Annotated in this window: 46 protein-coding genes; 18 read left to right on the top strand and 28 right to left on the bottom strand. The window is 61.2% G+C overall.

Annotated elements, in window-relative coordinates:
- Positions 1 to 112 precede the first annotated feature (112 nt).
- Positions 113 to 2,449, top strand: a complete 2,337-nt coding sequence (locus VFV96_14985) for an ATP-binding protein (protein ID HEU5071708.1) — start codon at positions 113 to 115, stop codon at positions 2,447 to 2,449.
- 5 nt (positions 2,450 to 2,454) lie between these two features.
- On the opposite strand, the gene VFV96_14980 is transcribed toward VFV96_14985, so the two are convergent.
- Together VFV96_14980 and VFV96_14975 are read right to left on the bottom strand one after the other, a co-directional pair.
- Positions 2,455 to 3,351: a type II CAAX endopeptidase family protein gene (locus tag VFV96_14980; protein HEU5071707.1), complete on the bottom strand. Its 897-nt coding sequence runs from the start codon at positions 3,349 to 3,351 to the stop codon at positions 2,455 to 2,457.
- A gap of 12 nt (positions 3,352 to 3,363) precedes the next feature.
- Positions 3,364 to 5,088 carry a proline--tRNA ligase gene (locus VFV96_14975; protein HEU5071706.1) on the bottom strand — a complete coding sequence of 575 codons (1,725 nt, stop codon included), beginning with the start codon at positions 5,086 to 5,088 and terminating at the stop codon, positions 3,364 to 3,366.
- Positions 5,089 to 5,206: 118 nt separating this feature from the next.
- On the opposite strand from VFV96_14975, the gene VFV96_14970 reads away from it, so the two are divergent.
- The gene (locus VFV96_14970; protein HEU5071705.1) at positions 5,207 to 6,682 is read left to right on the top strand and encodes a serine/threonine-protein kinase; all 1,476 of its coding nucleotides are present in this window, start codon (positions 5,207 to 5,209) and stop codon (positions 6,680 to 6,682) included.
- On the top strand, positions 6,660 to 7,364 hold the full coding sequence (locus VFV96_14965; GenBank protein ID HEU5071704.1) for a hypothetical protein: 705 nt from the start codon (positions 6,660 to 6,662) through the stop codon (positions 7,362 to 7,364). Before VFV96_14970 ends, VFV96_14965 begins: the two co-directional genes overlap by 23 nt.
- Positions 7,365 to 8,003: 639 nt before the next feature.
- On the opposite strand, the gene VFV96_14960 is transcribed toward VFV96_14965, so the two are convergent.
- Positions 8,004 to 8,759: a fumarylacetoacetate hydrolase family protein gene (locus VFV96_14960; protein ID HEU5071703.1), complete on the bottom strand. Its 756-nt coding sequence runs from the start codon at positions 8,757 to 8,759 to the stop codon at positions 8,004 to 8,006.
- Between the two features lie 144 nt (positions 8,760 to 8,903).
- Here VFV96_14960 and VFV96_14955 point away from each other — a divergent pair, with 144 nt between their 5' ends.
- Positions 8,904 to 10,265, top strand: a complete 1,362-nt coding sequence (locus VFV96_14955; GenBank protein HEU5071702.1) for a S8 family serine peptidase — start codon at positions 8,904 to 8,906, stop codon at positions 10,263 to 10,265.
- Positions 10,266 to 10,275: 10 nt separating this feature from the next.
- On the opposite strand, the gene VFV96_14950 is transcribed toward VFV96_14955, so the two are convergent.
- The gene (locus VFV96_14950) at positions 10,276 to 11,169 is read right to left on the bottom strand and encodes a DUF4337 family protein (protein ID HEU5071701.1); all 894 of its coding nucleotides are present in this window, start codon (positions 11,167 to 11,169) and stop codon (positions 10,276 to 10,278) included.
- Positions 11,170 to 11,310: 141 nt separating this feature from the next.
- Here VFV96_14950 and VFV96_14945 point away from each other — a divergent pair, with 141 nt between their 5' ends.
- Positions 11,311 to 12,921 carry an ABC transporter permease subunit gene (locus VFV96_14945; protein ID HEU5071700.1) on the top strand — a complete coding sequence of 537 codons (1,611 nt, stop codon included), beginning with the start codon at positions 11,311 to 11,313 and terminating at the stop codon, positions 12,919 to 12,921.
- 25 nt (positions 12,922 to 12,946) lie between these two features.
- On the opposite strand, the gene VFV96_14940 is transcribed toward VFV96_14945, so the two are convergent.
- Positions 12,947 to 13,849, bottom strand: coding sequence for an aldo/keto reductase (locus tag VFV96_14940; protein ID HEU5071699.1), 903 nt, complete (start codon positions 13,847 to 13,849; stop codon positions 12,947 to 12,949).
- Between the two features lie 120 nt (positions 13,850 to 13,969).
- Here VFV96_14940 and VFV96_14935 point away from each other — a divergent pair, with 120 nt between their 5' ends.
- The 5 genes from VFV96_14935 to VFV96_14915 all read left to right on the top strand — a co-directional run bounded on the left by VFV96_14935 (position 13,970) and on the right by VFV96_14915 (position 19,241).
- Positions 13,970 to 14,518, top strand: coding sequence for a 3-isopropylmalate dehydratase (locus tag VFV96_14935; protein HEU5071698.1), 549 nt, complete (start codon positions 13,970 to 13,972; stop codon positions 14,516 to 14,518).
- A 9-nt stretch (positions 14,519 to 14,527) separates the two neighbouring features.
- Positions 14,528 to 15,886: a hypothetical protein gene (locus VFV96_14930; protein ID HEU5071697.1), complete on the top strand. Its 1,359-nt coding sequence runs from the start codon at positions 14,528 to 14,530 to the stop codon at positions 15,884 to 15,886.
- Between the two features lie 7 nt (positions 15,887 to 15,893).
- Positions 15,894 to 17,879: a family 20 glycosylhydrolase gene (locus VFV96_14925; protein HEU5071696.1), complete on the top strand. Its 1,986-nt coding sequence runs from the start codon at positions 15,894 to 15,896 to the stop codon at positions 17,877 to 17,879.
- A gap of 11 nt (positions 17,880 to 17,890) precedes the next feature.
- Positions 17,891 to 18,601 carry a pyridoxamine 5'-phosphate oxidase gene (pdxH, locus tag VFV96_14920; GenBank protein ID HEU5071695.1) on the top strand — a complete coding sequence of 237 codons (711 nt, stop codon included), beginning with the start codon at positions 17,891 to 17,893 and terminating at the stop codon, positions 18,599 to 18,601.
- Positions 18,602 to 18,803: 202 nt separating this feature from the next.
- Positions 18,804 to 19,241 (top strand): hypothetical protein, encoded by a 438-nt coding sequence (locus VFV96_14915; protein ID HEU5071694.1) that lies wholly within the window; start codon positions 18,804 to 18,806, stop codon positions 19,239 to 19,241.
- 55 nt (positions 19,242 to 19,296) lie between these two features.
- On the opposite strand, the gene VFV96_14910 is transcribed toward VFV96_14915, so the two are convergent.
- The 10 genes from VFV96_14910 to VFV96_14865 form a co-directional block, all read right to left on the bottom strand.
- The gene (locus tag VFV96_14910; GenBank protein ID HEU5071693.1) at positions 19,297 to 20,571 is read right to left on the bottom strand and encodes a response regulator; all 1,275 of its coding nucleotides are present in this window, start codon (positions 20,569 to 20,571) and stop codon (positions 19,297 to 19,299) included.
- Between the two features lie 78 nt (positions 20,572 to 20,649).
- Positions 20,650 to 23,340: a DNA gyrase subunit A gene (gene gyrA, locus VFV96_14905; protein ID HEU5071692.1), complete on the bottom strand. Its 2,691-nt coding sequence runs from the start codon at positions 23,338 to 23,340 to the stop codon at positions 20,650 to 20,652.
- 8 nt (positions 23,341 to 23,348) lie between these two features.
- On the bottom strand, positions 23,349 to 23,807 hold the full coding sequence (locus VFV96_14900) for a type II toxin-antitoxin system VapC family toxin (protein ID HEU5071691.1): 459 nt from the start codon (positions 23,805 to 23,807) through the stop codon (positions 23,349 to 23,351).
- Entirely contained in the window at positions 23,791 to 24,123 is a 333-nt protein-coding gene (locus VFV96_14895) for a type II toxin-antitoxin system prevent-host-death family antitoxin (protein HEU5071690.1), read from the bottom strand. The genes VFV96_14900 and VFV96_14895 overlap by 17 nt, the downstream gene beginning before the upstream one ends.
- 48 nt (positions 24,124 to 24,171) lie before the next feature.
- The gene (gyrB, locus tag VFV96_14890) at positions 24,172 to 26,688 is read right to left on the bottom strand and encodes a DNA topoisomerase (ATP-hydrolyzing) subunit B (GenBank protein HEU5071689.1); all 2,517 of its coding nucleotides are present in this window, start codon (positions 26,686 to 26,688) and stop codon (positions 24,172 to 24,174) included.
- Between the two features lie 227 nt (positions 26,689 to 26,915).
- Positions 26,916 to 27,761 carry an ABC transporter permease subunit gene (locus tag VFV96_14885; GenBank protein ID HEU5071688.1) on the bottom strand — a complete coding sequence of 282 codons (846 nt, stop codon included), beginning with the start codon at positions 27,759 to 27,761 and terminating at the stop codon, positions 26,916 to 26,918.
- Complete coding sequence (locus VFV96_14880) at positions 27,758 to 28,681, bottom strand: ABC transporter ATP-binding protein (protein HEU5071687.1); 924 nt, start codon at positions 28,679 to 28,681, stop codon at positions 27,758 to 27,760. The genes VFV96_14885 and VFV96_14880 overlap by 4 nt, the downstream gene beginning before the upstream one ends.
- A 1-nt stretch (position 28,682) precedes the next feature.
- Positions 28,683 to 29,783, bottom strand: coding sequence for a HEAT repeat domain-containing protein (locus VFV96_14875; protein HEU5071686.1), 1,101 nt, complete (start codon positions 29,781 to 29,783; stop codon positions 28,683 to 28,685).
- Complete coding sequence (locus VFV96_14870) at positions 29,767 to 30,315, bottom strand: type II secretion system protein (protein ID HEU5071685.1); 549 nt, start codon at positions 30,313 to 30,315, stop codon at positions 29,767 to 29,769. Before VFV96_14870 ends, VFV96_14875 begins: the two co-directional genes overlap by 17 nt.
- Before the next feature lie 7 nt (positions 30,316 to 30,322).
- On the bottom strand, positions 30,323 to 30,949 hold the full coding sequence (locus VFV96_14865; GenBank protein ID HEU5071684.1) for a hypothetical protein: 627 nt from the start codon (positions 30,947 to 30,949) through the stop codon (positions 30,323 to 30,325).
- Positions 30,950 to 31,121: 172 nt separating this feature from the next.
- On the opposite strand from VFV96_14865, the gene gcvP reads away from it, so the two are divergent.
- Together gcvP and VFV96_14855 are read left to right on the top strand one after the other, a co-directional pair.
- Positions 31,122 to 33,950 (top strand): aminomethyl-transferring glycine dehydrogenase, encoded by a 2,829-nt coding sequence (gcvP, locus tag VFV96_14860; protein ID HEU5071683.1) that lies wholly within the window; start codon positions 31,122 to 31,124, stop codon positions 33,948 to 33,950.
- Between the two features lie 109 nt (positions 33,951 to 34,059).
- Complete coding sequence (locus VFV96_14855; GenBank protein HEU5071682.1) at positions 34,060 to 34,503, top strand: hemerythrin domain-containing protein; 444 nt, start codon at positions 34,060 to 34,062, stop codon at positions 34,501 to 34,503.
- Here VFV96_14855 and VFV96_14850 read toward each other — a convergent pair.
- From VFV96_14850 to VFV96_14805, 10 genes are all read right to left on the bottom strand, one after another.
- Entirely contained in the window at positions 34,500 to 35,303 is an 804-nt protein-coding gene (locus VFV96_14850) for a M14 family metallocarboxypeptidase (GenBank protein HEU5071681.1), read from the bottom strand. The genes VFV96_14855 and VFV96_14850 overlap by 4 nt on opposite strands.
- Positions 35,304 to 35,384: 81 nt before the next feature.
- Entirely contained in the window at positions 35,385 to 35,942 is a 558-nt protein-coding gene (gene lepB, locus VFV96_14845; GenBank protein HEU5071680.1) for a signal peptidase I, read from the bottom strand.
- Between the two features lie 141 nt (positions 35,943 to 36,083).
- Positions 36,084 to 36,479, bottom strand: a complete 396-nt coding sequence (locus VFV96_14840; GenBank protein HEU5071679.1) for a response regulator — start codon at positions 36,477 to 36,479, stop codon at positions 36,084 to 36,086.
- A 79-nt stretch (positions 36,480 to 36,558) separates the two neighbouring features.
- Positions 36,559 to 37,980 (bottom strand): phosphoglucomutase/phosphomannomutase family protein, encoded by a 1,422-nt coding sequence (locus VFV96_14835; protein HEU5071678.1) that lies wholly within the window; start codon positions 37,978 to 37,980, stop codon positions 36,559 to 36,561.
- Positions 37,977 to 38,681: a ribulose-phosphate 3-epimerase gene (gene rpe / locus VFV96_14830; protein ID HEU5071677.1), complete on the bottom strand. Its 705-nt coding sequence runs from the start codon at positions 38,679 to 38,681 to the stop codon at positions 37,977 to 37,979. The genes VFV96_14835 and rpe overlap by 4 nt, the downstream gene beginning before the upstream one ends.
- 50 nt (positions 38,682 to 38,731) lie before the next feature.
- On the bottom strand, positions 38,732 to 40,783 hold the full coding sequence (gene ftsH / locus VFV96_14825; protein ID HEU5071676.1) for an ATP-dependent zinc metalloprotease FtsH: 2,052 nt from the start codon (positions 40,781 to 40,783) through the stop codon (positions 38,732 to 38,734).
- A gap of 20 nt (positions 40,784 to 40,803) precedes the next feature.
- A complete protein-coding gene (gene tilS / locus VFV96_14820) occupies positions 40,804 to 42,123 on the bottom strand; it encodes a tRNA lysidine(34) synthetase TilS (protein ID HEU5071675.1) in 1,320 nt (439 codons plus the stop codon).
- Between the two features lie 155 nt (positions 42,124 to 42,278).
- On the bottom strand, positions 42,279 to 43,613 hold the full coding sequence (locus tag VFV96_14815; protein ID HEU5071674.1) for a DUF1501 domain-containing protein: 1,335 nt from the start codon (positions 43,611 to 43,613) through the stop codon (positions 42,279 to 42,281).
- Between the two features lie 4 nt (positions 43,614 to 43,617).
- A complete protein-coding gene (locus tag VFV96_14810; protein ID HEU5071673.1) occupies positions 43,618 to 45,087 on the bottom strand; it encodes a DUF1800 domain-containing protein in 1,470 nt (489 codons plus the stop codon).
- A 57-nt stretch (positions 45,088 to 45,144) separates the two neighbouring features.
- A complete protein-coding gene (locus VFV96_14805; GenBank protein ID HEU5071672.1) occupies positions 45,145 to 45,564 on the bottom strand; it encodes a DUF309 domain-containing protein in 420 nt (139 codons plus the stop codon).
- A gap of 101 nt (positions 45,565 to 45,665) precedes the next feature.
- On the opposite strand from VFV96_14805, the gene VFV96_14800 reads away from it, so the two are divergent.
- The 4 genes from VFV96_14800 (at position 45,666) to VFV96_14785 (ending at position 49,461) form a co-directional block, all read left to right on the top strand.
- Positions 45,666 to 46,628 carry a ParB/RepB/Spo0J family partition protein gene (locus tag VFV96_14800; GenBank protein HEU5071671.1) on the top strand — a complete coding sequence of 321 codons (963 nt, stop codon included), beginning with the start codon at positions 45,666 to 45,668 and terminating at the stop codon, positions 46,626 to 46,628.
- 46 nt (positions 46,629 to 46,674) lie between these two features.
- The gene (locus VFV96_14795) at positions 46,675 to 47,802 is read left to right on the top strand and encodes a hypothetical protein (protein ID HEU5071670.1); all 1,128 of its coding nucleotides are present in this window, start codon (positions 46,675 to 46,677) and stop codon (positions 47,800 to 47,802) included.
- Positions 47,803 to 47,833: 31 nt separating this feature from the next.
- Complete coding sequence (gene def, locus VFV96_14790; GenBank protein ID HEU5071669.1) at positions 47,834 to 48,409, top strand: peptide deformylase; 576 nt, start codon at positions 47,834 to 47,836, stop codon at positions 48,407 to 48,409.
- 488 nt (positions 48,410 to 48,897) lie between these two features.
- Complete coding sequence (locus VFV96_14785) at positions 48,898 to 49,461, top strand: VPDSG-CTERM sorting domain-containing protein (GenBank protein ID HEU5071668.1); 564 nt, start codon at positions 48,898 to 48,900, stop codon at positions 49,459 to 49,461.
- Between the two features lie 278 nt (positions 49,462 to 49,739).
- Here VFV96_14785 and rpoN read toward each other — a convergent pair whose 3' ends face one another.
- Entirely contained in the window at positions 49,740 to 51,242 is a 1,503-nt protein-coding gene (gene rpoN, locus VFV96_14780; protein HEU5071667.1) for an RNA polymerase factor sigma-54, read from the bottom strand.
- A gap of 158 nt (positions 51,243 to 51,400) precedes the next feature.
- Here rpoN and VFV96_14775 point away from each other — a divergent pair, with 158 nt between their 5' ends.
- Together VFV96_14775 and VFV96_14770 are read left to right on the top strand one after the other, a co-directional pair.
- Complete coding sequence (locus tag VFV96_14775) at positions 51,401 to 52,183, top strand: MBL fold metallo-hydrolase (GenBank protein ID HEU5071666.1); 783 nt, start codon at positions 51,401 to 51,403, stop codon at positions 52,181 to 52,183.
- 7 nt (positions 52,184 to 52,190) lie between these two features.
- Positions 52,191 to 53,009 (top strand): RNA methyltransferase, encoded by an 819-nt coding sequence (locus tag VFV96_14770; protein HEU5071665.1) that lies wholly within the window; start codon positions 52,191 to 52,193, stop codon positions 53,007 to 53,009.
- A gap of 164 nt (positions 53,010 to 53,173) precedes the next feature.
- Here VFV96_14770 and glnE read toward each other — a convergent pair whose 3' ends face one another.
- On the bottom strand, positions 53,174 to 56,203 hold the full coding sequence (gene glnE / locus VFV96_14765; protein ID HEU5071664.1) for a bifunctional [glutamate--ammonia ligase]-adenylyl-L-tyrosine phosphorylase/[glutamate--ammonia-ligase] adenylyltransferase: 3,030 nt from the start codon (positions 56,201 to 56,203) through the stop codon (positions 53,174 to 53,176).
- 52 nt (positions 56,204 to 56,255) lie between these two features.
- Positions 56,256 to 57,317, bottom strand: a complete 1,062-nt coding sequence (locus VFV96_14760) for a glycosyltransferase family 2 protein (GenBank protein HEU5071663.1) — start codon at positions 57,315 to 57,317, stop codon at positions 56,256 to 56,258.
- Positions 57,318 to 57,410: the final 93 nt, after the last annotated feature.

Genomic DNA, 57,410 nt, shown 5'->3' with positions numbered 1-57,410 from the left:
CGCGCATCTCGCGCCGCCTGGCCGGTTTGCAACCGCGGCCGTAACGGCGCTGCAAATCACTTTGCGCCCCCTCCGACCGGACGATACAGTCGCCCCGACATTCTTGGCCGGCATGATTCGATTTTCCAGTTTGCGCGCCCGTCTGGTCGGAACCGTGTTCATTGCGGTGGTGATCGGCTGGCTCGTGGCGTTCATCGTGGGGATCGAGATCGCCGGCTTTGCCGCGGGGCTGCTGGCGCTGGCGGCCGCGTGGTTCGGCGGGGAGCGGTTCATCATCCGGCAGGTGCGGGTGCTGCTGGAAACGACCACGCGCCTGGCCCGCGGGAATCTGTCGGCGCGCACCGGCTTCGCGCACGAAACGGGCGAACTGGGCGAACTGGCGCGCAGCATCGACCGCATGGCCGAAACCCTGGAGGAGCGGGCCCGGGAACGGGAGGCGGTGGACCGGGCCTTGCGCACCCGCGCCCAGCAACAGACAGCCGTGGCGGCCCTCGGCCAGTTTGCACTTACGACGAACGACGTGGATGCGCTGATGGGGCAGTCCGTCAACCTGGTGTCACAAACGCTGGAGGTGGATTTTTGCGAGGTGCTTGAGTTCGACGCGCATCGTCACGAATTCACCCTGCGGGCCAGTGCGGGATGGAAGGAAGGTTTGGTTGGACAGGTGCTTCAAGAGGCCACACCCGATTCGCTGCCCGGCTGTGCCATCAAGTTGCTCGAAGCCATCCGCGTGCAAAATTATCACACCGATCAGCGCTTTCCCTCCTCCACCCTCGCCCGTTCCCACGGCGCCGTCAGCGGGGTCACGGTTCCCATCATCGGGCAAAACCGCAAACGCCCCTACGGCGTGCTGGGGGCGCATTTGGCGAAACCGCACGAATTCACCGACGACGACGAACAGTTTCTGCGCGCCGTGGCAAACCTGCTGGCCATGACCTTCGACCGCAAACGGGCCGAGGCCGAAATCCAGAAGCGCGCGGTGTTCGCCCAGTTGAACCCGACACCCGCGGTGGAAATCACCCAGTCCGGCAAGATCACTTATGCCAATGATGCCGCGTTCAAGCTCGCGCACGAAACCGGCCGCACCCATCCGCGCGAACTGCTGCCCGAGAACGTCCTCGAACTGGTGGATCACGCCCTCGAATCCGGCCAGAACCACCTCAGTTTCGACACCCAGCTGAACGGGCGCACACTGTCGTGGCTGATTCATCCCGTGTCCCAGGACCACCTCGTGCATTGTTACATCACCGACACCACGGAGCAGGTGAAGCTCGAAGCCAGTCTGCGGCAGGCGGACAAGATGCTGGCCATCGGTCAACTGGCCGCCGGCGTGGCGCATGATTTCAACAACATGCTGACCGTCATCCAGGGACACGCCGGCATCCTGTTGAAAAAGGCCGGCCTCACGGCCAGCGCCCAGGATTCGGCGGAGGCCATTTACTTCGCGGCCGAGCGGGCGGCGGGGTTGACGCGCCAGTTGCTCATGTTTTCCCGCAAGAACGTGAAGCAGACTGTGCCGCTGGATTTGACGCAGGTGGTGCAGGGCATGAGTGACATGCTCCGCCGGCTGCTCGGGGAAACGGTCATTCTCGAATTCTCCCCCACCGCCAGCCTGCCGCGCATGGACGGTGACAAAAACGAAATCGAACAGGTGATCATGAATCTGGTCGTCAACGCCCGCGATGCCATGCCCGCCGGCGGTTCGGTGTGCATTCACACCAAGGTCACCCAGCTGAACGAGGAGGACATCCACCTGCATCCGCAGGGTCGTCCGGGCACCTTCATTCGCCTCGATGTGTCGGACACCGGCACCGGCATGGATCAGGCAACCATCAACCGGATCTTCGAGCCGTTCTTCACAACCAAGGAAGTGGGCAAAGGCACGGGGCTCGGTCTCGCCACGGTTTACGGCATCGTCAAACAACACGAAGGCTGGGTGGAAGTGGCCAGCGAAGTCGGCACCGGCACCACGTTCAGCGTGTATTTGCCGGTGGCCGCCCGGCAGCCGGACACGGAAGTCATCCAGCAGGAACTGCCCATCAACGCGCCCGCCCCGGGCGGCGACGAGACCATTCTGGTGGTCGAAGATGAGCCGGAGCTGCGCGAGATGGCCGTGCAAATCCTCGAAAGTTTCGGTTACAAACACCTGCAGGCCGCCTCGGCCGCCGAGGCGCTGGCCTTGTGGAAAAGTGAGTCCGGGGCCATCAACCTTGTGCTCACGGACATGGTGATGCCTGGCGGCATGAGCGGCCGCGACCTTGCCAAGCAACTCATCCGGGAGCGGCCGCGCCTCCCCGTCGTCATCGCCAGCGGCTACAGCGTGGACGACATCTCGGATGAACTGAGCGGAAACAAGAACATCACCTTCGTGCAGAAGCCCTACAATTTGGATGTGCTCGCCCGCGCCATCCGCAACGCCCTCGACGCACAGCCGCGTTCCCGCCGGTAGACCAATCACGTTGGCAACACGGGCGGCAAATCCGGTGCAGTCATTGGCCGGTCATGAACGCTCCCTTCGTCCGCCAGCGCAGCCGTGGCCCGCCGGAACTGCCAGAGCCCCAGCGCCAGCACGCCGCCGCCCACGACATCGAGCCACCACGGCTGAAACCTCGCCGCTGCGAGTTCCTCCGCCTGCGTCGGCTGCCACAAGCCAAACGGCGCGCTGATCACCACCAGGAACAGCAGATTGTTGAGGGCGTGAGCCGCTACACAGGGCCACAGCGAACCGGTGCGCAGGTAAAACCAGCCGAACACCCATCCCAGAAAAAATGTTGGCACCATCTGCCACGGGTTCACATGCATCAAACCAAACAGCATGGCGCTCATCAGCACCGCCGTCCACGGACGAAACCGCCCAAGCAATCCCCGCAAAATGAGGCCGCGAAACAGCAACTCCTCCATCACCGGCGCCACGATGACGATCGTGAAAAACATCGAGCCAAACCGGCCCCGGACCAGAAAAATCTCCGCCATCATCTCGACCACCCAGCGAGGCGGCGGCAGCAGCCAGCGGAATAGATTGTCCACCTCCGACAGCACGATGGCCGCCCCAACGACCACCAACACGAACCAGCCCCACGCCGGACGTGGAATGGGGGTGAAGGGAAAGGCGCGGCGCGGCGGGAGGCGGTTGACGAGCAGGCCGACGCCGATCGCCAGCCCGAGTGCCAGCAGATTGATGATGCCTTCCGCCAGCGGATCCCGCTCAAGCTGCAGGGCACCGAAACCCGCCTGCCGCCACACGATGTCCACCAGGGCCAGCACTGCGGCCAGGATCCCCTGGCTCGCAATGCCAATCGCCATCAGCCCGCACGCCAGCCAGAAGCCCGGTTGGCGCAGCGTGCGTTGCATGGCGGCGATCGGTTAGGCGGTTTGACCCGCGGCGATCAGTTCCATCACCTTCGTGATGGCATCCTCACTCTTCACCGCAGCAAGCGCTCCGGCACGCGGCTTGATCTCCACCTCGCCCTTCGCCAGAGATTTCTCGCCGATGCCGATGCGGATGGGGAATCCGACCAGCTCTGAATCCTTGAACTTGAACCCGGGCCGTTCATCGCGGTCGTCGAGGATGACATCCACACCTTTCGCTGTAAGTTCGGCGTAATATTTCTCCGCGAGCTTCATCACGTCGCTGTCGGGCTTCACGCTCAGTGGCGTGATGCAGACCGTGTAAGGCGCCGTGCCGACGGGCCAGATGATGCCGTCCTTGTCGTTTGACTGCTCGATGACCGCCTGCAACGTGCGCGTCACGCCGATGCCGTAGCAACCCATCACCGCCGGATGCTGCTTGCCCGCTTCGTCGAGGTAGAGCGCGTTCAGTTTCTCGCTGTATTTCGTGCCGAGCTTGAAGACGTGGCCCACCTCGATGGCGCGCTGGATCTTCACCGGCTTGCCGCACTTCACGCACGGCTCTCCCACCTTCACGGTGCGCAGGTCGAACCATTGCGTCACCTTGATGTCGCGCTCCATCGAGACGTTGCGGAAATGGAAACCGTCCTCGTTCGCGCCCGTCGTCATGTCGTTCGCGCCTTGCAGGCGTTCATCGGCGTAAACCGGAACCTCTGCGGGCACGTTCACCACGGCGCCGAGCGAACCCGGCTTCGCGCCGAGCAACGCCACAATCTCATCCACCGTCGCGGGCCGCGCCGCCACGGCACCCGTGCGCGCCATGAGCTTCGTCTCGTTCAACTGATCGTCGCCGCGCACGAGGATGATCACCGGCTTGCTGTCCAGGATGTAAACCAGCGTCTTGATCTGCCGGTTCGCCGCGACCTTGTAAGGCTCCTTCGCCAGCGCCTCGATCGTCACCACGCCGGGCGTCGGGAATTTCTCCACCGCCGCGCCGATCTCGCGGGGCGCCGTCTTCGGCAGGCCGCTCGTCGCCTTCTCAATGTTCGCCGCGTAACCGCACGCCTCGCAATACACCACGTCATTCTCGCCCGTCTCGGCCGGCACCATGAACTCGTGCGAGTAATTGCCGCCGATCACGCCCGTGTCCGCCTCGACCGGGAACGCCTTCAGGCCGCACCGCGCAAAGATGCGTTTGTAGGCGTCATACATCTTGTGATAGCTCGCCATCGCGCCCTCGTCCGTCGTATCGAACGAATACGCGTCTTTCATGATGAACTCCTTCGCGCGCATCAGGCCGAAGCGCGGACGGATCTCATCGCGGAATTTCAGGCTCACCTGGTAAAAATTCTTCGGCAACTGGCGATACGAACTGATCTCGTTCGCCGCCAGCGACGTGATGACCTCCTCGGCCGTCGGGCTGAGCACCCAGTCGCGTTGCGCGCTGTCCTTCACCTTGAAGAGCACGCCGCTCGCCGTCTCGTAACGCCCGCTCTGCTCCCAGATTTCCTTCGGCTGGATGGCGGGCATGAGCACCTCCATCGCCCCGGCGCGATCCATCTCCTCGCGGACGATCTGCTCCACCTTGCGCAACGCGCGCAAGCCGAGAGGCAGGAAGGTATAAACGCCCGCACCGAGCTTGCGGATGAGCCCCGCGCGCAGCAGCAGCTTGTGCGACGCGATCTCCGCGTCCGCCGGCGATTCTTTCAGTGTCGGGATGAATGTCTGTGTCCAACGCATGGGCGCAGAGACTACGAATCACGGGCGGGGGGAACTAGGAAAAATTGAAAGGCAATTAATCCGTCTCTGGCGTTGAAATGGCAACCCCACCTCCTCCAAACTCGGCGCGCCAAATTGCATGGGACTTTTCGATAAGATTTTAGGGCAAGGCAAACCTGCTGGGCCGACCTTCCAGCCGACGACGCCGTTCGCTCCCGGCAGCAGGTTTCTTGAATATGAAGTCGTAAAAGTCCTCGGCAGGGGCGGGTTCGGAATCACGTATCTTTGCCGAGATCGGAACCTACAAAATTTTTGCGTCATCAAGGAATTTGCTCCCCGTGGGCTTGTCGCGAGGGGAAATGGTGGTGATTTGAAACCGATTTGTCCTGTCCTAGCCCCAAGGTTTCAGGAGGGAAAACGCGAATTCTTGGCCGAAGTCCGGCGACTGGCGAAGTTTAATCACCCAAACATCGTTCGGGTCACGCGATTCTTCGAGGCTCATTCAACGGCGTATTTCGCGATGAGCTTCGAAACCGGCCTTACTCTGCGTGATTTGATACTGAAGAGGGGATCGAATTTTGCAGATGAGGAGATTGCTGGAATAGCAGAGCCGCTTTTCCAAGGGGTTCTCGCAATGCATATGGCAGGACTAGTTCACCGGGACATCAAGCCTGACAACATAATCGTCAGGGGCGATGGGAATCCCGTGTTGATAGACCTTGGAGCCGCCGTCCAGTTTCAGGTGGATTCAAGCACTGAACATCAGGTCATCGCTACACCCGCCTACGCACCGCCAGAACAGCTCATGCCGGGCGGGCGATTAGGACCGTGGACAGACATTTACGCAATCGGTGCGACTCTCTACGAACTCGTCACAGGAAAGCCTCCGCTCCCGGCCCCAAACAGGTTGCGCGAAGACTCACTTCGTCCAGCAGTCGAGGTAGGGCAAGGCCGCATCAGCGGCAGACTGCTTCATCTTATCGATAGCGCATTGAGCCTCGACTATTCCGAAAGGCCTCAGAGCATCGAGGAATTCCTCACTGCATTTGCAGCGCAGGATGATCTGACCCTGAAAGGAGTAATCCGGGACACTTCGCTAAAGATGACGACCCATTTTCTGAATTTAGCGAAGCCCAATGATGGACTTCTGCGAGACGAGCTTGTCGCCTTTTTCGTTGTATTTCCAGTGATTGATTTATCGTGGAGGCTTGGCAAAGGAATCCCCGACAAGGCCACATTCGCACGCCTTTTTAGCTTTGCTGGGGCAGATTTGCGCAGCGCCTGCGAAAACGAATTCGTGAGAAAGGACTTTCACAAGACACGCGGGATGCTGTCAGAGAGCTCTTTGCGCGCGCGTCTTGAAGAATACGCAGCGTCCTACCTGCTTGATCGCCAGCAGGAGAAATGGACCTACGAATTACTCCGCAAACAACTCGTTCGAAATTGCCTCGTTCAGGCAACACCACAAGACGCCACCGGGTTTTTAGAACTGATTGGTGACGTGATTGACCGCGCGCGTGGACGCATCAAGAAGGAGTTGGACAAAGCGCTGACTAGGGTAGTTTGGATAAAGACTGAAAATGGTTGGCGTCGTGAAATCAAAGAAGTCCGGTAAGCACGATGAACGGTGCTATCTGTGTGGGATACCAGTTCGGAGCTATGCGCTGCGCTCTGGCGAACGACCATCTGCGGATTTTAGAACCCGCGACCACGTTCCTCCATCTGGACTTTTCCTGCCACCGAAACCGACCAACCTCATCGCCGTTCCTTGCTGCTTCCGATGCAACAACCAACATTCCGGATTCGATGAGCGGCTACGGATTGCCGCTACAACTCCATTTGACCGAAATGAGGTAGGACAGAAAATCCTAGAACAAGAGGTATTCGGGGGAACGATGGCAAAGGGTCGGCAAATGAGATTTTTCGAAAGCCTTCTCGCTTCGATGCAAACGTTAGCAGATCACCCCGGCCTCGCCCGAGCACGCATCCCCGCACACGAATTCCATCAGGGCATGATTCGGATCACGAAGGGGCTACTGTTTGCACTTCACCCAAGATTTGATTACTACCAATCAAATTTTGACGTGATTGATATTCACCCAAAACCGTTCGATAGGCAGTTGAGATTGATAGCGACGCTAAAACAAGCGGAGCATTTCGAATGTGGCCAACGCGCCTTTCAATGCTGGCGTCATGTTGACGAAACGCGGGATGCCGGCGTTTGGATGTTGGCCTTTTACGAATGTTTTGGTTTTTTCGTTGTTCATTCAAATGGTTCGGGAATGAATTATCCATAATTCAAATCATCTAGTCTGGGGTTGGGGCGAATAAAGCGGTGATTTGATTCCAAAGCGCCAGCGGGCTGGCGCACAGCCTCGGCTTCGTCCCAACGGGACAACCGGAAATTAGCCAGCCACAACGTGGCTGGTCAGCCGCCCGCAAAATCGTCACGTCCTGAAGGGACGCCGGGAATCACGCCCTGCTCCACCGTGCCCTCCGGCACGAATCATCACTCCACCCCACCCAGCCACTCACGTGGCTGGCTAATTTCCATCGTGCCTTCGGCACGTTCGGTCCTTGCTTGCCGCCAAAGCGCCAGAGGACTGGCGCACTCCAAGACGCTTTACGGCCTTGGGAGCGCCGCCGTCCCCGGCGGCTTGGGACAAACGGGCAGATTGACGGTTCGATCAAACCAGAATTGAACGCGAGCCGTGAATCGATCGGCACAAGCCGGCGGGGACGCCGGCGCTCCGGGCAAAGTCGGGGCCAAACACAAAGACGCAAAGCCGCGAGGAATCGAAATCAACAGTGGAATGAAGCCTCGTTGCAACTTGGCGACTTTCATGCGGCCCAACCAACGCGCCATCGTTTTGGACTGCGGTGGATACCACCGCTTTCAATCTGAAGGGGCGCAGTGAGATTCGAGCGGGCGCAGTTTACTTCACCGTGTTGACCAGCGGCGCGAGGCCCTGAATCCGCACTTCGAGGCGGTCGCCGCTTTGAATGGGAGCAATGCCGCCAGGTGTGCCGGTGAGAATGACGTCGCCCGGCAGGAGGGTGATGTTCGTGGAGATGAAACTGACCAGCTGGTAGCAGTTGAAAATGAGCTGGCAGGTGTTTGAGTTCTGCCGGAGCTGGCCGTTCTGGAACAGTTGGATGCTCAATTCGTGCGGGTCGATCTTGGTCTCGATGTAAGGTCCCAGTGGCGTGAAGGTGTCAAACGACTTCGCGCGGGCCCACTGGCTTTCGGCCGCCTGGATGGTGCGGTCCGTAATGTCCTGCGCGGCCGTGTAGCCGAGGATGTAACGGGAGGCCGCCGCCGGCGTCACGTTCCGGATCTTCCGGCCAATGACCACCGCCAGCTCGGCTTCGTAATCGTTGCGATGCTTGGGAAACGGCAGCTCAATTTTCGCCCCATCGGGGATGAGCGACGTGGTGGCCTTGAACCAGATCAGGGGATCCTTCGGCGGGGTGCGGCCCATTTCGCGGGCGTGGTCGGCGTAATTGACGCCCACGGAGATGATCTTGGAGGGCACAATGGGCACCAGTGTGCGGACGCCTTTCCAGGGGGTAGGTTTTTTGTCGAAGGAAGGCGAACCGAAGACGTCGCCGCGCAGCTTGAACAATTCGCCATCCACCACTTTCGCGTGGAAGGTTTCCTCGCCCCTTTGAAACCGGCCGATGGCTGCCATAAGCTGCTGAAAACCCTACCAACCCTCGATTCCCGGTCGCAAGGCTAATCCACCCCGAATGACGGCCGCCCGCGCAAGGTTTCGGTTGCGCGGGAACAATTTCGAACTGAACATGGTCACTGTGCGTCTGATGGGTAAATCACCATGAAAACCACCTGGAACTTTGCGCGGGGGCTTGGCGTTCTGCTGGCGGCGCTGCTGCTGGCCGGCGGGGCGATGCGCGCGAACGGCGGGGTGCGCTGGCACGCGGATCAGGAGACGCTCGATGTGAATTTGGACGGCGCGCCGCTGATTGAAACGCTCGGGCAAATTGCGAAACAAACCGGCTGGCACATCTACCTGGAGCCGACTCCCGGCAAGACGTTCACCGCCCATTTCAATGGCCGCGCGCGCGGTGAGGCCATGCGCATTCTGCTGGGGGATTTGAATTATGCGTTTGTGCCGCAAACGGACGCCGCCACCAAGCTCTTCGTGTTCCGCACCACACGCGACGCCGCGACGTTGGAGATTCAGCCCGCCGCCGCCGAACCGGTGATCCACGCCACGAAGTATGCGCCCACCCAGCTCATCGTCCGCCTCAAGCCGGGCGCCAGCATCGAGGCGCTGGCCCGCAAGCTGGGCGCCAAGGTCAAGGCGCGCATTGGCGACTTGAACGCCTACCTGCTCGAGTTTGACGATGCTGCCGCCATGGAGACCGCCCGCACCGAACTGGCCGGCAACCCGGACGTGGACAGCACGGATTACAATTACTTCGTGGATCAACCGCCCTCCGCGCAGCGGCTGGCCGGGACTTCCGTGGGCCCGGTCCAGTTGAAGTTGAATCCACCGCCGGCCGATGGGCGTGTCGTGGTCGGGCTGATTGACACCGCCCTCCAATCGCTGGGCCCCGAGTTGCAGCAGTTCCTGCTGCCGCAAATCTCCGTGGCCGGCGAAGCCAGGTCATCCAGCGAACCCACGCACGGAACCTCGATGGCGGAGACGATTCTCCGCGCGTTGCAAGGCACCACGGCCGGACAAACCCGCGTGCAAATTCTTCCGGTGGACGTTTACGGTCCCAACCCGACCACCACGACCTTCGACGTGGCCGGCGGCATCATCCGCGCGGTGAACGGCGGCGCCACCATCATCAACCTCAGCCTCGGCAGCTACACGGACAGCACGTTTCTGCACAGTGTCATCACGCAGGTTGCCGGCGAGCAGATCCCCGTCTTCGCGGCGGCGGGCAACGATCCGGTCACCACGCCGTTTTTTCCCGCGGCTTATCCGGAATCCATCGCCGTCACGGCCAAGGCCAGCTACGCCAACTACGGGAGCTTTGTGGACATGGTGGCCCCCGGCACGAGCGTGGTGTATTACAACGGCCAGCCGTGGCTGATCACCGGCACCTCCGCCGCGTCGGCATATGCCGCCGGGCTGGCCGCCGGGGTGGCTGACACGCGCGGCGTTCCAACGGCCGACGCCGCCAGCACGGTGAAAAACACCTTCCCGTTCAAGAGCAGCTTCTGATGCCGCTGCGTCACACGTAGAGATAAACGTAGATGGCGAAGGCTATGGCCGCGAGGCCCGCGCCCGCCGCCAGCGACCACAGCATGCTGCGTTGCCGGGCCGCGAGCGAGAATGTCGAAATGATGACTGCCGCCTGGGCCGCCAGCATGCCAAAGAAAAAACGCTGGCTGCGCTTGTGATGACGTTCCGCCGAGTGATTGCCCTGCCGCACCTGCAGTTCGTAAAGGCTGGCAATCGCCTGATTCAACCGCGCTTCCGCATCGTAGCGCGCCGCCGCGTAACGCAACCGCGCCGCAGCAAAATCGCGTCGCTGCTCCACGGAACCGTTCCCGGCCAAAGCCGCTTCGATCTGGTCGATGGCGCGACTGATGGGCGTGATCACCGCATCGTAGGCCAGCGCCCGGTCCCGCGCGGCGCGCAAGGCGGTCTCCAATGTCTCCGGCCTGACCTTCAGCAAGAGCGGCATGATTTCGCTCTCCGAGCGTTCGCCTTCAAGCGCCGTCAGTGCCGCCTGCAAATTGGTTTCCACGGCGGGCGCCGCAGGGAGCGGCGGCAGTTCGCCCGTTTGCAACGCCGCCTTCGCCCCTGGCACACGATCCACCCCGGAAAGCGCCGCAAGGTCGAGCGGATGCACCGCAGCGACGGCTTCCACCGTGTCGAGTGTGCTGCGTTGAAGGGACGCCCGGAGACGCTTGGCCTGAAAGAAATTCCACTGGTCGCCCGCCTTGGACTGCTGCTGCGCGGCCAGCGAACGGTCGTATTGCGCCCGGGTCATTTCGCTGGAGGCCAGCCCGGCCAGCATGGTGGCGACCACGGTCATGATGACCGGAGTCGCGGTGAGAATCTTGCCCCAGGTGGTTTGCGGCACGTCGGCCTTGAGCTGCTCGGGAATCTGCGTCTTCATGGCTTGCAATAAATTTCCGCCTGCGCGAGCAAGCTTACGGAAACCGAACGGTGGCTCCAGCTCTGAATGGAACTCGCAGCGAAGTGGCGGCAACATATTTGCATTGGTCAGCACGTTTTCGCATGCTGGCGCGGCATCCCCGTGAACCTGCAAACCATCATCTACCGCGAATTGCGCGCCGCGGCGCGGCGCCGCGAAACATGGCGTTTGCGGCTGGTATTCGGGATCGCCGCCACCCTGGCGTTCACCTTTGGGATGTTGTTGCCACAAATCAGCCCCCGCGAACGGGGCCTGACCGTGCTGATTTGTCTGGCCGTCGCGGGATTTGGCCTGAGCCTGTTCACGGGCGCGTATCTCACGGCGGACGCCATTACACGGGAGAAGCGCGAAGGAACACTGGGGCTGCTGTTCCTGACGCCACTGCGCCCATGGGAAATCATCCTTGGCAAAATGGTCACGCATTCGTTGCAGGTGGGCTACGCGTTGCTGGGCGCTTTCCCGGTGTTTTTTCTGCCGCTGCTGCTCGGGAGCGTGCTCTGGGGCGAAGTGCTGCGCCTTCTGCTCGTGCTCGCCCTGACCCTGGTCCTCTCCCTTGCCTGCGGGATGTTCTATTCAACACACCTGCGGGACGCGCGGACTGCCGTTCTCGCCACGATGATCACGATGCTCTTGCTGGCCCTGCTGCCGTGGCTGCCGCCATTGCTCCGGGGACTGGCACACCGGCACAGCAACCTTTACGGCGTGGCGCAACTCTCGCCCATGACCGCCCTGATCTTCGCGTTCGACGCCAATTTCCGCCTAAGCCGGGCGTCGGTAACGGGAGCAGGCGCCAGCATCTTTTGGGGTTCCATCCTCTGCCTCGCGACAGGTCTGATTGGCTTGGTGGCAATCGCCAGTGGACGACTGTCACAGGTGTGGGCGGACACGGGAACGGAGGCCCATGACACCGAAGAAACCCCGTGCCCGAACCGTCATCGCACACGGGCGTTGCCGTGGTGGGCCTTGCCGATGCACGCCGCTCCCCTGCTCTGGCTCGCGGCGCGCGACGCATTTGACCCGGTCTGGGTGAAACTTGTGCGCGGCGGCGCACTGGCCTTTTTCCTGATGATGGTGCTGACATCTGTCACCACGAACAACTGGGAGGTGGGATTCATCGCCGCGTTTTGCACGGCCTACGGGCTGCACTTGTTCACGCGCGTCCAACTGCTTTTTGCCGCCACGCAACGCGTGCACAAGGACCGGGAATGCGGGGCGCTGGAGGCGATTCTCGTCACGCCCGTGACCGACGCGGAAATGCTGCAGGCGCATCATGAAGCCTTCAAACGACAGCATTGGGCAACCTTGCTGACCATCCTGAGCACCAACGTCGTGCTCGAACTGGCCATGCTGGTGGGCAGCAAGCAGCTCCACATGGACGCCGACGCAGGCATGATCTTTTCGGCTTTCTTCCTCGGCGGAGCGCTCATTACGCTGAGCGATTTCAAGACGCTCCGCTGGGTTGGCCTGCGCGAGGCACTTCGCCAATCGTCACAGTTGAAGGCAGCCGGGCGGGCTTTCGTGCTGACGATGCTCGTCCCGTGGACGGCGTTCGCCGTGGCCTGGCTGTTCGCGATGGGCACCAACCACGAAACGATGGTCGCGTTGATTTTTTCGGCCTGGGTTGCCGCGTGTCTCCTTTACAACGAACTCCTGACATCCTCCTGCCAGCGCGCGTTGCAGGCGGGATTACGCCGGCTCGTCGCGGCCTCCTGAAGCACCGAATTCCCCGCGCCGCGCGTCATGCCGGGACCGCCGCAATGAACTGTCGAATCTCGTCGAGTTCCGTCAGGTTCTCACAGCCAACCAGCAGCACATCAACGCAGCCGCTTTGCAGGGCAAAGCGCACGGATTCCTTTTTCTTGTCCATGTCGTTGCGGAACGTGCCTTCACCGATGATCTTCATGCCCACGACGCCTTTGCCGTTGTTCTTGGCGGTGCGCAGCACGGTGAGAATCTCATCCGGGGAACCGTCCATGCGGGCGTGATAGGGGTTGATGCGCGCGTGAATCGAGTCCACCCAAGGCTCCTTCGCCGCCGCCTGCAAGGCCGGCAGGGAATGACAGGAAACGCCATGCGCGCGGATGACGCCCTTCTTTTTGAGTCCCGCGAGCAGATCCATCTGTTTGCGCAATTCGTCGGGCCACTGCCCGGAAGTGACGCAGTGCAGCAAGACTAGATCAAGATAGTTGGTTTTGAGTTCCTTGAGAAAACGGCCGACCACCACGTCCGCGTCGGGGCGCTCCGCTTCGGGAATGCCACCGCGATTCCACCAGATCTTGGTGGTGATGGCATACTCATCGCGCCGCACACCGCTCATGGCCCTGGCAAAAAACGGGTGCGAGCCATAAAGGTCAGCCAGATCGAAGAAACGCGAGCCCCGGTCATGCGCCCCCCGCACCAGTTCGGTGAACTTCGCCTGCCCGAGGCGCGTCTGATTCGACTGCCGCTGGCCGCCGTGCATACCGGTGCCCAGGCTGAGCCGGGTTACCTTGAGACCCGACTGGCCGAGCGCCACTTTATCGGCGGCATCAAAGGCCTTCGGTTTGCCTGGCTCCGCAGCGGCGAGTGCGCCGGCGCCCAACAACAGCGAACCGGCGGCAAGTCCGGTTGATTCCAGAAACTGACGGCGGTTCAATTTCATAGGCATTCGGGGTTCAGGTGACGCGGCGAACCTAAACCACAGACGCGGACTGGGCGAGGCAAATTCGGCCCGCGCGCAAATCTGATTGAAAAGCCGCGTCCCGCATCCCAAATTGGCCCAATGCAATCGGTATTTACAGGCCCGGTCTATGTGGTGCGCGACAACATCGACACCGACCAGATCATCCCCGCGCAGTATTTGAACCTCGTGCCGACCATCGCCGAAGAGTATGAAAAACTCGGCAGTTACGCGCTGTGCGGGCTGCCGGAGTCGCTCTACGCGACGCGCTATGTGAAGGACGGCCAGTTGGACAGCGAATATCCCATCGTCGTGGCGGGGAAAAACTTTGGCTGCGGCAGTTCCCGCGAACACGCACCCATCGCATTGGGCTCGGCAAGCTGCCGGATCGTGCTGGCGGAGAGTTTCGCGCGCATTTTCTTCCGCAACTGCGTCGCCACTGGCGAGCTTTACCCCTGCGAAATGACCGAACGTCTTTGCGACGTGCTCAAGACCGGCGACGTGGTGACGGTGGATCTCGATCAAACCACGGTGACGGTGAAGGCCACCGGCAAGGTGTATCACTTCAAACCCTTGGGCGACGTGCGCCCCGTGGTGGATGCCGGCGGGATTTTCAACTACGCCCGCAATTCGGGAATGATTTCGAAATAGGCGGAAGATGTGAAACTGGCATTCGCATCCGGCTTGGCGATTTTGATGGCAGTTTTTCTCGAGGCTTCAGCCCCAGCCTCCACGACTTCAACGAACCTCGCCGCTGGCGAATTCCACTCCCTGTTCCTGAGTTCCGATGGGAGTGTGTGGAGCATGGGCGCCAACTCCTACGGTCAACTCGGGGACGGGACGACGGTGACATTTGACGGCATCTACCGCCCGCGACTCATCGCCACCAACGGAGTAGTGAGCCTCTTCGCGGGAGCGTTGCATTCGCTGTTCTTGAAATCCGACAGCAGCCTTTGGGCATGTGGATGCAACCAATCGGGCCAGTTGGGTGACGGCACGCAGAATAACACAAATCGCCCGAAGATGATTCTAGCCTCAGGCGTCAAGACCGTGAGCGGGGGCAATCTCCACACAATGGTTCTGAAGACTGACGGCAGCCTCTGGGTGATGGGGGACAACAGCTATCGGCAATTGGGCGATGGCACAGCGAGCCCAACCAGCTCACCGAAGCAGATCGTGTCGAGTGATGTGACGGCCATCTCTGCCGGAGGGAACCATAGTCTGTTCGTGAAATCCGACGGGAGCCTGTGGGCGTTCGGTGATAACTACTACGGCCAGTTGGGATATGGCAGTATCGGCTTCACCAATAGACCAGTGCAAGTGGTCACCAGCAACGTTATCTCCATTGCCGGCGGCTATAATCACAGCCTGTTCCTTACGACCGACGGGGGCCTCTGGGGCATGGGAAACAACACCTCAGGTCAACTCGGTATTGGCACCTACAGCAACACCAACCGACCGCAGTTGATCCTTTCCAATGGTGTGATTGCGATAGCCGCCGGGCGATACCATAGCCTTTTCCTGAAAGCTGATGGCAGCCTCTGGGGCACGGGAGACAACTCTTACGGTGAATTGGGAACTGGCGTTGGCGGCTTCACCAATGTTCCGCAATTGATTTGTGCAAGCAACGTGGTCGCCATTGCCGCCGGGGAGGAACATAGCCTCTTCACAAAAGAGAACGGCACAGTCTGGGCCATGGGCCGCAATTCCATGGAACAACTTGGCGATGGGTTTACTTCAACCGATCCCGCGCTTCCTGAACAAGTTTATCCCCCGATTCCACCCCGTCTAACCAACAATCTTGCGCCGGGCGGCGACCTGATCTTCACCGCCGCCTGCAACTTTGGCGGAACCTATTATCTTTTGGAGACCACCAACCTCGCACTACCTCGCAGTCAATGGTCCACGGTGGCCACCAATTTCATATTCAATCGCTCCAATAATATTTTCTCGGCGACGCTGAATCAGGCCACCATACCTGACAACACCCCAAAGTTCTACATACTTCGGCTTCGATGACAGTCTTATGCGCTTTCGCCTGCTGCCTTATCCCCGATCGCTCAAACGGCTGGCGGGGATTCTTGTCCTGCCTCGGCGCGCGACCTTGGAACTGGACGAGTCGCTGAATCCGGACGAAGCGCGAACCATCAGGGAACGCCTACAACATTGGAGCGCCGGGCTCCAGCCCCGCATCAGCATCATTCCCGCTGACACAGTGCGGGCAACAACCGCCCGCCCGGCGAACATCCGCGCCGTTCGTAGTCCCGCCTTTAGGCGGTCTCCTGCTCCGGCAAAAACGGACCGGCTAAAGTCGGAACTACAAACGGAGTTCTACACGCTCACGATTGACCATCGCGGCGTGCTCATCGAGTTCAACGAACTCCCCGGCTTGCGCGCAGCGATCGCCACGCTGCGGCAGTTGCTCCGTGAACACGGACGCCACTTGCCGTTTCTTCGCATCCGCGACTGGCCAGATTTCCCGCGTCGCGGCGTGATGCTCGACATTTCGCGGGGCCGCGTGCCCACGCTGGCAACGTTGCTCGATCTGGCCGACAAGCTGGCCGATTTCAAAATCAACGAACTGCAGCTCTACACCGAACACACTTTTGCCTATCGCGATTTCAAGTCCGTCTGGCGTGACTGGGGCGCGCTGACCGGCGCGGAAATCCGCCGGCTTGACGCCCATTGCCGCCGGCTCGGCATTGACCTGGTGCCCAACCAAAATTCCTTCGGCCATTTGCGCGAATTTCTTGCCGATCCCCGGTTGAAGCCACTCGCCGAAATGGCGGCACCGTGGCCGGATGGCGGCGGCACGTTCTGGCGTTATCCGTCCACGCTCGCGCCAAACCACCCGGGCTCACTCCGCTTCCTGCGCCGGCTTTACGACGAACTGCTCCCGCATTTTCGCAGCACCTGTTTCAACGTCGGCTGCGATGAGACCTGGGATCTGGGGCGCGGCCAGAGCAAGAGGCTTTGCGCCAAGCGGGGCAAGGGGCGCGTCTATCTCGATTTTGTAAGAAAAATCCACCGCGAAGTGACGCGGCGCGGCCGACGCATGATGTTCTGGGGCGACATCATCCTGCATCACCCGGAACTCATCCGCAAATTGCCGCGGGACGTAATCGCGTTGAACTGGGGCTACGAGGCCAACCATCCCTTCGCCCGCGAAACGGCGCAGTTCGCCAAAGCCGGCATTCCCTTCTACGTTTGCCCCGGCACTTCGACGTGGGCAACGCTCGTGGGCAAACACGACAACGCCTTCGCCAACCTGAAGGCCGCCGCCCGGACCGGTCGTGCGCGCGGCGCCATCGGTTACCTCACCACGGACTGGGGAGATGGCGGTCACCCGCAGCCGCTCGCTGTAAGCTGGTTGCCGATGCTCGCCGGAGCCGCGCTGAGCTGGAACAGCCGTTCGCTCGATGACGACACGCTGCTTGCGGTGGCCAGCCGCGAGGTTTTCAACGACCGGAGCGGCCACACGGCGCGGGCTGCCTTGGAACTCGGATTGGCGCATCGCCGGCTGGGGTATGACACACCCAACGCGACACCGCTCGGAGCCGCACTGGCCGCTCCGTTGCCGGAGTCCCATGAGCTGTTCTGCCGCGACGGTTTGAAGTATTACGCCCGTGTTCGGCCATCCGGCCTTCGTGCCGCTTTGGCATGCCTCGAAACCGAACGCCGCCGGCTCGCGCGGGCCCGGCCCGACACCGCCTCCGGCATGCTGCTGGTTGCGGAACTGGATCTCGCCGCCCGCATGGCCGCCCAATCCTGCCATCTCATGCTCTGGCAACAGGCGCTCGCGCGTGGGTCCCGTGGCACGGCCAAACAACTGGCCACCCGGGCAATTCGCGAGCTTCAGCAACTGGATCGCGATTTCACCGCGCTGTGGCCCCGCCGCAACAAAGCCACGCCGGCAAAGTGCATCCCCTTTCTGCAGTGGCGCATCGCGGATTACTTGTGCGGCCGGCTGCATTTCGCACCCGAGATTGCCCGCCCGGCGCCGGGCGTTTAAAGTCAGCCGCCATGGCCATTGCCGACATTCGCCGGGACTACACCGCCGGCCACCTCGAACGCAGCGGGCTGGATGCCGATCCGCTGCGGCAGTTCGACCGCTGGTTCGCCGAGGCGCTGCACGCCAAATCCACCGGCGGCCGGTGGCGGCGGTTTGCCATCGGGATTTACAAAAGCTTCGCCGCGTTGTTCGGCGCCCCAAACCTGGAGGCCAACGCCATGGCGCTGGCCACGGTCAACGCCGAGGGCAAAACTTCCGTGCGCACGGTTCTGCTGAAGGGGGCTGATGAACGCGGGTTCATCTTCTTTACCAACTACCACAGCCGCAAAGGCCGGGAACTGGCAGACAACCCGAATGCTTCCCTCGCATTCTACTGGCCGGAACTGGAACGGCAGGTTTGCATTGCCGGCCGGGTCTCCAAGTTGCCACGGGCAGAGTCGGAAACCTACTTTCACAGCCGGCCCCGGGGCAGTCAGCTGGCCGCAGTAGCATCCGACCAAAGCAGCCCGGTGCCAAACCGCGAGTTTCTCGAAACCCGCATGCGCGAACTGGAGGCCCAGTTCGCCCAAACCACGGTGCCGATGCCGGAGCATTGGGGTGGTTATGTGCTGGTTCCCGAACGGATCGAATTCTGGCAGGGCCGGGCCAGCCGGCTGCACGACCGCTTCAGCTACACGCGCGATGCCGGTGGCCACTGGCAGCACGCGCGGCTTTCGCCCTGACCGGAGCTGCCACTGGTTGCATTTCCCCGAACGCGGACGATGTTGTGTTGAACCCAGAGTGCAGTCATTGACTGCGGGAGGTCCGTCTATGTTGCCCGTAACTTCAGCTTTGACCGGGACCGAAAGTGAAGGACGCTGGTCGGTCTTGGTGACGTTTGACAGCGCGGAAGCCCGCCGACGCGCAATGCGAGTGTGTGAGAACATGGTGGCCCGCTTCTGGCCGGGGATCGATTTTCAAATCCATTGGTGCACATTCGATCAACTGGCCGAACCGCAGGCGGCTTCCGTGGCGGCCGAGCATGCGTGCTCCGCCCAGATGATCATCGTGGCGGCCGAAGCCGATCCTGGACTGAAACGACATGTCGCGGAGTGGATGGAAGGCTGGAGCCGTCAACGCCGGGGCCGCGAGGGGGCCTTGATCGGACTGATTGAAGGGCCGCGAGAGAGCGATGCCTATTATCTGGTGCAGACCCAGTTGCGAACCGCCGCGCATCTTGCCGGGCTCGATTATTTGACGCATGAACCCGAGTGCGCCCCCGCCCCCATTCCGGATGACGCCAAATGGCTGGAATCGCGTTGCGGCGAGATGGGGTCAGTGCTGGGAGATATACTGCAACGCTCAAGCCGCCCGGTGGTGTAGCGAGCAAATCGATAAGGGCAGGCAGCGGCTTGAGAAAAGGGCGAAGGCTGGGTTTCTATTTTTGATCGTTCGTCAGGTGCCATTCCCCGTCGTAAGTTGAAACCACCACAAAACCATCGCCGGTGATTTCATCGATCACTTCCTTCTCACGCTCAGTTGCCGGCGCCGTTACGTCCTCCGTTTCCGGCTGAGAGTCACCGTCAGCTGCTGGCGCAGGCAGGGTGGTCAGGTGGACCGTGTCGTCGCCAGCCGGCTGAATCCTCTCCTCATCTCTCAGCCGCGCGGCTTCCATGACCAGCATCTCCCACGATCCGCTGATCGTAACTTCCACCGGGCTCTGATAGGGCTTCACGTGAAACTCGCCCGCACTGAGCCCCAGCAGCCGGTTCAACGCCGGCACCCCCGTCAGCTCGCCGGTTCGCGCATGCGTAATCACCCCCTCGTGAATGTAAATTTCCCCGCCGCCTTGCGCGGTGCGAACCTCCAGCACGCATGAATTGCGGCCCAGACACTGGATTTGCACCACATCGGCCAGTCCCACCTGCCGCAACGTGCCGGAAAACCCCTCGCGTTGCTTCCACAGCAGCAAATCATTGAGCACATTGAAAAGGAACCGTGCCCCGTCCGGCGTGGCGGACTTTTCCAGAAACAATTCGGCACCGGTGGCCAGACAGGTTGTCCGGCGGCTCTCACTGGCGTTGCCGGTAAGCACCACCATCTTCACCTCGGGATGCCGGCGATGCGCGATGCCCAAAAGCTGCACGCCATCCAACAACGGCATGTTGATGTCCAGAACCGCCAGTTCAATCGGGTGTTGCTGCAAAACGGCGAGCGCCTGATCGGCAGCCACGGCCTTGTGGATTTCCCACGTTCCTTCACTCAGCGCCTCGAACAATTCGCTGATGGTTTCGAGGAATGCCATGCTGTCATCCACCAACAGCACCTTGTGCCTCGCCGCCACGCCATCCGAAGCTGTCGTCCTCGTGGTGGAACTGGCCGCTGCCACGGGAGCCACCCGAACCACGGGCGGGACGGGCTTTTCCGCGGTCAACTCCAGGCGCAACTCGACTTCGCCAACCCGAATGGTGTTGCCCGGCTTGAGCACCCCCTCGCTGACACGGTTGCCTTCTATGAATGTCCCATTGGTGGAATGCATGTCCCGAACCAGGAGTTCCTCGCCATTCCACCGAAACTCCGCATGCTGTCCGGAAACTGATGGCTCCGGCAGTTGGAGTGCGTTTCCCGGAGATCTTCCTACGGTAACCCATTGGCGGCCCAACTCATGGGTTAAACCTGTCAGCGATTTGGAAATGACGACCAGTTTGGCCATGCGTGCGTGCCCCGGAAATAGCAGGTTTTCTGCCACGCCTCAGCCTTTCGCAAACCAGGCTATCCACGGTGCCCACAATCACTTGCCGGGCACTTCACCCACGCCCTCCGTGCCGTCTTCCTGCGATTCACTGATGACCGGCGCAATGGCCTGCAACTTGTCGCCCGTGTCCAGATTTATGAGCTTTACTCCCATGGTGTTCCGGCCCGCCTCCCGAATGTCCTTCACAAAGGTGCGGACCATCTGGCCGCCCACCGTAATCAGCATGATCTCATCCGTGTCGCAGACCGGCAGAGCACCAATCACCCCGCCCGTCTTGTCGCCAACCTTCATCGTGATGCGTCCCTTGCCCCCCCGCGACTGCTTCCGCGTGCCACTTTCGGATTGCACAAGGTATTCATCGAAGGAGGTTCGTTTGCCAATGCCATTCTCACCTGCCACCAGCAGTGCAGCGTCCGGCACCACCACGGCCAGCGCCACCACAGCATCCCCTTCCGCCAGCGTAATGCCCTTCACGCCCGCCGCGGAACGCCCCATGGACCGGACATCGGATTCACCAAACCGGATGCTCATGCCATTGCGGGTAATCAGCACGACATCATCCCCTTCGTCCCCACCTTCGGTGCTTCCACGGGTTTGTTTCACATCAATCAGCGTGTCTCCCGCCTCAATAGTGATGGCAATGATACCGCCCTTGCGGACGTTGGCGAAATCGCTGAGCGCCGTCTTCTTGACCGTGCCGTGCTGGGTGGCAAAGAACAATTCCCCGGGCTGTTGCCAGGTGATGTCTTCACGGTTTTCACCGGTCTTCGAGAGAATGCGGATCATCGCGGCAATCTTCTCGTCCGCCTTGAGTTCGAGCAGATTGGCGATGCTCCGCCCCTTCGACGCCCGGCCCATGTCGGGAATCTCATGCACCCGCTCGACATAAACGCGCCCCGTGTTCGTGAAGAACATCAGGTAGTCATGCGTGCTGGCCGTGAAGAGATGCTCGACGAAGTCCTTGTCCTCGGCGGTTTCGCCCTCGCGTGTTGCCATGCCGATGACGCCTTTGCCGCCACGCCGCTGCGCGCGATAGGCGCTCACAGCGGTGCGTTTGATCAAACCAGCGTGAGTCAGCGTAATGATGACGCCTTCGTTGGCAATCAGGTCTTCGATGGCGATTTCGCCCTCGTCCGGCACGATCTCGGTCCGGCGCGGCGTGGCGTGCTTTTCCTTGATGGCCTGCAATTCAGCCTTGATGATCGCCATCACGCGCGATTCCTTTGCCAGGATGTCGAGCAGATCCTTGATCGTTTCGAGCAATGCCTTGTATTCCGACTCGACCTTGTCGATTTCGAGCCCAGTCAACTGGTAGAGACGCAGATCGAGAATCGCGTCCACCTGCCGCTCCGTCAGCGTGTAACGTCCGTTCTGCATGCGTTCTTCGCTGCGAATCAAGATGCCCCACTGCTCCACCTGCGCCCGCGACCACTCGAAGGCGAGCAGCTTGATGCGCGCCTCATCACGGTTGCGGCTGGACCGGATGATGTGGATAAACTCGTCGAGATTCGCGAGCGCGATGAGGTAGCCCTCCAGCAATTCGGCGCGTTCCTCGGCTTTGCGCAGTTCGTAGCGCGTCCGACGCAGCACGACCTCACGGCGGTGCTCGATGTAACACTGGATAAGCGCCTTGAGATTGAGCGTCTTCGGCCGGCCATGATCAATCGCCAGGCAGTTCACACTGAAGCTGACTTCCAGTTGCGTGTGCTTGTAGAGATTGTTGATGACAACCTTGGGCAACGCCTCGCGCTTGAGCTCCATCACGAGCCGCGTGTGCTCGTCGGACTCGTTGCGCATCGCGGAGATTTCCGTGATGACCTTTTCGTTGACGAGATTGGCGATGGCCTGTTCCAGCGCGGCCCGGTTGACGTTGAAGGGAATCTCCGTGATGACGAGCTGCTCGCGGCCGTTGCGGATTTCCTCGGAACCCACGCGCCCGCGCAGCTTCACACTGCCCTTGCCCGTCTCGAAGTAATTCTTGATGCCCTCGATGCCGCAGATGACGCCGCCCGTCGGAAAGTCCGGCCCCTTGATGAGTTTCATCAACTCCATCGGCGTGATGGCGGGCTTGTCAATTTGCGCGCAGATGCCGTCAATGACTTCGCCGAGGTTGTGCGGGGGCATGTTGGTGGCCATGCCGACCGCAATGCCGGTGCCGCCATTGACCAGCAGGTTCGGGAACGCCGCCGGGAACACCGTCGGCTCCGTCATGCGCTCGTCGTAGTTCGGGACAAAGTCCACCGTGTCCTTGTCCATGTCCGTCATCAACGCCGCGCCGAGGTGCGTCAGCCGGGCCTCGGTATAACGCATCGCCGCCGGCGGATCGTCTTCGATGGAGCCAAAGTTGCCCTTGCCGTCCACCAGCCGCTCGCGCATCGCCCACGACTGTGCCATATGGACCAGCGTGGGGTAAATCACCGCCTCGCCGTGCGGGTGGTAGTTACCGGAGGTGTCACCGCAAATCTTGGCGCACTTGTAGTGCTTGCGCCCCGGGAACAGCGAGAGCTGCTCCATCGCATACAGAATGCGTCGCTGTGAGGGCTTCAAACCGTCCCGCACATCGGGCAGCGCACGGGAGATGATCACGGACATCGAGTAGTCCAGGAACGACGCCTTGATTTCCTCGGCAACGTTGATCTTGGTGATTTTCTCGCCCTGCGAATAGGCGCCGCCCGGCTGCGATGGGGTCGAGTCCTGCGGCGGATTGGATTCAGTTTCGTCTGGCATGATTAAATCTAGTTTGGGGCTCCCGGCGGCGGCACCAGCGACAAGCCAATCAATTCGGACGCGTCGCACACGCGCTGGTCGCTGCTGCACATCTGTTCGCCGCCGAGCAATTCCGCCGTGGCCACATGGATAGCGTCCAGCGTCCGCAGGGCAACGTGGGGATGGCATTGGTCAATGACCGCACCCGCCCGCTCGATCACGCGGCGGTCCAGAGTAAGCAGGACGAATTCCTGATCCCGGACCTTGTCCTGAAACAGCCGCCAGCCCTTGAGCCGGTCCGGGCGCGAAATCCGCCCTGCCCGTTCTTTGGTGAGCAGGGCGGATCGCACTTCCACCACGGCAAGCTCTGACGTGACGACGGGTTGTCCGGCGACGACGGCGTGATACGCCGCGCTGTCGGGTTCGTGGCTGACCAGCTTGACGATGACGCAGGAGTCGAGATACATCAGCTTACCAACCTCTCCCATCCCGGTCAGCGCGGACGATCTCGTCAGCGAACGGCCCCTCGGTTTGCATCGGCATGGTCTTGAGCTGCTCCCAAGTTCCCGTGAACACCTTGCGGGGCTTGTGCGGCGTCACGGGCGACAGGACCGCCTTCGGCACGCCATCTGAGGTGATGGTCACTTCCTGCCCACCGGCGACCAGTTCCAGCAACGCCGACAATTTGGCTTTGGCGGCTCGAACCGGAATGGTTAACCCGATGCCGGGCACCGCCACCGCATCGTTTAGAACCGTCGCCTCCGACCTCTGCCCCGGGTATTTTATGGTTCGTTTCGCTTTCACAGCACCAATGTAGTCACGCGTGACCACATTTGTCAAACCTCACCTTCATTAGACATCCAAGTTTCTCACGTTCAGCGCATTGTCTTCGATGAACTGACGGCGGGGCTCGACTTCGTCGCCCATGAGCCTGACGAACATCTCCTCCGCCTCGACGGCATCGGTAAGGTCAATGCGCAGCAGCTTGCGCCTCACGGGATTCATCGTGGTCTCGAAGAGTTCCTTGGCGTCCATTTCACCCAGTCCCTTGAACCGGTAAATCTGGATGCCCTTTTTGCCGACCGCCTTCACGCCGTTGAGAATTTCCGGAATCGAAAACAGCGGCGTCACGGTCGCCCGCTCGCCTTCGCCCTCCGTCAGCTCGAACAGCGGCTTGTCCTGCGCGGCATAGTGGTCCACGGCCAGGCCCTTCTTCGACAGCTTGTTGAGCAGTTCGCCGATGGCCTTGCTCTCCAGGTGCAGGTCGGAAACCTTCGCGCGACGCGTCGGCCCCTCCTTCTTGCGCTCCACCTCGGTGTCGTTCCCGAACAAGTCGCCGTTCGCGGCCTTGAATTCCTCCAGCGCCTCGTTGTTGAGGAAATAATGCACCGTCTCGTCGTTCCCTTCGCGCACTTTCGCCATGAACTGCGGCAACGCGCCGTCCGGACTGCGCTTGTCCACGTAGCTCGCAAAATCCCCGCCCTGGCGGCGGATGTAGGTGGCGTGCTTGTCGAGTGATTCGAGCAGCGCAAGAATCTCCTCCAATTGCTTCGGCGTGAACTCACGGCCATCGGCCAGATTCCGCAACTTCACTTCTTCGGTGCCGTTCTGGAGCAGGATGCGATTGAGCTGCACGTCGTCATCCACGTAGTCAGTGCGTTTCTTGCGCGTCACCGAGTAAAGCGGCGGCTGCGCGATGTAAACAAAGCCCTGCTTCACGAGCTGCGGCATCTGACGATAGAAGAACGTCAGCAGCAGCGTCCGAATGTGCGAGCCGTCCACGTCAGCATCCGTCATGATGATGATCTTGTGGTAACGGAGTTTCTCGATGTTGAACGCCCCTTCGCCCTCGCCATCACCGATCCCTGTGCCGATGGCGGTGATCATCGTCCGGATTTCATTGTTCTGAAGCACCTTGTCGAGGCGCGCCTTCTCCACGTTGATGAGTTTGCCGCGAATGGGGAGAATTGCCTGAAACTTGCGGTCACGGCCTTGTTTGGCAGAGCCCCCGGCCGAGTCACCTTCGACGATGTAAAGCTCGGTGTTCTCGGGATTCCGATCGGAGCAGTCCGCCAGTTTGCCGGGCAAGCCGCCACCAGTGAGCGCGCTCTTGCGCACGGCTTCGCGTGCTTTGCGCGCCGCCTCCCGCGCCCGCGCCGCGTTAAGCCCCTTGTCCACAATCTTCTTCGCGACGGGCGGATTCGCGTCGAAGTAGTTCATCAACCCCTCATAGCATACGGAGCCCACGATGCTCTCGACTTCAGGCGACAGGAGTTTCACCTTCGTCTGCGACTCAAACTTCGGGTCGCTGTGTTTCACCGAGATGACCGCCGTCAATCCTTCACGCACGTCGTCGCCGGTGATTTGCGGATCCTTTTCCTTCAACAAATTGTTGGACTTGGCGTATTGGTTGATCGCCCGGGTCAAAGCGCTGCGAAAGCCCGAGAGATGCGCGCCGCCATCGGGGTTGTGAATGGTGTTCGTGTAGCACAACACCTGATCGTTGTAGCTGTCGTTGTATTGCAGCACGACCTCGACATGAACCTCGACGTTCTTGTCGTCCGTTTTAACCTGCGATTCTTTGCGGAAACTGATCGGCTTGGGGTGAATCGGTTCCCGGCTTTTGTTGAGCTGCTTGACGAACTCCTCCACGCCGTCCTTGTAATAAAACCGCTCAGGCTCCGCCTCCGTGTTGCGCTCGTCGTTGAAAATAATCTCGAGTCCGGAATCCAGAAACGCCAGCTCGCGCAGCCGCTGCGCAATCCGATCCGCCTTGAACTCGGTGGTCTCGCGGAAAATCTCCGGATCTGGCATAAACGTGATGAGCGTGCCCGTGCCTTTGGCCTTGCCGATGACCTCGAGCTTCCTGACTGTTTTGCCCCGCTCGAATTGCATGTGATACACCTTGCTGTCGCGGGAGACTTCCACCTCGAACCATTCGCTGACGGCGTTCACGCACTTCGCGCCAACGCCGTGCGTGCCGCCCGAAAATTTGTAGCCGCCCTGTCCGTATTTGCCGCCCGAGTGCAGTGTAGTGAGGACCATTTCGACGCCGGGAATCTTGTATTGCGGATGGATGTCCACCGGAATGCCGCGGCCGTTGTCGCGGATGCTGATGGAACCATCCACATGAATGGTCACCTCGATCTTGTCGCAGTGCCCGGCGAGATGTTCATCGACGGAGTTGTCGAGCACTTCGGAGACGCAGTGGTGCAACGCCCGTTCGTCCGTGCCACCGATATACATGCCGGGCTTTTTCCGCACCGCTTCCAACCCTTCCAGCTTGCCGAGTTTTGATGCGTCGTAACTCTCGGACACGGTGCCGGCCGGGGTGATGTTCTGATCCGCCACGAGGGCTTCGTTGGACATAAAATGATGCAAAAACGGAGGCCGTCTGGGCGCCTCCAAATGGTGCCGAAATCTTAGAAAAAAACGCCCGCTGGCACAACTTCAATCTCCCTAAAAAACCACTATTCTTTGTGGCTCACGGCCACCCGACGCCAAACGGATTGTGGTTCCCCGGCCGGACCGGCATGGTGAATCCGGGTGCCCCGACCACGGTGATTAACCGCCGCCGGGCCGGGCCCAAAACCGCACTACGATTTGATGTCACGCACGTGGAAGGCGCAAAGGCCGATGACCAGCGCCGTGGCGTTAAATCCCGCCAGCACGCACAGGCTTTTGGCCATTTCCGGCCACGCGATGGGTTGATTGAAGACCAGCAACCAGCAGCGGAAGTGATTGGTCAGGAAAAAGTCCTTGTATTCCTCGAAGAACGGCATGTTCTCCATCACGAGATTCGCCAGCAGAAAGGTCAGGGCGAGAATGGTCGCCGCCGCGGGCTTCATGTTGAAGCATGAGAACATGAACGCGAGCGCGAACATGGTGGCGGCGTTGATGGCCAGCACCACGTGCGCGAGTGCAAAGTAACCCAGCCCGGCCCACGCCGGCTGCACCGCAAACACCCGCACGGGCCCGGGCACGAACACAAACATATCCTGCCACGGAAACCACAGTCGCGCGAATGCCAGCGCCATCACGCCCAGCGCAAGCACCAGCACAAGGCAAAACAGCAGCCCGGCCACCCATTTGACCATCAGCAGGCGCAACCGGGAAATCGGCCGGCATAAAATCATGCGCAGCGTTCCGTCCTCCGCCTCTTTGGCCACCATGTCCCCGCCGACCAGGCAGGCATACAGTGGCATGAGCAGCAGGATTTGCGGAATCAACATGATCACGGCCACCGTCAGGGCCGAGATGTATTGCGCCGCCAGGTAACCATTGCCTTCGAGAAGGCGCGTGGTGTTTTGCTGCCAGTGCGAATAATGAAACGCGAGCAGCATGGCATTCTGGGCCACCAGAAAGGCGCCAAAGCCGATGTAGGTTCGCTTCTTGCCAAACAGCTTCCACAGTTCGCTGCGCAGTTGTCGGAAAAACATCATGGGGGCCCGCCTTTCCGCACCGCCGCGTCGCGCGCGTCGCCCATGAGCGACAGGTAAAAATCCTCCAGGGTTTGCTCCTCGCCCGCGATGGCGTGAACCGCGAAGTCATGCTGCACCAGCCAGCGCGTCACCTGCGCCGTCGCCACGCCCGCCCGCAGAATCACATGCTCACTCCCCTGCTCCGCCACGATGAGTTCCGCCGCTCGCAGGCCGGCCACGGCCGCGGCAAAATCATCCACCTCCAGACGGACCCGGTTGGTCTGGCGGGTGGCGTCCGCCAGCGTGCCTTCAAACACTTTGCGCCCCTGGTTCATCACCGCGATACGGGTGCAGAGCTGTTCCACTTCATTCAACAAATGCGATGAAAGCAGAATCGTCAGCCCCAGTTCGCGGCGCAGGCGTTGAATCGTCTGACGCATCTCGTGAATGCCTTCGGGGTCAAGGCCGTCGCTGGGCTCATCGAGAATCAACAATTCGGGCGCGGGCAGCAGTGCCTGTGCAATCGCCAGCCGGGCGCGCATGCCGTGCGAATAGGTGCGGACCTTCGCCTGTTCGCGCCCGGTCAATCCCACCCATTCGACGACCTCGCGAATCCGCGCCGGCTCCGTCGGCCCGGAGTAGTAACTCAGCAGCTCCAGGTTGCGCCAGCCGCTGAGATAATCGTAAAACACCGGCGCTTCAAAAATGGCACCAACCTTCGCGAGCGCCTGCTCCCGGTGACGTGTGAGATCATGACCACAAACGCGCACCTCGCCGGCGGTTGGCCAGACCTGGCCAAGCATCATCCCGATGGCCGTGCTCTTGCCCGCACCATTGTGGCCAAGCAGGCCGAAGATTTCGCCGCGCGACACCCGCAACGACAATCCATCCACGGCGGGCCGCCGGCCAAAAATCTTCGTCACTTCAGAAAGTTCAATCATTTCATCTGCCTCCCTTTGCCGGATCAGCAGCGGATTCCCAGCGTTTTAGGGCCGCTCTTGCGTAGCCCCCAACATTATCCGTTCGCTGCGCCGCCTTGTGAAGTGCCGGAACGACCGCATCCCTGCAGGACTTGAATTCAGGCGGCGCCCATTCGAGCACCCACACTGCCTCGCACGCGACCAACGTATTCGTATTCTTCAAGGATTCGATCAGCGCGGGCACAACCGATTGCGGGTCGCTGCCAAAGTATTTCATCGCCGCAACAGCCCGGAACGCGACCTGATCATCCGGGTCTTTTGAGATGGCCGTCAACACGCCCGCCGCGCCCATCTTTTTCGCCATACCCGGGTCAACGCGGATCAACGCCTGGGCAGTTAGAACGCGCACTTGAGGCTGCGGATCGCGAAGTGCGGCCACCAATGCCGGAGCAACAATTCCCCGCTGTTCAGGGAACCACTGCAGGGCATTTGCCGCATTGTTGCGCAATCCCCAATTGCTCCGGTCCTGCAGCGCCCGAAGCAGCCCCGGCAGCAACTTCATCTTTTCATCCACGGGCATGTGATTGAGCAAACATTGGTCGTCCTCGCTCGCTGTGAAGAAGTTGATTGCACACTGCCGCACATCGGCGGCCTCGTCGTGGACGACGGTTCGAATCAAGACCGGCATGGCGTTGCTGGCGTCATTCCCAAGGCTCGAAAGCAGCGAAGCCAGGCACATCCGGGTAGAACGCGTCGAGTCGGATTTGGGAGACGGCACCCATCGCATCAAAAAGCCCGGCAAACTTCGATAGAGTTGACGGTAAGCCCGCTGCCCCGGATGGTTGGCACGCTCCAACCCACGAATTAGCACTTGGACGCCTTCCTCGCCGTAACCGCGCCACTCCTTGACCTGTTCGTCGTCACTGTATTTCAGATTCTTGATCCATTCACTCTCATGCTTGTCACGAAAGAGAGGATCACTGCCACCAATCGTGACGCCCGCAAACCAGAGCACCAGCAGACTCAAACCTGCGGCAAAGACCAGCAGGATAAGGGCAGCCGGCTTCAACATCCGCCGCATCTTGCTCGCCTTCTGGCTGGTTCGCTCATTTGGAGCCTTCAATGGCGAGCAGGTTTTTGATGTGACCGTCCGCGTAAAGGTAGTTGACCCCCTTCTTCTCGCCGCGCGCCGCATGAAACGCCTCCTTGTCGAAGAGCACCGGCGTCCGGCTTGAACCAAGATTCAAGGTGAGCACGCGCAAATGATCGGCATCCTGGCCATTCAGCAGGCTGTTCCACGCGTAACTGCTGCCCGTTTGCTCGAAGAGCTGCTGGCGGTCCGAAGGACATCGGAACACCAGCACGTTGCCGACCTGGTTGGAAAGTGCTACGTCCACGGTGGGCAATGCGTTGGTGACCGGCGCATTCGTGCCTGGCGCGCGGTCGCGCAGAGACGGCATGCGGTTGTTGTTTTCCTGGACGTAAATTTGCAGGCCGAGACCGATCTGGCGCAGGTTGCTCAAACAGGCGGTGCCGCGGGCCAGCTCCTTCGCGCGGCCCAGCCCCACGACCAGCAACGCCGCCAGGGTGCTGATGATGGCAATCACCACCAGCAGCTCGATCAACGTAAAGGCCAACTGGCGCAGCTTCAGCATGGGTCCTTCAACGCTCCCGCGGCCCCCCGAAAATGAACCGTCCGCTTTCCATCATGCGCTGCAATTCCTCCAACACCGGCGCGACCTCGGCCTTGGTTTGCGCGGAACTCTGGCTGTAAAAAGACTTGAGGCCGATGGCAGCCATCTGCTTTTGCAAATCGGCACTGAGCAGCGGGGCGTTGGTGGACACGGGCAGGCCCTGCCCGGTCTGCGCAGTGGCCTGAGCCTCCCGCAGCCGCCGCAAGGCGTCGCTGATGGCCCGCTGCCGCCGTTCCTCGGGCAGTTCCTCAAACGCGTTGATCATTTGCTTGAAGCCGGTGGGCATGGTCGCTTCAAGGAACTGCGATTTTTCCTCCTCCGTCATTTGCGCAAACCATTTTTCCCAGATGCGCCCCAGGCGGGCTTCGCGCCGTTCATCGTAGGACAAGGCGTTGAGCATGTCCGCCAGCCGGTGAATGGCCCGGGCCCGGTCGGCCGCCGAAAGGGAGCTCAAATCCACGGCCGCCGAATAGGCGCGTATTTTTTCCGGGGTGACTTTCAAGCCCGCCGCAATCTTGTAACCCGCGAAGACCAGTATCCAGGCCACCACCAAACCGGCGCCGGCCCAAAGCAGCATTTTGTAGCGCGGTGACATGCCGATACAACATAGCCAGACCGGGCGCGACTTGCACCGGGAATATTCCAGCGCGCCCCGGCCCGCACCCGGACTGCCAAAAGCAACTTGATTTGACCCGGCCACTTTCTACCTTCCCGTTTCCGGTGGCGCCCACCGGATGCCGTTCCGTGTCATTGCGCAAAACCAGAACATGAGCCTGTCCGCCCACTCCGAATCATTTGTCCGCCGCCACATCGGTCCCCGTCCGTCCGACCAGCAGGAAATGCTGCACACGCTTGGCCAGCCTTCGCTCGATGCGCTGGCCGGGGCCGCGGTGCCGGCGGCAATCCGCCTGCCCAAACCGCTCAACCTGCCCGCGCCCGCGTCGGAATTTGAGGCATTGGCCGAACTTCGCGCGATCGCCCAAAAGAACCAGGTGTTCCGCTCCTTCATCGGCTTGGGCTACTACGACACCATCACGCCGCCCGTGATTCAGCGGAATATTTTGGAAAATCCGGGGTGGTATACGCAATACACGCCCTATCAATCCGAGATTTCGCAGGGCCGGCTCGAAATGCTGCTCAATTTCCAGACGATGGTGTGCGACCTCACCGCGCTCGACATCGCCAACGCCTCGTTGCTCGACGAGGCCACGGCCTGCGCTGAAGCCATGATGATGTGCCATCGCGTCAAGGAAGCCGATGGGCGCAATGTGTTTCTCGTCGCGGACACGTGTCATCCTCAGAACATCGAAGTGGTGCGCACGCGCGCCCGGGCGCTGGGCATCGAACTCAAAGTCGGCCCGCCCGCGGCGTTTGCCTTCGACGCGCAGGTGTGTGGCGCCCTGGTGCAGTATCCGGACACCTTCGGCACGGTTGAAGACGTCACCGGCATTGCCGAAAAAGCCCACACCGCCGGCGCCCTGTTCGTGGTCGCCACCGACCTGCTGGCCCTCACCCTGATCAAACCGCCGGGAGAATTTGGCGCGGACATCGCGGTCGGCAGCGCGCAACGCCTGGGTGTGCCGCTCGGCTTTGGCGGACCACACGCGGCGTTTTTTGCCACCCGCGATGCGTTCAAGCGCCAGATGCCCGGCCGGCTGGTTGGCGTCTCGAAGGATTCCCGCGGCAAACCCGCCTTCCGTCTCTCGCTCGGCACGCGGGAACAACACATCCGGCGCGAGAAGGCCACGTCCAACATCTGCACCGCCCAGGCCTTGCTCGCGAACATGGCCGCCGCCTACGCGATTTATCACGGACCCGAAGGGTTGAAGGTCATTGCCCGGCACATCCACGAGCATACCCAGACACTGGCCGCCGGACTGGAAAGGCTCGGTTATCAAACCAATCGTGACGCGGCGTTCGACACGTTGCGTGTCAACCTCGCCGCCGTCTCCAGCGCAGACATCGCGCAAATTGCCGCCAAGCACCGGCTCAACCTCCGCGTCATCGACAGCACGACCGTGGGCGTTTCGTTGGACGAAACCATCGGTGCCGCGGACCTCAAGCTGCTCCTGCAAGTGTTCAATGGCGACCGCGCACCAGGCTTCGAACCTGGCGACTTGAAGCCTTCACCCGCGCAACTGCCGGCCCGCACGTCCGCGTTCCTCACGCACCCCGTATTCAACCGTTACCACTCCGAGACGGAGATGCAGCGTTACCTGCGGCGCCTGGAGAGCAAGGACCTGTCGCTGTGCCACGCGATGATCCCGCTGGGCTCGTGCACCATGAAACTGAACGCGGCGAGCCAGATGTTTCCGGTGAGCTGGCCGGAATTCAGCAGGTTGCACCCGTTTGCGCCCGCGAACCAAACAACGGGCTATCAGGAAATGTTTCGCCAGCTCGAAACGTGGCTTGCGGAAATCACCGGCTTTGCCGCCGTGTCGCTGCAACCGAACGCCGGCTCGCAAGGCGAATACACAGGGCTGCTCGTCATCCGCGCCTATCACGAATCACGCGGCGACGCTCAACGCAACGTCTGCCTCATCCCCACCAGCGCGCACGGAACCAACCCGGCCAGCGCGGTGATGGCCGGGATGCGGGTCGTGGCCGTGGCCTGCGACAAGGACGGAAACATCGACGTGGCGGACTTGCGCGCCAAGGCCGCCGCCCACCGGAATGAACTCGCGTGCCTGATGGTGACTTATCCCAGCACGCACGGCGTGTTCGAGGCCGGCATCCGGGAAATCTGCACCATTGTCCATGAGGCCGGCGGTCAGGTTTACATGGATGGCGCCAACATGAATGCACAGGTTGGCCTGACGTCACCGGGCTTCATTGGCGCCGACGTCTGCCATCTGAACCTGCACAAAACATTTTGCATCCCGCACGGCGGCGGCGGTCCGGGCATGGGCCCCATTGGCGTGGCAAAACACCTCGCCAGCCTGCTCCCCGGTCGTGGCGCCACGGGACCCGTTTCGGCGGCGCCGTGGGGCAGCGCCAGCATCCTGCCGATTTCGTGGATGTATATCCGCACCATGGGTGAACCGGGCCTCACCGAGGCGACCAAGGTTGCGATTCTGAACGCGAACTACATTGCCGGGCGGCTGGAGCAGCACTTCCCCACGCTTTACCGGGCGAACGGGCTGGTGGCGCACGAGTGCATTCTCGACCTGCGCGCCTTCAAGGCCACCACGGCGGAAGATGTCGCCAAGCGGCTGATGGATTTCGGTTTTCACGCGCCGACGTTGAGCTGGCCGGTCGCCGGCACGTTGATGGTCGAGCCAACCGAAAGTGAACCCAAGGCGGAATTGGATCGCTTCTGCGAAGCCATGATGGCCATCCACGCGGAAATGCGCGCCGTCGAGTCCGGTGCCCTGGACAAGACCAACAATCCATTGAAGCAGGCTCCGCATACGGCGGACATGATAGCCACGGAAAACTGGGCGCGGCCCTACACGCGCGAACAGGCAGCCTTCCCGGTGACCAGCCTCAAGGAGTTCAAATTCTGGCCCGCGTGCGGCCGGGTGGACAACGTCTTCGGCGACCGCAACCTCGTCTGCTCATGTGCCGGCATGGAGGCGTATGCCGCAACCGCATAGCCTCCACGAAGCCGGTCGATTCCGGACAAGAAAATGCCAAGAAATGGGTGGTTGAAACCGCCCGGCTGGGCTATTTGAGCTTTGGACAACGGCTCAACTTTTTCCGGCCATGAAAATCACTGAAGCCCTGCTCGCCGAGCATCAAGTCTTCCATAATCTCTTCGACCACGTCGAAGCCGTGGTTCCAAAACTGAAGACATTGGCGGAAGCCCGCCTGCTGGCCGAACTGCTCGCAACCGCTTTGAAGGCGCATTCGGCCACCGAAGACGACCTCCTGCTGACGCCGATGGATCATTGCATCGAACAACTGGGTCAGGCCGACACCTTTCACAAGGAACACGATGAAATCGACAATGCGCTGCTGGCGATTCAAGGCGCCCGGCAGATCAGCACCGCACGCCGGCTGCTGCTGCAGGCGGTGCAGGCGTCGCGGGTGCATTTTGACAAGGAAGAGCGCATCGTCTTCCCGCTCGCGGAACGTTCACTGAGCGACCAGACGTTGAACAAGCTCGGCGGAGCCTGGGCGCGGCGCCGGGAATCAATGCCGGTCTAGCGCCGCGTCGTTTCCTCGGAAGCATTGCAATGCCGCCGGACGAGGGTTTTGACCGCGCACACCAACGCTTTGACACGGGCGGCCAGTGGGTAATCAGACGCAGCTTCCAAGGTGTAGGACAACCGGGTTTTGTGTTGAATGAGGTAGAGCGCCTCCGGCCAGTCCGGACGCAACGCCGGAACGAGGTTGGGACGGATGATTCCGCCCCGCGCCGGCCGGCCGTCGATGATGTCGGATTCATCGATGGGAAACACCGCACGAACGGCGTCAATCACCGACTCCGCTTGGGCTGTCCGGCCGTCGGGATTGACCTCGTAAAGATAGAAGCCGGCAGCTTCCCAGTCTTCATGCAAACAGAGACAGACGTCGAATGACGGCTGGCGCTCCAGCCAGCGGACATGTGCCTGGACCTCGGCGGATTTCAAATGCCGATAATCGCGGTTCAAATCATTGCCCAGCCGGTCCGTCCGCTGGTTCAAGCCAAAGCCCAGCGGATTCAAGCAAGGGCAGAACCACAACGCAGCATCGCCGCACCACCGCAAGTCCTGAAGCAGAGCCTCCATCGCCAGCACGCCTGCCGGTTCATCGCCGTGAATGCCGGCGGAAAGGTAGATGCGGGATCGGCCGGCGGCTGAATTCGCCCCGTGCGTCAGCGCCAGCAAATCCTCACCGCCTTCCACAGGCAGATGTTCCACCCGCAAACCAGCCCGCCGCGCCAACCCCTCGCACGCCTCCAATATCGGGCGCAGACGGACGGTTTCGCCGTGATAGGCACCGTGATTGAGATGCAGCCGTTTCACACGGCGCATTATTCCATGAAAAAAAGGCGGCGCAACGATGCTGCGCCGCCTTGGCCTGGGGAAAATCTGAATAAACGACCGTCAGGGCATGACCACGCCCAGAATGTTTCGTCGCGGCACGGGCCCATAAATCCGGCTGTCCGCGGATTTGCCGCGGTTGTCGCCCAGGACAAACACCTGATCCTTGCTGCACGCAAATTTTTCGTGGCCATAAACATGGTAGCTGAACGTCAGCGTGCCTTTGGGCAGGTAATTCTCGACGAGTTTCCGGCCATTCACGTAAACGCTGCCTCCATCGAGTTCAACCGTTTCCCCGCCCGTCGCCACAATCCGTTTCACCGACAACCCGCCATCTTCCGGATCGTGAATGACCACGATGTCCCCCGGCTTGGGATCGCGGAACAGATACTCCGCCCGATTCAACAAGTATTGGTCCGCGTTATGGAGGGTCGGCTTCATGCTGTCACCGTCCACAATGACCGTTTGAAACATGAAATGCGTGGCGACCCAGTAGCTGGAAAGCGCGACCGCCAAAGCGCAGCCGCATTGGGTCAGTTGCTGCCACAGCGAGGGCGGCGGAACGGACCGGGGTTTGCGCGAGAAGAACCGCCGCCAGCCACGCGGTTGGGTCGATGCCATTTCCGGAGATCCAATCTTTTCCTCGTTCATCTTACAGCTCCCGTTTGGTTTCCGAGTTCAAGATGCATCAAGGCCGTGCCATCAACAATTCAGGTGAACACCTGAATTGTCCCGGGGGAATTCACTGGAAGGCAACGGAGTTTACGGCGTTTTCTCCAGACCGAGCACCCGGGCGACCGCCTGCCGCAGTTGCTCAAGCCGGAAGGGTTTGCTGATCAGGACATCAATGCACGGGAGCCCGCCGGTTTTGGAACCCGACAGCATTTCCGCGTAGGCGGTGATCATGACCACCGGCTGGGCGGGATTGCGGGCTTTGACAAGGCTCGCGAACTCGTCCCCTTTCATCGCCGGCATCGAGTAATCGGTAATCACCAGATCGAAGGGTTGCTGCGCCAGCAGGTCCAGCCCCTGGCGTGCGCTGGAAGCCGTGGTGACTTCGTGCCCGTCAATGCTCAACATCATGCGAAGCGCGTCACAGACATACGGTTCGTCGTCCACGACGAGGATTCGTTTGGCAGGAATGTTCGATCGCTCCATGAAAGGTCCCTGAGAACAGTATGCGGCAGCATGTTGAATTCCAACCTCAAATCCGCAAGCCCGCGCACAGCCTTGGACGTCAAAGCCGCCGCGTCAGTTTTCGTCCCAACCGCAACAAGGCCTGAACCCGTTCGTCGGTGGCCGCTTCGGCATAAATCCGCAACACCGGCTCCGTCCCTGAACCGCGCCACATGAGCCAGGAACTGTCTGCCGCGACCAGTTTGACCCCATCGTAGGACTGCACAGCCACCACCGGCGACGAAAGCAGCTTAACGGGCGGATTGGCCGCCAGCCTGGCCAGCAACCGCGGCCTCTCTGCCAGCGGATAGTGCAGATCGTTGCGGTCGTAACAATGGCGGCCGTATTCGCGATGGATTGCCGCGAGCACGCGGGTTATCGGCTGTCGCTCCACGGCCAGCAATTCCAGCAGCACCAAGCCCGCGGCGAGCCCGTCCCGCTCGGGAATGTGCCGGGCAAAACCAATCCCGCCGCTCTCCTCCCCGCCCAGCATCACGCCGCCTTTGACCATCTCGCCGCAGATGTGCTTGAAACCAACGGGCACTTCCAGCAGCGGAAGATTGTGCGCCGCGCACATCTTGTCGATCAACGAGGTGGTGGTCAGCGCCTTCACGACCCGGCCGGTTTCGCCGCGGTTCTTGATGTAATGATGCAGCAACAGCGCGATGATTTGGTGGGTCGAAAGATAGCCGCCGCGACCGTCCATGCCCCCCACGCGATCCGCGTCGCCATCGGTAACCAGGCAGAGGTCATGCGGATGCCGCCGCAACCAGCCGGCACTCAGGCGGTAGTTCTGCCGGATCGGTTCGGGATTGATGCCGCCAAACAACGGATCGCGCTGTCCGTTCAGCGTCGTGACCCGGCAACTGGTTCCCGCCAGCAGCGCCTCAAAACAGCCCGCACCAACGCCGAAAAGTGCCTCGTGGGCAAAACGCAGCCGCGAGCGTTTGATGCGCGGAAAATCCACCAGCCGCTTGAGGGCCGCATAATGCGCCGGGCGGATGTCACGCAGGCGCACCCGGTGCGCGCGAATCGCCTCGTCCAAGGCCAGACGGCGAACAGCGCTGGCCCCCAGCTGCTTTTCGACGGCCGCGCAGGTTTCCGGCATCGCCGGCCCCCCGTAATAAGATTTCAATTTGAAGCCGTTGAAGTGCGGCGGATTGTGGCTTGCCGTGATGACCACGCCGCCCACAGAAGCCGATTGTTTGACCGCATACGACACGGCCGGCGTCGGTGTGGGCTCGGGCGTGAGTATGACTTCAAAATCATTGCCGGCGAACACCTCCGCAGCAACCGCGGCGAATTTTTCGGAGAGGAATCGCCGGTCGTAGCCGATCACCACGCGCCGATCGGTTTCCGGGACCGGATTCGCGCTCCAGAAATCGGCGGAAGCCTGGGCGACCCGGGCCACGTTTTCAAACGTGAAGGAGTCCGCGATGACGGCACGCCAGCCGTCGGTGCCGAATTGGATTGTTTGACTCACAGGAGTTGAACTGTCTGCGGAGGCGCGCTGGCTTTGTCCATCTGCGCCTGCTCCACCACCTTGCGCAGCCGCTTCACGGCCGCCCCCAAATTGCGCCGGGACAACAGGGTCGTTCCGCTGACAAACGTATCAGCGCCCACACGGGCGCATTCACCAGCGGTCGAAAAGTTCACTCCGCCGTCCACCTCGATGCGATACGTCAGGCCACGGGTCTGTCGCCACGCCGCCGCCTGCTGAATTTTGGGCAAGGTTTCGTAAATGAATGATTGGCCGCCAAACCCCGGATTCACCGTCATAACGAGCAAGGTGTCGATTTGTTCGAGGTGGGGCAACGCCTGCGCAATGGAAGTCGGTGGATTCACCGCAAGGCCGGCCTTAATGCCCAATGACTTGATTTTCCAGAGCAAACGGGTGACCGCGGCGTCGCCCAGCTCGACGTGCACCGTCATCTGATTCGCGCCAGCCTCCGCAAAGGCATCCACGAGGATCTCCGGTTTGGAGCACATTAGATGCACGTCGAAAAACATCCGGGTCACCGCCCGAACGGTCTTCACCACTTGCGGGCCGAAGGAGATGTTGGGCACAAAGTGCCCGTCCATGATGTCGAGATGAAGCCAGTCCGCGCCGGACCCGGAAATGCGCTCCGCCTCCCTGGCAAAACGGCCAAAATCCGCGGCCAGCAAGGAGGGCGCAATAATCATGCGCTAACGCTATGAATCCCAAGCAGCGCCGTCAATCCAACGCCTGCGCCCTACGCCGTGGCCGGCGCGGGTGATCCCAATCCCGGCATGGCCGGCGGAGCGGGCTTCGGCGGTGGCTCCGGCATCGGCGTGCCGGCCGGCGCGCCACGCAGCGGTCCCATGTCCGAACCCGGTTTTGGCGGCGGCGTGGTCAGCTTGCCCGTGCGGACAATTTCCTCAACTTGAGCCCCGTCCAAGGTTTCGTATTCGAGGAGGGAATTGGCAATCAGCTCAAGCTTGTCCCGATGGGTGTAAATCAAATCGTGCGCCCGCTTGTAGGCGACATCCACCAGACGGCGCACCTCGTCATCGATTTCCCGCGCCGTGGCCTCGCTGTAAGATTTCGGCCGGGCCAGTTCACGCCCGAGAAACACATACTCATCGTCATTACCGTAACGCACCATGCCGAGTTTGTCGCTCATGCCATATTGCGTCACCATGGCTCGTGCCAGGTTCGTGGCCTGCTGAATGTCGCTGCCCGCGCCGGTGGAAACGTCGCCCGTGATGATTTCCTCGGCGATGCGCCCCGCCACGGCCACAGCGATGGCATCTTCCATTTCCTTGCGCCGCTGCGACAAAATATCGTGCTCGGGCAAATACATCGCCATGCCCAAAGCCTGTCCCCGCGGAATGATGGTAACCTTGTGAAGCGGATGTGTGTGCTCGAGCAGCACGCTCACCAATGCGTGGCCGGCCTCGTGCCAGGCGGTGTTGCGCTTTTCCTCCTCGGTCATGGCCATGCTGCGCCGCTCGCGGCCCCAACGAACCTTGTCACGCGCCTCTTCGAGTTCGCGCATGCCCACGGCTTTTTTGTTCAAGCCCGCGGCCAGCAAAGCCGATTCGTTCAGCAGGTTGGCGAGTTCGGCGCCGGAATAGCCCGGCGTGCCGCGCGCAATAACCGACAAATCCACATCCGGCGCCAGTTTGATGTTCTTGGCGTGGACCTTGAGAATGCCCTCCCGTCCCCGCACGTCCGGCAGATTGACCGTGACTTGACGATCGAACCGTCCAGGCCGCAACAAGGCCGGATCCAGCACGTCAGGCCGGTTGGTGGCCGCGATGATGATGATGCCGTCCGTCGTATCAAAACCATCCATCTCGACGAGCAACGCGTTCAAGGTCTGTTCGCGCTCATCGTTGCCACCGCCGAGCCCATGGCCACGGCTCCGGCCGACAGCGTCAATTTCGTCGATGAAAATCAGGCAGGGCGTGTTCTTCCGCGCCTGTTCAAACATGTCACGCACGCGGCTGGCACCGACGCCAACGAACATTTCCACGAAATCCGAGCCGCTGATGCTGAAGAATGCCGCGTCCGCCTCGCCAGCAATGGCCTTGGCGAGCAGCGTCTTGCCGGTGCCGGGCGGTCCGACCATCAACACGCCCTTGGGAATGCGCCCGCCGAGGCGCTGGAACTTGCGCGGATCCTTAAGGAATTCCACCAGTTCCTTGGTTTCCTCGATCGCCTCGTCAATGCCGGCGACATCCTTAAACGTGGTCTTGTTGCGTTCCTTGGCGAGCAATCGCGCCCGGCTTTTGCCAAAGCTCAACGCACCTTTTCCGGCCATTTTGATTTGCCGGATAAAAAAGAACCAGATCAGCGATGCAATCACGATGATGGGCAGCAGACTCCAGAAAACGTTCATCAACATCGTGTTCGATTCACGCACCTGCACGGATTGGACCTTGTCGTAAAGCCGATTCATCAGTTGATCGGTCAGATACAACTTGGTGTGAAACGGAACTTCCACGGGCTTGCCGTTGTCCCCGACGACCTTTTTGCCCTCGCTGTCGGTCTTGTAATAGGAGCCGGTGATGTCGTAGGAGGACGATTGCGGACTGTTCATGACGGACGCCTCCGCTATGAGGTTGGAATCGACCATCTGCAGGAGCGAATGCGGCTTCAGTTCCTCGCGCTGCGTGCTGTTGTAATCGCGGAAGGCCATCAACGCCACGATGCCCCCCAGGATGGCAATCCACACAATCCAAGTGCGGGGGGGCACCCGGAATTCGCCGGGCTTTCTGGGTTCTTTTTCCGCGTTGTTCATTTTTTTGTCGTCTGCCATGTCAATCCAGTTGGGCGAAGCTAGCATGAGCCCCGCGGCACCGCAACCGCGCTATCGTTCCGTTTCCAGCGGATTTCCACCACTTTGCGCGTGGCGGCGGTAACCTTGCACGCCTCGCTGATACGCTCGCCTTCGACCCAGAACACCTCGCCATGTTCACTTTCCGCCAAAACCAGCTGACGCCGCCGGGCCGCCGGGATTTTCCGGTTGGTGAACCAATCCTGCAATTTGACCGCTCGCGGCATCCCAATCGGCTGATAACGGTCGCCAGGGCGCCAGTGCCGCAGCACCATCCGTGCTCCTACCCGCTCGGCATCAAAGACCTCGCGAGCCGCCCGTCGGGTCAGAACGCCGCGCGGTGAACATCGCCTCACGCGCCACTCGACCCGGACTTTGCCAAGCTGCTGGCAACCGTGCGTCAATCTTAAGTTGAGACAGATCACCTGCGCTTTCGGCTCAAATTCAAGCGGCGCGTCCTGGATGGTCGATACTTCGCCATCTGTGTCCCGCACCACGCCCAGTTGCGGCCCAACGTTCACCCGTTGCCCGGCCCGTTCCCGCAGCAATTCAACCACCGTCCACGTTGGCTCCACCCCCAAATCCCGGAGCTCCTGCTGCAGAATCCGCCGTTGCACCGCTGGATGCAGTTGGGTGAATGGCGGCACGGTGGGCTTCGACGGGGACGCGAGACCGGCGCGGTGGGCTTCGGCTGCACGGGAAACAAAGTCGGCTTCGGCGCCGAGGATTTCCATGGAGCGCAAAATGGCTTGCGCCGCCGCAGGTTGACGCCGGCGCAGGCAGGGAAGCAATTCCTGACGAACCCAGTTTCGCTCGAACTCCGCCGAGGCGTTGCTGGCATCTTCGCGAAACGGCCAGCGCATGGCTTCGGCGCAGGCGATCAATTCGGTCTTGGTCAATTGCAGCAGCGGCCGAATCAGCCGAAGACGGTGGTCCGCGGGCGACGGGCTTTGCGGCTTCATGCCCGCCAAACCGGCGCTGCCCGCCCCGCGCAGGAGCCGCATCAGAAACAATTCCACTTGATCATCGGCGTGATGCGCCAGGGCAACAATTCGCGCGCGGCGGCGACGGGCGCACTCCGCCAAAAATGCGTGCCGTGCCTGGCGGGCGGCCATTTCGAGAGAAACACCGGCAACCCTCGCCGCCTGACGGACATTGACCGCCCCCACATCGCAGGGAAGCCGCAATCGCCGGGCGATTTTCTGAACAAGCTGTTGGTCCGCCGCGCTCGCGCGGCCGCGCAACCGATGGTTGAAGTGGGCGACTGAAAGTTGCCAGTGGAACCTAGGCGCCAGGGCATGCAGCAGGCGCAGCAGCACCATGGAATCCACGCCGCCCGAAACGGCCACAACGAGCCGTGTGCCACGTTTGAGGAGATGTTGGTCCGCCACGTGGCATTGCAGCCGGGTGAAAAGGTCGCTCACGGCGCCATCCTAGTGAGGAGGCGGGAACGGGCGCAAGTGAAGCAGTCGAACGCTTAAACGATGGGCAGCGGTTGAAACTTCCGGCCAAGCACCGGTTCGCTCCGCGTCTTGAGCCACTCTTCCAGAACCCCGGCGTAAACGCTGCGAAAATCGACCTTGAATTTGAGGTCGCCTTGGAAGAGGTCGCTTGGGTCGAGGCTGGGATACTCGCCGAGCAATCCCGCCTTCACCTTGTGACCGACGATGAACATGGACGACGCCGCGCCGTGGTCGGTGCCTTGGTTGGCATTCTCCGCCACGCGCCGGCCAAATTCACTGAATGTCATGACCAGCACGCGTTCCATGTTGCCCTGCGCTTTCAAATCGTCGGTGAACGCCTTGACCGAATCCCCCAGATCCTTGAACAGCCGCTCCTGCGTGCCGGTTTGATTGGTGTGCGTGTCGTAGCCGCCCTGGGAGACGTAAAACACCCGCGTCGGCAGGCCGCCGCCAATCAACTTGGCGACGAGCTTCAGCGAGTTGCCGAGCTGGGAGGCCGGGTAGCTGACGTGATTCTCCACCTTGCTGGCAATGGCGCGCACTTCATCCGAACTGACCTGCGCGTCGAGCGCAGTGCGTTCGATAAAATCCAGCGGCGATCCCGTGGACCGCGCCGCGCCCGAAATGGCGCCGATGGTGCCGCCCGAATTGTCATCCGCACCGGCGGTTTCAATCATGTTCAGCTTCCGATAAGACTCCTCCGTCGTATCCTTCTCGCCGGCCATGGCCGGGGTGTCGCTCATGAAGCGGTAGTTCGCGGGATTGTCCACCGCGATGCCCTTGGCCTTTTCCCCGGCAAACGCCAGCGGCATCTGGCGGCCCACCGCGACGCCCACGGTCGGATCGCATCCGGCACAATTGGCGTCGAAGTAACGTCCCAGCCAGCCGTGCTTCTCATATTTGTTGGAATCGCTGGCCGTCATCCAGATGTCAGTGGATCGGAAATGGGATCGATTGGGATTCGGATAACCCACGCCCTGCACGACACCAAGTTGGCCGGCATCAAACAACGCCTTGAACCCTGTTAGCGCCGGGTGCAGGCCAATACTGTCGCTCAACTTGAGGACGTCGTCCGGCTTGAGTCCAATGCGCGGGCGGGCCTTGTGATAAAAATCGTTCGCGTAGGGCACGACCGTGTTCAGCCCGTCATTGCCACCCGCCATTTGGAGCACGACGAGGATTTGCGCGTCGCGGCCGGTCACAATCTGCGTCGCCTTGTCGGCGGCTTCAGCATGCAATGCCGAAAAGGTGTTTGCGAGAAACGTCGGCAACGTCCAGGACAACGCGCTGCCCAGCACGGTGGTGCGGAGAAATTCGCGCCGGGTTTTGAGGGAAAGTTGATTGCTCATAAGTTTACGTCAGTTGGTAGTCGGGCGTGCACATGACCAGCCGGATGGCGCCCAAAATATCCTCGGTATCCAGCGGCCCGCGTTCATCGAGAAAATCGCGCAGTGCCTGCTTTTGTGCCGGCCGCAGTTCCGCCTGCAAAAAACGCTTTTCGACCGCGGCGATGAACTTGTCCTTGATGTGCCGCTCTTCAATCGTGAACAGCTTTTCCGGGTCCACTCCGCCCAGCCGCAACCGGGCGAGGAAGCGTTCGCGCAACTTGGGTTGTTTCTTGGCCTGCGCCGCGTTCATCAGCGGCTTGGCGTCGCCGAACACCAGCGTGGCCGATTCGTTGTAGCGCGTGAGCAGGTTGTTGGTGTTGATCCACGCCAGGCCACCATCCCAACCCTTCACGTTGGGCGGCTGGAACAGTTCCTGTCCCAAGGAGCGGGTCAGGGCGCTGCACACGGCGGCCGGCGGCAGATTGCGCTCCAACTGTCGGATGCCCATGACCAGCCATTGCACCGGGCTCTTGACCTGCGCCCGCACCACCTCGGGTGCGTAAAACTCATCGCTGCGGAACAGGGTGCGCAAAATGGGCTTGAAGTTGTTGCCCGCGCGGCGGAACTCCGCCGCCAGGGCGTCGTTCAGTTCGGGCGCCAGTGGCGCGCCGGCAAAATAGTCCCACAGTTTGGCGGTGATGAACTTTGCCGCCTGTGGTTGTTCGACAATGATGCGGATGACATCACCGCCATCAAAGTTGCCCGTCTGACCCAGGAAGGTTTTGATGCCCTCGTCATGGACGCGGGGCCGGTCCACGAAACGCTGCGATGTGCGATCCAACGACCAGCCTGTCAGCGCGCGGGCACCTTCCGTAATGTCCTTCTCGGTGTAGTGACCTTCGCCGAGGGAAAACAACTCCATCACCTCGCGCGCGAAATTCTCGTTCGGATGGTCCTTGCGGCTCTGGGCCTGATCGAGCCAGACCAACATGGCGGGATCACGGGCGACTTCGGTCAACAGTTGCTGCCAGTTGCCGGTGGCCAGCCGCCGGAACAGTTCGTTCTGACGCCACATGTAATACGCATCGCGCACCTTTTCGACGCTGGTGGCGAAATGACCGTGCCAGAACAGGGTCATTTTTTCCTGCAACGGCCGCGGCCCATGCACCATGCGGTTCAGCCACCAGCCGCGCAATTCAAGCAGGCGCTCCCGCTCCTTGCGCTGCTCCTCCTTCTGGGCCATGCGCCGCTCTTCAGGCGTCATTTTACGTAGCGCGGCAATCCGCTCGGCGCGGGTCGGATCCGGCCGGGCCCAATCCGGATCCTTGGTCGGGTCGGGAATTTTTTCGTAATCAACGAGCGAAGCCACCGCCCGTTCCGGCCCGAGATTGACCAGTTGCTCGATTTCCGCAGGCGTTCCGCCGAAGCCCGCCCGGTTGAGCAGGTGCGCCGCCCGGCTGAAGTCCCATTGATCGGCAGCAATTGGCGTGAGCATACGTCCTCTAATGACGTCGATTACAGGCCAAAGGTTTCACGGAAATTTGCGGCCGTTTCAAACGGGCAAAGTCAGCTGCGGCTGCGGCCGGGTCCGCAACGGATTCGCTTGAAATCTGCCCTGCACCAGCGCCGCGCGCCAAGCCTGGATCAGTCCGAGCAGCTCAGTGACGGAGAGGGCTTCATGCCGGGCCGGGTATTTGGAGAGATTGCGCTCGGCGAGTTGAAACAACGCATCGGCCGGGCGCAGCCGTTCCTTTTGCAAATGCACAAAGGCGCCCGCGAGCTGGATGAGCCCCTTGAAAAAATCCCCGTTCGGGCCATGGCGGTCCAACAGCCATAAATCCTCCAGCACATCGTGCGCCTCGTAATACTGCTGCTGGTTGAAACAGTCGAAGTAACCCAGATAGCGCGCGTCCAGCCGTTGACCGGCGAACTGCGCCACCATTTCCGCCACTTTGCCGCTCTTGTGTGTCACGCGGCCCAGCATAATTGCCGCCGCCAATTTGTCGAAGCTCAAGCCCGTCCGCGCAGCGGCGCACGTTTGACAATCCGGCTGCCAGTTCGCACTCTGGGCGCATGTCAAAACCTGCATTGGGTCGTGGTTTGGGGGCTTTGCTGAGCGGTAATCCGGCCGCTGCCAAGCCCGCGACGACCACGCCCACCGCATCCACTGCTTCCAGCCCGCCCGACGCCACGGCCCATGCGCCAGCGTCGCTGGTAGCCCCCGCGCCCGCCGCGGGCGAGCAGGTGTTGCGCGTGCCGCTGACGCGCATTCGCCCCTGCCCATTTCAACCGCGCAAGGACTTCTCCGCCGAGGCGCTCAAGGAACTGGCCGATTCCATCCGCGAGCAAGGCATCGTGCAGCCGTTGATTGTCCGCGAACTGGCGGATCACTTGGAACTCATCGCCGGCGAACGACGCTGGCGCGCCGCTCAACTGGTCGGTCTGACCGAAGTGCCCGTCATCCTGCGCAAGGCGGATGACGCGGCCGTGCTGGAGCTGGCGCTCATCGAAAATTTGCAGCGCGAAAACCTGAATCCCATCGAGGAGGCGCAGGGTTACTCGCAGTTGATGAGCCAGTTTCAACTGACGCAGGAACAGGTCGCCACCAAGGTCGGAAAGAGCCGCGCCGTGGTGGCCAACGCCCTCCGCTTGTTGAAGCTACCGACAGACCTGCAGGCCTACGTGCGGGATGGACGGCTCTCCGTCGGCCACGCCAAAGTGATTCTCGGACTGGCCGGTGAAGAATTGCAAAAACTCGCCGCGGAACGTGTCATCAAGGAAAATCTGAACGTCCGGCAAACCGAGGAATTGCTGGTCCAGTTGCAAAGTCATCCCGCCGGTGCCGCCCGGCACGCCCGCAGTCATGCCATCGGCAAGGACACACATGTCGCTAGCCTCGAAAACCGCATCCGCGAGCGGGTGGGCACCAAGGTGAATCTGCGTTACGCGAGGGGCAAAGGGCGTGTCGAAATCGCCTTTTTTAGCGATGACGAGCTCGACCGAATCCTCCAGATTCTGGGCGTCAAGCCCGAGTGAACCGGCCACGAGCCGGTTGCGTTGCATTGCGGAACACTTTCAAATCATGAACCATACGGAACTACGCCAGCAAACCGCCCGGCAATTGGACGCCGCCGCCCAGCAGACCTCCACGCTCACCGCCTTTGTGGGGCTGGATGGATTTGTTGATCAAATTCTGCACGTGGTGGACAAGCGCGAAAGCGCCGAGAAATTCACGCGCCTCCCGACGATTGCCAAGTTTGCGGAACGGCTGGCCGCCGCGGCTGGGCGCAGCACGAACGTCGAACTGGTCACCAACCTGACCAAGCTCGGCGGCAACGGCCCCATCATGGCCAACGCACTCGCGGCCTTCGGCTTGCAGGTGACCTACCTCGGCAACCTTGGCCATCCCAACATCCACCCCATCTTTCACGACTTCACCCAGACCGCCGAGGTCCATTCCATCGCGCAGCCTGCGTTCACTGACGCGCTCGAATTTGACGACGGCAAAATCATGATGGGGAAAATTGAAAGTCTCGGCGAAATCCACTGGCCGAACATTGTCGAGCGGTTCGGCGCCGACCGCTTCACGGCCAAGTTCACCAGCGCCTCGCTCGTCGGTTTCGTGAACTGGACGATGATCACCAACATGAGCGCGATCTGGGAAACGGTGCAAAAGGAGATTTGCCCCACGTTGTCCGGCCCGCGTCGCAAAATCTTCTTCGACCTCGCCGACCCGGAGAAGCGAACCACGGAGGACATCCGCCGCGCGCTCGATCTGATTGTGAAGTTCGAAGAATGGTTTGACGTGATCCTGGGGCTGAACGAAAAGGAGGCGGGCGAGATTGGCCGCGTCTTGGGGCTCAACACCGGCGACAGCTCCCGCGAAGGCCTGTGCCAGCTCGCGCTGGCCATCAACGAACGGGTTCCGACCAACACCCTGGTCGTCCACCCCGTCGCCTTCGCGCTGACGGCGAGCAAAGGCAAAACGGCCATTGTGGATGGACCGTTTGTGGCAAAACCGAAGATCACCACCGGCGCGGGCGACCACTTCAATTCCGGCTTCTGCCTCGGACGGCTGCTGGGCTTCGACAACGAAGCCAGCCTCCTTTGCGGCGTCACCACCAGCGGACATTACGTGCGCACTGCCAAAAGTCCGAGCATCGCCGACCTGGTGAGTTTCATGCACCACTGGCCGGAAGGCGGCAAGTAGCCGTCGAAGCCCGGCAAGGAACAACGTTCGAATGATTCTTGAGGTAGTCAAATACGGCCATCCCGTCCTGCGGGAACGCGGTTCGCGGGTCAAAGAAATCACGCCGGAAGTCACGCGGCTCGTTGGCGACATGTTCGAAACCATGTATGATGCCAAGGGCATCGGCCTGGCGGCGCAACAGGTGGGCGTGGCGCTGCAACTGACCGTCATTGACGTGCGCGGCATCACCGACCGGCCCTCAACCTTGGAAGTCAACGGCGCACCCGCCGATGTGGACACCTTCATGCCGCTGGTGTTGATCAACCCGAAGATCATTCCGGTGGGCGCACCTGTGGCTGGACCCGAGGGTTGCCTCAGCTTTCCGGAAATTTACGCGGACATCACGCGCTCCGAACAAGTGGACGTCAAGGCGCTCAACGCCAAGGGCGAGCCGCTGGCGTTCCGGGCCGGCGGGCTGCTCGGACGCGCCATCCAGCACGAAGTGGATCACCTGAATGGCGTGCTGTTCATCGACCGCATGACACCGGAGGACAAGGCTGAGCTGCGCGCGGAAATCGACGACCTGCACACCGCCACCAAGAAAGCCCTGACCCGGAAGAACCGTTAAACCGGCCTGCGCGCGCTTCCGACCAACTTGGCCATCCGCGGACGCTGAACATGGGCTCAAGGCGTTTCTCCCACCGGAAACGGCGGAATGTTCTCGCAAGGAAATTGCCCGCTGCAATTTGACCCCGGCGAACGCGGCTCACCAGACCCAATCCAAGTTTTGACTGCCCTTCACGCAGCGACGATGGCTGCGATTCCATACTCCCTCCAAGTTAACGGGCCGGTCTTCACGTCCACCGCTACCCCTCTTTAAAAGCGTCGGAACTTCTTACAAAACAGCGCGACACGTCGGATTCAAGCCCCTCCACGTTAAATGGGAATTATGATTTCAATATATTGAAATCCAACATGTTATAGATACACCGCAAAAGCCAGGCCGAACATTGGCACTGACACTGCTAGTATTTGCCAAAGGCTTTTGCCGGCTTGGATAGTAAGGAGCTTGGCAGAGATAATCAGATTGGGGAGTTCACAAAAAGTTCGCCACATATGAACAGACTTATTCTCACCGCAGCAGTTGGGGGCGCTTTGTTGGCCAGTTCACAGTTCGCGTCCGCGATTCTTTACGTCGATAATAACCCGGCGAACGTCCGGTTGGATGCCGATTATCTGGGGGGACTGAATCCGTTCTATAACCCTTCCTATGATGGCCAATTCAACCTGACCGGCTACGGGTTCAATCCAACGTTGCAGCAAATTGACCACGCCGTTGTCACGTTCACCTTGGGCGATCTCTTGGGCAGCGAAACTTACAACATCAGCATCGAGAGCGACTCGTTGTTCTCTGGCGGCAGCTTCACCGGTTTGATCAATTTGGGGAGTGATATAACCGGATCGCTGCTGGCGGATCTCAACGCCGACGGCATTTTGAACTACACGGTTTCAACCACCAGAGGGTCATTCTGGCTGCTGAATGCAAACCTCACTGCCGAAGCCAGTAATTTCCAGTCCATCCCCACGACCGACGTGCCCGATGGTGGCACTTCCGTGGCGCTGCTTGGGCTGGGCTTGACCGCCCTCGCATTCGTTCGCACAAAATTGGTGGCGCACTAGGCCAGTTCAGCTGTTTCGCAGATGTCACCGTCCTTTGCGGGGCTGGTTCGGCCAAGGGCCACAAATCCTCGCAAAGGACGGTTTCGTTTATTTATTGAAGTCTCGTCCAATCAAGTCCGTTCAGGGAATGAGCATCGACTAAGAACGACCTGATCAATGAAGATATCCGGAGGGGAACAGAAGGCTTTCAGGTTTCTAAACAAATCCGCCCAACGAAGGACTGTGATGCCGGACCTGCACGCGCAGGGGGAAATTTGAGCCGCCGTTGAAAACGCCAGTCAGTAAACCTTTCTAAGGTTCGACGGCAAAATGTTCAGCTCCGTCCGGTATTTGGCCACCGTGCGGCGGGCGATGACGATGCCCTTCTCGCCGAGCATTTTGACCACTTCCTGATCTGACAGCGGCTTGCTGGAATCTTCGTTCTTGAAGATGTCTGCAATCATGTCTTTCACGCTCGTGTTGGACATCGCCCCTTCACCGGTCGAGGTCGAAATGCCGGCGGTAAAGAAGTATTTCATTTCGAAGACGCCCTGCGGGGTCTCCATGTATTTGCCGGAAACTGCGCGGCTCACAGTCGTTTCATGCACCCCCACCACCTCCGCGATTTGCACCATGGTCATCGGCTTCAGAAAGGCCACGCCCTTGTCCATGAATTCGCGCTGCCGGTTCACAATTTCCCGGGCGATGTTGGTGATGGTCTGCTGGCGTTGGTGCAGGCTCTTGATCAAAAATTTGCCGGCCCGAATTTTTTCGCGGATGTAATTGCGGACCTCGGGATTCTTGTCCCCGCCGGACATCAGGTCCTTGTAGGTGTTGCTGATGCGCAGGTGCGGGATGTGGTCGTTGTTGGTGGAAATGACATAGTCATCACCCGAGCGCGTGACAAAGACTTCGGGCACCACAAAAAGGTCGTTGTCCGGCAGGAACGCGCGCCCGGGCCGCGGCTCGAGCCGGGCGATGCGCGCAATCGCGTCCTGCACTTCGTCAACGTCCTGGCCTGTGGCGCGGGAAATTTCCGGGATGCGCCGCCGGCCCAAGGCATCCATGTGATCGCGAATGATCTGGTATTCGAGCGAGTTCTGTTCCCCGAGGCGTTCGAGTTGCAGCATGAGGCACTCGCGCAGGTCGCGCGCGCCAATGCCCGCGGGGTCGAATGATTGCACGGCCTTCAAGGCCTCCATGATTGCCTCGGGCGCAATGCCCGTGGAGGAGGCCATTTCATCCACGGTCGCCTTCAGATAGCCGTAATCATCAATGTTGCCGATGATGAGTTCGGCCACAGGCCAGAGTTCCGGCTTCAAATCGGAGTCGCGCACCTGCTCCAGCAGTTTTTCCTGCAACGAGGTGCTGGCCACGAGCGAATCAAACATGAACTGCCGCCGCTCCTCGTCCTCGGCGGACGGGCGCAGCGGCGCGTTGGACTGCGAGTAGTGATCGCGCCACTCCTGATCCAGTTGGGAGAGATGCTCGAATTCGGCCTGGAAATCGTCCGCCGGTTCCGGCGCCGGTTTTTCCGTGGCCGGGTCGAACGTCAAATCAGCCGGTGGTTCGGCCGGGTCGGCTGCCTCACTGATGCTTTCGCCGTCGGCATCCCGCCGATCCGCCAGTTCGGGTTCGGCGCTGGCCACTTCTTCGAGAACGGGGTTTTGCTGGAGTTCCTGCTCGACCAATGCCTTCAACTCAAGCGTGGGCGCCTGAAGCAGCGCCAAGGACTGCTGCAATTGCGGGGCGAGCACCAACGACTGCGTCAGCCGAGCTTGTAATGTCAGTCCTTGCGACATGCGCCGATTCTAAGAAGCCGCTCCGAACGCACAAGCAAAAGCTGGCATGACTTTCGCTTCGTTGCGGTAATCCCCTTCAAGCACGTCACCTGCAAGGCAACACACCACCTTCAGAAAATACCGTTGCCCCCTTCCCCGCGGCTTCCTAACGTCGCCGCATGGCGTGTCGGTTCACCATCCTGGGCAGCGGTTCCAAAGGCAATTGCGCTTATCTGGAAACCGATGAGGCACGGCTGCTGATTGACGCCGGCTTCAGCGCCCGTCAAATCCGCCAGCGGCTGGCGACCATCGGCCGTTCTCCCGAAAGCCTGACCGCCATCCTGATTACGCACGAGCACAGCGACCACATCCAGGGGTTGACCGGTTTCGGCGACAAACTCCGCATCCCGGTCTATTGCAACCGGCTTACGCGCGACGCCATCGAGTTTCAACTGGGCGTGCGGCTGGAAAGCCGGCTGTTCGAGACCGGGGCGTCCTTTGAGATCGGCGATGTTGCGGTGGAATCCTTCAGCATCCCCCATGATGCGCAGGATCCCGTGGGCTTCCTCATCCGCACCGCCACGGCCAACATCGGTTTTCTGACCGACCTTGGACATGCCACAACCCTCGTGTTGAACCGGGTGAAACCCGCCCACGCGCTGGTGTTGGAGGCCAACTATGACGTGAAGCTGTTGCAGGAAGACACCCGGCGACCGTGGAGCATCAAACAGCGCATTGCCGGCCGGCACGGCCATCTCTCCAACGACGCGGCGGCCGGCGCCGTGCAGGAAATCATCTCGGCCGACCTGAAACATCTTTTCCTCGGCCACCTCAGTCAGGATTGCAACCGGCCCGAACTGGCCTTGCACACCGTGACCCGACGCCTGGCGGAGCTTGGCGCCAGCCACGTTCACACGGAGGTGACTTCCCAAAGCCAGGCCACCGCCACGCTCACGCTCTGACCCGGGCATGTTTCAAATCCGCCAGATTGCGTCGTTCGACGATCCGGCCCTGGCGCCCTACCGTTCCATGCGTCGTTCGGCCGAGCACCGGCAGCACGGCATCTTCGTGGCCGAGGGCGACAAGGTGGTCAAGCGGCTGCTGGCCGATCAACGTTGTGGCGTCGTCTCCGTTCTGCTGCCGCCCGAACGGGTCGCGGAATTTACACCGCTCCTCGACGCCCGTGCCGAACATTTGGATTTGTTCGTCGCCGGGAAACACGTCCTCGAACAGCTCATCGGCTTTGCCTTGTATCAAGGCGTGCTCGCCATTGGCCGGATTCCGCCCCAGCCCGATTTGCCAACGGTTCTGGCCGCCGCCCCGAGACCGTTGCTGCTTGTCGCCGTGGACGGGCTGACGAACGCGGAGAATGTCGGCGCGCTGGTGCGCAACTGCGCGGCCTTCCACGTCCATGGCATCATCGTCGGCGAAACCTGTGCCTCGCCCTGGTTGCGGCGCGCCGTGCGTTCCTCGATGGGCAACATCTTCCAGCTCCCAATCATCGAAACGGCCAGCCTGGTCCTGACGCTGCGCGGCTTGCGGAACGCGGGCGTCCGCATGATTGCGGCGCATCCACACACGGACGGCCGCACGTTGACGCAGGCAAACATGACGAACGACTGCTGTCTCGTCATGGGCAGCGAAGGCACCGGCATCAGTCCGGAAGTGCTGGCGGTGTGTGATGAGGTGGTGGCCATTCGCATGCCGGCCGCCGTGGATTCGTTGAATGTCACGAGCGCAACGTCGGTCTTTCTTTACGAAGCCAACCGCCAGCGCGGCCGGATGTAGTTCGAACGAAACGTTCGTAAAAAAGATGCCCGCACCGAACGCGTTGCCGCCGGTCCATTGCTCGGCAAGCCAGCGAACGGTCTCAACATTCGCCACCGGCAACGCGGACGGATTTGAGGAGACTGGAAAAGCTCTTCAGTTCCCCGCCTCGGCGGCTCCCCCCATCATCCCGGTTTGAAAACCTGACAATAGACCTCGCGAATCAGTTTGCGCCAGCCTTTCAGCGCTTTCAGGAATTCTTCAGGCGAGGCGAATCCACAACGCACCGACACGCGATGAAACGGTGCGGGAGCATCTGGAAGCCCCGTTTCCCCCTCGTAACTCCACCGCCGCAGAATGCCCTCGACCCGCCGCAATTCCCGGTAGCTCTCCAAAAACGTTTCGGCCTCGGGCAGCAGGCCGGCCGCCTGCGCCCGCTCCAGTGCACGCAAGGTGTTCGGCTCCTGCCAGCCGTGCGCGAGGCAAAAGCATTGCGCCATGAATTCCACATCCATCAGACCGCCCCGACCCGTCTTGATCGCCAGCTCATCCTGCCCCGCCGGCGTGCGCTCCTTCTCAATCCGCAGGCGCATGCGGTGCATCTCCCCTTTCCAATCCGGCGTGAAGCAGGCGGGCAGTTTTGGATCACCATTCCGGGCCGGACGAAAATCCGTGAGCGTGGCCACGCACGCCAAATACCGCGTGCCCGTTTTGGCGTCGCCGGCAACGAAGCGTGCGCGGGAAATGGCCTGCAATTCCCACAACTGCGCGCGCTGCCGGTAGTAATCCGCATGGGCGCGCAGCGTGTTTACCAGCAGCCCCTTCTCCCCATCCGGCCGCAAGCGCGCGTCCGTGGCAAACACGCAGCCCAGCTCCGAGCGGGCCGACAGCAAATCCATCAGATCCACGGCGAGCCGCTGTAGTTTGGGCAGCTCCTTCGTGTCATCCGGCGCCACGAACACGATGTCGAGATCGGAGCCGTAGGTGATTTCACCCCCGCCCAATTTCCCCAAACCGATGATGGCAAACGGCGCGCGCTTCAATCGGCGCCGGCGGGCGACCACTTCCAAGGCATACTGCAAACACGCATCCGCCAGCGCGGTCAGTTCCACCGTGTGCTGCGCAAGGTCGGCGAGCCCGAGGATTTCGCGGCAACCAATGCGCATGAACTCCGCCTCGTGATAGCGCCGCAGCCACTGGTGTTGATCGGCATCGTTCAGGCCGTGCCGCAAATCGGCGAGAATGTCCGCGGCCACTTTGCGCTGGCGCAAGCGGTCGCCCGCGACCAGCTCATCCACCAGATCCGGCGTGCGAATCGCGAGTTCGGCCAGAAACTCCGAGCGGTCAAACAACCAGACCAGCAAATCGAAAAAGGCCGGATTGCTGTGCCACGTCTCGAACAACGTGGCCCGCGCGCCGTAGGCTGCGATGAAGCTGTCCATCCGCGCCACCACGCGGTCCGGATCCGATAAAACGCGCGCGGGAGCAGCCTCCTCGTTCGCGGCGGGACACATGGCCAGCAAGCGTGCGAGCATCTGGCGCGCGCATTCCGTGGTGCGGCTCGAAATGTGAACGTGCCCGGGCCCTTCCACGAATTCGCGCAACAATTTGAACGCCTTGGCCGGCTCGCGGAAACGCCGCGCTTCCAACAGCGCCCGCCATTCTGTTTCGACTCCGACGAAATGCAGCGGAAATGGAAACTCCCCCGCTCCGCCGTCGGTCTGCAACAACGCTTCGTAAGCGGCGCGCACGACGCGCATGTGTTGCTGCAATGCCGTATTGAACGCCGTCAGGGCGCCGCTCGGAGACGGATCGTCCGGAGCCACCACCGCGTCCCGGCTGCGCCTCCGAACGGGTTTGGTCAGTGATGACTTCGCATCTCCAAATCCCATCAAACGCGCGAGACGCTCCTGCGCCAAGCGACCGGTGGGAATCGTGTGCGTTTGCAGGTTGCCCTCCATTTGCAAACGATGTTCCACGTCCCGCAGGAAGCAATAAGCCCCGGCCAATTGCTGCGTCGTCGCTTCCGGCAGCAGGTCATATTGCGCGAGCTTTTGCAGCAACGGCAGCGTTTGCGCGCCTTGCAGGAACGGATTCCGCCCGGCGTGCAGGACCTGCTGCGCCTGCACCACAAATTCGATTTCCCGAATCCCGCCGCGACCGAGCTTCACGTTGCGGTCAAGTTCACCGGCGCGGACCACTTCGTTTTCGATGCGCTGCTTCATCGCAGCGATTTCGCGCAAGGTGCCTTCGCCCACAAAGCGCGGGTAGCGAAACGGCTGGATCATTTCGAGGAATTCGCCCGCCAGGCTGGCGTCGCCCGCCACGCAGCGGGCCTTGATCAACATCATGCGCTCCCACGTCTGGCCCCACTGGCTGTAGTAATTCTCGTAGCTGCCGAGGGAACGGCACAGCGGTCCCGCGTCGCCCTCCGGCCGCAAACGCATGTCCACGCGAAAGAGAAATCCTTCGGGCCCCAGCCGCGTGACTTCGCCGATGAACGCAGCCGCCAGCCGGTTGAAGTAGGCATGGCTCGCCATAACCGGCGATGGCGATTTGCCCTTCGTCGGCGGCTCCTTGAACACCTGGCCTTCGTCGCCGTAAACGAACAACAAGTCCACATCGGAACTGTAATTCAGCTCCTGCCCGCCGAGTTTGCCCATGCCGAGAACACAAAACGGAGTCGCCTGCCAGCGGCCGTCCACGTCTTGATGAAACGGCTGCCCGTGCCGTTCCTGGAACTGCAACGCGCAGACCTGCAACGCACCGCTCAGGCACACATCCGCCAGGCTGGACAGTTCGCCGATCGTTTCGGGCAGATTGCCCAGTCGCGCCAGATCGCGCACGGCGATGCGACAATGCTCACGCAATTTGAACTCGCGCAAGGTTGAGAACGCCCCGGCATAATCGCGGCTCGCCAGCAACGGCTGCAGGCGGTCGGACAGTTCGCGGCGCAACCCCTGCTCCTTGCGCGGATATTGCAGATGCCCGGCATCAATCAGGAAGCCCAGCCACTCGGGATGCGCAAGAAAGGTCTGGGCCAGATGCATGGAGCCCGCAAGCGCCGCGGCCAGAAGTTCCGCCTGAGTTGCCGAGGCGTGCGCCAAAAAATCCGCGGCCTCGGGTCCGGCAGCAGCCAGCTGATTCAAACCTTCCGTAACCCGCGCAGGATCCGCCGAGGCCCGGGCGACCTTTATCCAAAGCTGGGAGAGCACGCCGCATGTTAGTTCCCGGCGCGGCGGAATTGCAAAACGCAAAAAAACGCGTTCAGTGCTCGATGCGCTGCGCCGGCAAATCGCTGAACCGCCGGACGCCGCGCTGGAAGAATTGCCGCACGATGCTGCCGTGGAACATGCCTTTGTGATTGCGCGGCCCGATGCGGTTCGCGCTCACCGCTCGCTGGGCCGCCCGGCGGTGCCGCCACCAGGAGCCCAGCCGCGTCAGCACGTGCCACTGCGCCCGCCAGATCGCGCGAAAGTCGGCCGCGTTGCCCCGCGTCAACGCCCGCAGCGCCGCCAACTGGTCCAGCACCAGCCGCGCCGGAAAGCGCCACCACAATTCTGCGCCGGGTAGATTTTTCAAAATCATCACCAGGTTGTTGCGGAAGTTGAGAAACGTTTTGCGGGGATTGCCCATCGGCAGGCTCCCGCCGCCGACATGGAAGGCCACGGATTCGCAGACGCAGAAAATTTTGTAGCCCGCGTTTTTCATCCGCCAGCACAGGTCAATTTCCTCCATGTGCGCGAACAGGTCGCCGTCGAAGCCGCCAAAGCGGTGGAATAATTCTCCGCGCACAAACAGCGCCGCGCCCGTGGCCCAGAAGACTTCGCGCGTGTCGTCATATTGACCCGCGTCCTTTTCCGTCGCGTCAAAAATGCGGCCGCGGCAAAACGGATAGCCCCAGCGATCCATGAACCCGCCCGCCCCGCCGGCATACTCGAATTCGTCCCTGCGCTTTTGCGCCTTCAACTTGGGCTGCGCTGCGGCGATGTGCGGATCGCGCTGCATCCGGTCAATGATCGGCTCGATCCAGCCGGGCGTGATTTCCACGTCCTGATTCAACAACACATAGTAATTGGCGCGGATCTGCTGGAGCGCCGCGTTGTAGCCGGCGGCGAAACCTTCATTGCGCCCGAGCACCAGCAGTTTGACCTGTGGCCAGTGCTGGCGCAGATAAGCGGCGGAATCATCTGTGGAATGGTTGTCCGCCACCCAGATTTCCAGATTCGGATAGGTGGACGTCACGACCGAAGGCAGGAATTCCGCGAGGAAATGTTTACCGTTCCACGACAGAATGACGATGGCGACGCGGGGCAAGGAGTTGTCCATGGCTCAAGGGCCGCGCCGGGCGGGTGCGTCGAATGCAGTCATGCGTTGTGCCGCGCATCGTAGGGCGTCACCCCGGCGCGGGCAAGTTGAAGC

This window comes from Verrucomicrobiia bacterium (assembly GCA_035765895.1).
In the GTDB taxonomy this organism is placed as follows: Bacteria; Verrucomicrobiota; Verrucomicrobiia; order Limisphaerales; family DSYF01; genus DSYF01.
This window is presented reverse-complemented; position numbering and strand designations above follow the sequence as displayed.

What these genes read in the sequence shown, in the direction of transcription:
- VFV96_14985 (HEU5071708.1), top strand. Translation starts at nt 113, where the DNA reads ATGATTCGATTTTCCAGTTTGCGCGCCCGTCTGGTCGGAACCGTGTTC.
- VFV96_14980 (HEU5071707.1), bottom strand. Translation starts at nt 3,351, where the DNA reads ATGCAACGCACGCTGCGCCAACCGGGCTTCTGGCTGGCGTGCGGGCTG.
- VFV96_14975 (HEU5071706.1), bottom strand. Translation starts at nt 5,088, where the DNA reads ATGCGTTGGACACAGACATTCATCCCGACACTGAAAGAATCGCCGGCG.
- VFV96_14970 (HEU5071705.1), top strand. Translation starts at nt 5,207, where the DNA reads ATGGGACTTTTCGATAAGATTTTAGGGCAAGGCAAACCTGCTGGGCCG.
- VFV96_14960 (HEU5071703.1), bottom strand. Translation starts at nt 8,759, where the DNA reads ATGGCAGCCATCGGCCGGTTTCAAAGGGGCGAGGAAACCTTCCACGCG.
- VFV96_14955 (HEU5071702.1), top strand. Translation starts at nt 8,904, where the DNA reads ATGAAAACCACCTGGAACTTTGCGCGGGGGCTTGGCGTTCTGCTGGCG.
- VFV96_14950 (HEU5071701.1), bottom strand. Translation starts at nt 11,169, where the DNA reads ATGAAGACGCAGATTCCCGAGCAGCTCAAGGCCGACGTGCCGCAAACC.
- VFV96_14940 (HEU5071699.1), bottom strand. Translation starts at nt 13,849, where the DNA reads ATGAAATTGAACCGCCGTCAGTTTCTGGAATCAACCGGACTTGCCGCC.
- VFV96_14935 (HEU5071698.1), top strand. Translation starts at nt 13,970, where the DNA reads ATGCAATCGGTATTTACAGGCCCGGTCTATGTGGTGCGCGACAACATC.
- VFV96_14925 (HEU5071696.1), top strand. Translation starts at nt 15,894, where the DNA reads ATGCGCTTTCGCCTGCTGCCTTATCCCCGATCGCTCAAACGGCTGGCG.
- pdxH (HEU5071695.1), top strand. Translation starts at nt 17,891, where the DNA reads ATGGCCATTGCCGACATTCGCCGGGACTACACCGCCGGCCACCTCGAA.
- VFV96_14915 (HEU5071694.1), top strand. Translation starts at nt 18,804, where the DNA reads ATGGTGGCCCGCTTCTGGCCGGGGATCGATTTTCAAATCCATTGGTGC.
- VFV96_14910 (HEU5071693.1), bottom strand. Translation starts at nt 20,571, where the DNA reads ATGGCCAAACTGGTCGTCATTTCCAAATCGCTGACAGGTTTAACCCAT.
- gyrA (HEU5071692.1), bottom strand. Translation starts at nt 23,340, where the DNA reads ATGCCAGACGAAACTGAATCCAATCCGCCGCAGGACTCGACCCCATCG.
- VFV96_14900 (HEU5071691.1), bottom strand. Translation starts at nt 23,807, where the DNA reads ATGGGAGAGGTTGGTAAGCTGATGTATCTCGACTCCTGCGTCATCGTC.
- gyrB (HEU5071689.1), bottom strand. Translation starts at nt 26,688, where the DNA reads ATGTCCAACGAAGCCCTCGTGGCGGATCAGAACATCACCCCGGCCGGC.
- VFV96_14885 (HEU5071688.1), bottom strand. Translation starts at nt 27,761, where the DNA reads ATGATGTTTTTCCGACAACTGCGCAGCGAACTGTGGAAGCTGTTTGGC.
- VFV96_14880 (HEU5071687.1), bottom strand. Translation starts at nt 28,681, where the DNA reads ATGATTGAACTTTCTGAAGTGACGAAGATTTTTGGCCGGCGGCCCGCC.
- VFV96_14870 (HEU5071685.1), bottom strand. Translation starts at nt 30,315, where the DNA reads ATGCTGAAGCTGCGCCAGTTGGCCTTTACGTTGATCGAGCTGCTGGTG.
- VFV96_14865 (HEU5071684.1), bottom strand. Translation starts at nt 30,949, where the DNA reads ATGTCACCGCGCTACAAAATGCTGCTTTGGGCCGGCGCCGGTTTGGTG.
- gcvP (HEU5071683.1), top strand. Translation starts at nt 31,122, where the DNA reads ATGAGCCTGTCCGCCCACTCCGAATCATTTGTCCGCCGCCACATCGGT.
- VFV96_14855 (HEU5071682.1), top strand. Translation starts at nt 34,060, where the DNA reads ATGAAAATCACTGAAGCCCTGCTCGCCGAGCATCAAGTCTTCCATAAT.
- lepB (HEU5071680.1), bottom strand. Translation starts at nt 35,942, where the DNA reads ATGGCATCGACCCAACCGCGTGGCTGGCGGCGGTTCTTCTCGCGCAAA.
- VFV96_14840 (HEU5071679.1), bottom strand. Translation starts at nt 36,479, where the DNA reads ATGGAGCGATCGAACATTCCTGCCAAACGAATCCTCGTCGTGGACGAC.
- rpe (HEU5071677.1), bottom strand. Translation starts at nt 38,681, where the DNA reads ATGATTATTGCGCCCTCCTTGCTGGCCGCGGATTTTGGCCGTTTTGCC.
- ftsH (HEU5071676.1), bottom strand. Translation starts at nt 40,783, where the DNA reads ATGGCAGACGACAAAAAAATGAACAACGCGGAAAAAGAACCCAGAAAG.
- tilS (HEU5071675.1), bottom strand. Translation starts at nt 42,123, where the DNA reads ATGGTGCTGCTGCGCCTGCTGCATGCCCTGGCGCCTAGGTTCCACTGG.
- VFV96_14815 (HEU5071674.1), bottom strand. Translation starts at nt 43,613, where the DNA reads ATGAGCAATCAACTTTCCCTCAAAACCCGGCGCGAATTTCTCCGCACC.
- VFV96_14810 (HEU5071673.1), bottom strand. Translation starts at nt 45,087, where the DNA reads ATGCTCACGCCAATTGCTGCCGATCAATGGGACTTCAGCCGGGCGGCG.
- VFV96_14800 (HEU5071671.1), top strand. Translation starts at nt 45,666, where the DNA reads ATGTCAAAACCTGCATTGGGTCGTGGTTTGGGGGCTTTGCTGAGCGGT.
- VFV96_14795 (HEU5071670.1), top strand. Translation starts at nt 46,675, where the DNA reads ATGAACCATACGGAACTACGCCAGCAAACCGCCCGGCAATTGGACGCC.
- def (HEU5071669.1), top strand. Translation starts at nt 47,834, where the DNA reads ATGATTCTTGAGGTAGTCAAATACGGCCATCCCGTCCTGCGGGAACGC.
- VFV96_14785 (HEU5071668.1), top strand. Translation starts at nt 48,898, where the DNA reads ATGAACAGACTTATTCTCACCGCAGCAGTTGGGGGCGCTTTGTTGGCC.
- rpoN (HEU5071667.1), bottom strand. Translation starts at nt 51,242, where the DNA reads ATGTCGCAAGGACTGACATTACAAGCTCGGCTGACGCAGTCGTTGGTG.
- VFV96_14775 (HEU5071666.1), top strand. Translation starts at nt 51,401, where the DNA reads ATGGCGTGTCGGTTCACCATCCTGGGCAGCGGTTCCAAAGGCAATTGC.
- VFV96_14770 (HEU5071665.1), top strand. Translation starts at nt 52,191, where the DNA reads ATGTTTCAAATCCGCCAGATTGCGTCGTTCGACGATCCGGCCCTGGCG.
- VFV96_14760 (HEU5071663.1), bottom strand. Translation starts at nt 57,317, where the DNA reads ATGGACAACTCCTTGCCCCGCGTCGCCATCGTCATTCTGTCGTGGAAC.